This window comes from Burkholderia cepacia ATCC 25416 (assembly GCF_001411495.1).
Classification (GTDB): Bacteria; Pseudomonadota; Gammaproteobacteria; order Burkholderiales; family Burkholderiaceae; genus Burkholderia; species Burkholderia cepacia.
The window spans coordinates 1,746,715-1,804,385 of record NZ_CP012981.1 but is presented as its reverse complement, the minus strand read 5'-3'; the positions used below and the strand labels follow the sequence as shown (position 1 = coordinate 1,804,385).

Below are 57,671 nucleotides of genomic sequence, written 5' to 3'. Positions count from 1 at the left end.
GCCGCATCGAGCGGATCACCGGCAAGACGCCCGCGTTCCATCAGGTCGACGTGTGCGACGAAGCCGCGCTCGCCAAGGTGTTCGACGCGCATCCGATCACCGGCACGATCCATTTCGCGGCGCTCAAGGCCGTCGGCGAATCGGTCGAGAAGCCGCTCGAGTACTACCAGAACAACCTCGGCGGCCTGCTCGCCGTGCTCAAGGTAATGCGCGAGCGCAACGTGAAGCAGTTCGTGTTCAGCTCGTCCGCGACCGTGTACGGCGTGCCCGAGCGCTCGCCGATCGACGAGTCGTTCCCGCTGTCCGCGACGAATCCTTACGGCCAGTCGAAGCTGATCGCCGAGCAGATCCTGCGCGATCTCGAGGTGTCGGACCCGACGTGGCGCATCGCGACGCTGCGCTACTTCAATCCGGTCGGCGCGCATGCGAGCGGGCTGATCGGCGAGGATCCGGCCGGCATCCCGAACAACCTGATGCCGTATGTCGCGCAGGTTGCCGTCGGCAAGCTGGAAAAACTGCGCGTGTTCGGCTCCGACTACCCGACGCCGGACGGCACGGGCGTGCGCGACTACATCCACGTCGTCGATCTCGCGAAGGGGCACATCGCCGCGCTCGACGCGCTCGCGAAACGCGACGCGAGCTTCGTCGTGAACCTCGGCACGGGCCAGGGCTACAGCGTGCTGGAAGTCGTGCGCGCGTTCGAGAAGGCATCGGGCCGCCCGGTGCCGTACGAACTCGTCGCGCGCCGCCCGGGCGACATCGCCGAGTGCTACGCGAACCCGCAGGCCGCGGCCGACATCATCGGCTGGCGCGCGACGCTCGGCATCGAGGAAATGTGTGTCGACCACTGGCGATGGCAGGAGGGGAACCCGCGCGGTTTTGTATAATCCGCTGTCCATTTTTCGAGCGATCCCATGCTCAGCTTCGCGTCCGGCTTCATCGTCTCCCTGCTCGTCACGCTGTTCATCGTGCGCTACGCGCACCTTCACGAGAAATTCTCGGTCGACAGCGACCTGGCCGGCGTGCAGAAATTCCACGTGCGGCCCGTGCCGCGCGTGGGGGGCATCGGGATCCTCGCCGGGGTCGTCGTGGCCGCGCTGATTCTGTCCCGGCACTATCCGACGATCGCGGGCAGTATTCTCGGCATCGCGGCCTGCGGGCTGCCGGCGTTTCTGTCCGGCCTCGTCGAGGACCTGACCAAACGCGTGTCGCCACGCGCACGGCTGCTCTGCACGATGGGCGCGGCCGCACTCGCGTTCTGGCTGATGGGTATCGCGGTCACGCGCATCAGCGTGCCGCCGCTCGATTTCCTGCTCCACTACGCGGCCATTTCGGCGTTCATCACCGTGCTCGCGGTCGCGGCGCTCGCGAACGCGGTCAACATCATCGACGGCTTCAACGGGCTCGCGTCGATGGTCAGCTTCATGATGTTCGCATCGCTCGCTTACGTGGCGTTCCAGGTCCGCGACCCGGTCGTCATGTCGGCGTCGATCATCATGATGGGTGCCGTGCTCGGCTTCTTCCTGTGGAATTTCCCGGCCGGGCTGATCTTCCTCGGCGACGGCGGCGCCTATTTCATCGGCTTCATGCTCGCGGAACTCGCGATCATGCTCGTGATGCGCAACCGCGAAGTGTCGGCCTGGTACCCGGTGCTGCTGTTCATGTACCCGATCTTCGAGACCTGCTTCTCGATCTACCGGAAGAAATTCATTCGCGGGATGTCGCCGGGGATTCCGGACGGCGTGCACCTGCACATGCTCGTATACAAGCGGCTGATGCGCTGGGCCGTCGGCACGAAACACGCGCACGACCTCACGCGCCGCAATTCGCTGACGTCGCCGTACCTGTGGCTGCTGTGCCTCGTCGCGGTGATACCCGCGACGCTGTTCTGGCGGCACACGGTGCACCTGTTCGTGTTCGTCTTGCTGTTCGCGCTGACCTACGTGTGGCTGTATCTCAGCATCGTGCGGTTCCGCGTGCCGCGGTGGATGGTGGTGAGGAAGGAGCGGCGCAGCCACTGAACGGCCTGCCGGCTTCATCAAAAAAACGCCCCGCGGGGCGTTTTTTTCGTCATTACCATGCGGTTCGAACCGCCGCCCGGCCAAGTTACCCGTTCGATACGACGCGCACCGACGGCACGCTCTGCAGCGTCGGGGTAACGGCCGTTTGGTATTCCGGCACCCAGCGCCGCAGGTCTCGCCGCACTTCGTCATCGGGCAGGACACGATGCTGCATCAGCCACGGCAGCAGCTCGTCGAGGAAATTGTCCGGTACTTCCCGCGCACGCGCGATCCGCAGTTTCGGATGCGGGGTGCGCGTCGTCGCCTCGTCGTCCGCGAGCAGCTCCTCGTAGAGCTTCTCGCCGGGCCGCAGCCCGGTGAACTCGATCTGGATCTGATCTTCCGAGAAACCGTACAGGCGGATCAGGTCGCATGCGAGATCGACGATCTTCACCGGCTCGCCCATGTCGAGAATGAAGATCTCTCCGCCGTGCCCCATGCTCGACGCCTGCAGCACGAGTTGCGACGCCTCCGGGATCGTCATGAAGAAGCGCGTGATCTCCGGATGCGTGACCGTCACCGGGCCGCCCTTCGCGATCTGCTGCTGGAACTTCGGAATCACGCTGCCCGCGCTGCCCAGCACGTTGCCGAAACGCACGGTTTCGAACTGGGTGCGCCCGCTCGTCTGCTGCAGCGCCTGGCAGGCCATTTCCGCGAGGCGCTTGCTCGCGCCCATCACGTTGGTCGGATTGACCGCCTTGTCGGTCGAGATCAGCACGAAGTGACGCACGTCGTGGCGGATCGCCGCACGGGCCACGCGGTACGTGCCGAGCACGTTGTTGCGCAGCGCCTGCCATGCGTTGTGCTCCTCCATCAGCGGCACGTGCTTGTAGGCCGCCGCATGGAACACGATGTGCGGTACGTGGCGGGACATCACCTGATCGAGCAGCAGGGAGTCCTTCGCGTCACCGATGATCGGCACGACCGGCTGATCGGGGAAGCGCTCGCGCAGTTCCTCGGTCAGGCGGTACATCGCGTACTCGGACAGGTCGAACGCGACGAGTTGCGCTGGCGCGAAACGCAGGATCTGCCGGCACAGCTCGGAACCGATCGAGCCGCCAGCGCCCGTCACCATCACGACACGACCGCGAAGCAGCGCCTCGACGTGCGGCGTGTCGATCGTCACGGCGTCGCGGCCGAGCAGATCCTCGAGGTCGATCTCGCGGATCTGGGACAGGAAGCCCTGCCCCGGCATCAGTGCGGTCAGCGACGGCAGCACCATCACTTTCAAGCCGGCGCGCACGCAGAGGGTCGCCGTCCGGCGCTGCACCTCGACCGACGCGGACGGAATCGCCACGATCGCGTATTCGATCTTCAGTGCCTCGGTCCAGTGCGCGACGTCGTCGAGCGAGCCGAGCACCTTGTAGCCGTAGATTTCGCGGCCCTGCTTCGTCTTGTCGTCATCCAGCAGGCCGACGAGACGCCATTCGCCCGAGCGCGACAATTCGCGCGCCAGGTTCGCGCCTGCCGTGCCCGCGCCGATCACGAGCACCGGCTTGCCCTGCCCGACGAGGCCGCCGTACAGGTAAAACTCCTTCATCGCGCGATACAGCGCACGAGCGCCGCCCATCATCAGGAACAGCATCAGCGGGGAGACCAGCAGCACGGAACGCGGGATGATCGGCGACGGCTGGAACATCACGGCGCCGATCATCACAATCACGCCGCCGCCCGCAAGCGCCTTCGAAATCCGCACCAGGTCCGGCAGGCTCGCGAACACCCACAGTCCGCGATACAGGCCGAACAGGTGGAACGTCAGCGCATAGACGGGAAGCACCCAGGCGAGCGCAGTCAGCGAGCCCCTCAGGAAATCGGGCGGAACGCTACCGTTGAAGCGAACGAGATAGGCGAACAACCACGCGACGACAACCGCCAGCAGATCGAACAGGAAAGCACTGAGTGACAGCCATGATGCTTTGGATCGCAACATCGGCGAGAGACCTCACGAATTGTTATCAATGACCGTCCGCAGCCGGCGCCAGCGCATGTCGATCGCCACGCCGATACACATCAGCACGCCATACCACGCCAGGAACACCGACCATTGCAGCAGGACAGGACGACCGAGCGCCCAGAAAGCGACGACGATGCCCAGGAGCATGATGAGGTACCAATAAACGGCAGTACGCTCGTGACTCATGCCGGAACGCACCATCCTCTGATAATAGTGCTCCCGGTGCGCTTGCCAGAACTTTTCTCCGCGTAACAAACGTCTCAGAAGCGTTACAGATGCATCGGCAATAAACGGAGCGAACACCGCCGCCGGAAACCAGACCGGCCAAATGCCACCGTGCCAGCCCCAATAGCCGAGCGCGCCGGCCATGAATCCGAGAGGGATCGAACCTGCGTCGCCAAGAAACAGCCGCGCCGGATGGAAGTTCAGCAGCAAAAAGCCGAACGCGGCCCCCGCGATCGCCCCGCCCGCGACGACGAGATCCGGGGACGGTTGCGCGCCGGACAGTGCCGCAACGGCGTAGGCTCCGAAGCCGAACAGCGCCATGCCGCCGGCGAGGCCGTCCGCTCCGTCCATGAAATTGTAGAGATTGGTCAGCCAGACCATCACGAAACCAATCCCCACGAGCAGCCACCATGGGGCGGCGGCCGGGTAGATGACGATCAGCGCCACGACCGCGGTCAAATGCGCCGCAAACCGCACACGAGCGGGTAGCCCGCGCCGATCGTCGAGCTGCGACAAGGCCGCCAGCCCCGCCGCCGCCACGGCGATGAACCACATCTGTGGCGCGAGCCACAGCAATGCGACAACGCAGACCGGCACGATGCCCCAGCCACCGACGCGCGGCGTCGGGCGCGTATGCAGCGAGCGTTCATTTGGAATGTCGGTGGCAAGTCGCCACGCCAGTCCGGTGGCGAGCAGCACGCGCAGGATCGTCGTCGTGGCGACGGCCGCGCCCGTTGCCACTGCTACCGCGGCAAACCACGTGTTAATCGTGAAGTGCATGTTGCCTATTTCTGTAAGTGGCGCGAACGATACCATGCGGCCGTTGCCTCGAGGCCCTGCCGCGTCGTATAGGGCGGATGCCAATTCAGTACCCGCCTCAAGCGCCCCGTGTCGAGCTGCAGGCTGCCCGTCAGGCGATCGACGACAGCGCTTCGACCGGTCAGCCGACCGAGCGCGCGCAACGCACCTGCCGGCACCGGGAACAGCCTTGCCGGCTTGCCGAGCGCGTCACCGACCATCCGCAGCAATCCGGCAACCGAGGGCGCATCGTCGTCAGCGACGTGGAAGCACTCGCCCGCCGCACGCGGATCGATTGCGCAGTGCAGCAGGGCATCGGCAAGGTTGTCGACATAGACAACGCTGCGACGAGCAGGAATCGCGGCCAAGGGCAATGGCGCGCCGCGGAATACGGCATCCATCATCCGGAGGAAATTGGCGCGTACCCCCGGCCCGTAGACGAGCGGCGGACGGACGACGACGACTTCGAGACCAGCCTCACCGAGCCGGGCCAGTTGCTGCTCGGCACGCAGCTTCGAGCGCCCATATGCATCCTGCGGGTCCGGGACGGTATCCTCCGCGAGCGGTACGCCCGCATCGCCCTCGCCCACTACCTTGATGCTGCTCGCGAAGACGAACCGGCGCACACCATGCATGCGCGCGGCATCGGCAACCCGCAACGTGCCCATTACGTTGGTCGCATCGAAGGCGGCGTCCGGATCGGAGGATTTGTCGTGCATCACGTGTACCCGCGCGGCCAGATGGATCACGCAATCGGCCTGCAAATCATCGGGCCACGCACCAGCGACTCCCTCGAAGTCAGGTGCGTCGTGCACCCACTCTCGCACGCCCTCGATACACCCACCCGGCCGGCGCACCAGCGCCGTGACGGTATGCCCCGCCGCCAGCGCAAGTCGGCACACAGCGTGGCCGACGAAACCGTTCGCACCGGTTACGACAATGCGGCTCACCACAACCTCCAGCCGAACCGGCTATAGAACTTCAGCGCGGACACTGCGAACATCCGAATGTGCGCGAAGCCCTTGCGCGAGGCGCCTCCGCCGTGATGAATCACGCGGATGGACGGGACATAGGCGACACGCGCGACATTGTGGGTGCGCAAGCTCAAGTCGTAGTCCTCGAAATACAGGAAATAACGAGGGTCAAAGCCCCCTAGCGTCTTCAGCACGTTCGTTCGAAACAGCATGAAACAACCGCTGATGATTGGGGGATCCCAGACGACGGACATGCCGTCGATGGTATCGCGCATTTCATAGCGGGCAAGTCGCTTCCGGAACGGCCGTCTGGCCCAGGTCGGCAAGAAGCCGCGAACCAGCAGGTCGACGATCGACGGAAACCGGCGACAGAGATACTGAAACCCGCCTGCTCCGTCCCCGACCCAGGGAGCGATCAAGCCCGTATCGGCGTGCGATTTGAAAAACGTACGGGCCAACACCAATGCCTGCGGATCCAGATCGATATCCGGATTCAGGATCAAGTGCAACGACCCGCTGGAATGCTCGATCGCAAGATTGTGGCCACGCCCGTAACCGACGTTGCCATGCCCCGTCAATATTCGGCATGCCACGCCTTGCGCGCTGAGCCGGTCGACCGCCCCCGAAATGTCGCAGAGTCCGCCGTTGTCGACCAGGAACAGCTCGACGGGGTATTCAGGTGAAACCACCCGCAGGTTCTCGCACGCTGCGCCGAGGCTGTCGAGCGTCTGCCGCAGCTGCGCGATATCGGGGCGGTATACGACCAGGGAAATGGAGAGACCATCGACGTCATCGGACTGACGTTGTGGGGCGCTTATGACATTCATCCGGAATTCGGCTAAGCGCTTGACTGCAGCAAGCGCGATGGGTTGGCTGGCCCGTCTGGGAGACAGCGGGCTTACTCATTTGTCAGGCGTGCAGGGAATGCCTGCCGCGTGCTCGCGATACGGGTGCAATTCTAACTGCTCGCACCCTTGCCGGACGCGCCCGTCCCGGGACGCCGTGCAATGCCGCTGCCCTCGATCCGTGCCGGCCCAACGCGTTCGGCCCTGATCGGCGACCAGGGCGAGCCACGGCCGGACGGGTTCCAGCACGAGATACGCGCCCCTTCCAGGACGCGCCTCTCTCGCGGCGCCGAATGCCGTATCTCATAAACACCAGGAGGCCTGAGCATGTCAATCCCCCGCCGGACGCCTAGTTGTTAAAAGATGTGAAAACATTAACATCTATTGCGCGTCATCGGCATTCCGGCGATCATGCTTGGTTTCCATGGGCGAGCCGTCGTCAGTCGGTACCGGTCCGGTCTCAACCCAGCGTCACCAAGCGCCGCCGATCAAGGCAGAGAGCGCTTCAGTCCAGGGCTGGACGGATGGCCTGCATTAGAATACGTTGCGGGCGATGGCACCTTGTTTGCCCGATCGCTCAGGATTGAAGTCGGGAGCACATTGAAACGTCGCGGCCAACTGGATTGCCGCCTTTTTCAGACTCACGACACCCCGCAACAATGGCTGCGCCACGTGGGCGAGGGGTTGGGGGCTCCATCACCGATCCGAATGCAACGACACGCAACTTGATGAATCCGAACTCGAAGCACCCGGCATCGCCGATGGCGATCGCCCGTAGCATTTACCGTAATCGCGGACTGATTCTGCAAATGACTCAACGCGAGGTCGTCGGGCGCTATCGCGGGTCAGCAATGGGTCTTGCGTGGTCGTTCTTCAATCCCGTGCTGATGCTCGTCGTCTACACCTTCTTCTTCTCCGTCATCTTCAAGTCGCGGTGGGGTACCACGAGCGACGACAAGGCAAGCTTCGCGATCGTCCTGTTCGTCGGCCTGATCCTCCACAGCCTGCTGGCAGAGTGCATCAACCGGGCGCCGACGTTGATCCTTGCAAACGTCAACTACGTCAAGAAGGTTATTTTCCCGCTCGAGATACTGCCGGTGGTCGCGCTCGCGTCAGCGCTGTTCCACAGCGCGATCAGCCTGCTGGTCCTGATCATCGCCGAGTGCATCCTTATCCACTCGCTGCCCTGGACCGCCATCCTGTTCCCCGTCGTCATGCTGCCGCTGATCGTCGGCTCACTGGGGCTCGCATGGTTTCTGTCGGCTTTGGGCGTCTACATTCGAGACATTTCGCAGATTACCGGTGTCATCACGTCAGTGCTGATGTTCCTGTCGCCGGTTTTCTACCCCGTGTCGAATCTGCCGCCACAGTATCGATCCTGGATCGAACTCAACCCCCTTACGTTCATCATCGAAGAGGGACGCAACACGCTGATCTTCGGGCACCCCCCCGACTGGACGAACTGGCTAACCTGCATGATCGCATCGCTGCTTCTCGCGTGGTTCGGATTCTGGTGGTTCCAGCGGACCCGAAAGGGATTCGCAGACGTCCTGTAATCCATGCCAGCGCGCTCGCCTGCCGCCTTGCATCAGTGGCAGTGGCCGTGCACGCGGATAGATCGCCGACCGATCGGATCATGACGCGATAGAGCAATCACCGGAGATATTCTGCACATGTCGACGCAGCCCCAAATAGTTCCCACCATCCTGTGTGGCGGCGCAGGCTCTCGCCTGTGGCCCGTTTCGCGCGAATCCCATCCGAAGCCGTTCATCCGCCTCGAAGATGGCGAGAGCCTGCTGCAAAAGGCATTCAAGCGCGGCGCCCAGCTTCCGGGCGTCACCGAAGTCGTGACCGTCACGAACCGCGAGTTGTACTTCAAGACAAGCGACGAATTCAGCACCGTCAATACCGGGCATCTGTCGACGTCGTTCATCCTCGAGCCGTTCGGCCGCAATACGGCCGTCGCGATCGCCGCCGCCGCGCTGCGTGTTGCCGCAACGCTCGGCGAAAATGCAATCCTGCTGGTGCTTCCCGCGGACCACCTCGTGACAGACGATGCCGCCTTCGCGACCGCCGTCCAGGAAGCTGCCGCCTTGGCGCTCAAGGGTGCGCTGGTCACCTTCGGCATCACGCCGACGTTTGCGGAAACCGCATACGGATACATCGAGGCAGACGGCACGCGGGTCAAGCGATTCGTGGAAAAGCCGACGGCGGACGTGGCCAGGCAATACGTCGAGTCGGGATCGTTCCTGTGGAACTCCGGCATGTTCTGCTTTACCGCCGCATTCCTGCTGGCGGAAATGGCAAAACATTGCCCCGACGTGCTCGAAGCCACGCGTGCATGCATCGCGCAGTCTCGTCAGTCGGAAGGCGGCGGCGTTTCATTGGTCGAACTGAACGGTGACCTGCTGAATCGCACGCCCGATATTTCGATCGACTACGCGCTGATGGAGCGCTCCGACAAGGTCGAGGTCGTGCGCTGCGATATCGGCTGGAGCGATATCGGTTCGTGGAATGCGCTCGGCGACCTGTTGAAACCGGACGACCACGGCAATCGTGTGGACGGCGAAGCGCTGCTCCACGATGTCAGCAATTGCTACATCCGTAGCGACAACCGGCTGGTCGGCGCCGTAGGCGTCAAGGACCTCCTGGTCGTCGACACCCCCGACGCACTCCTCATTGCCGATCGCAATCGCGCGCAAGACGTTCGGCACGTCTACGCGGCCCTCAAGTCGCAAGGCCACGAAACCTTCCGGGTACATCGAACGGTAGGCCGTCCGTGGGGCATGTATACGGTTCTCGAAGAAAGCACCCGCTTCAAGATCAAGCGAATCGAGGTCAAACCGGGCGCAAGCCTCAGCCTGCAGTTGCATCATCATCGCAGCGAACACTGGATCGTGGTGAGCGGCATGGCCCTCGTCGTCAACAACGATGAGGAGTTTTACCTGCGCACCAATGAATCGACCTATATCCCGGCCGGACACAAGCACCGTCTGACCAATCCGGGCGTCGTCGACCTCGTGATGATCGAAGTCCAGAGCGGCGACTACCTCGGCGAAGACGACATCGTCCGCTTCGACGACAACTACGGTCGAAGCTAGCCTTCCGCCATCGCGCAAAGGCGGTTGCAGTCGTCGTCCTTTCCGGCGCGCGACGACAGCAACCGTCTGATCAACCGCTCCCTCACATCATGACCAATGCAAGCTTCCGAGGCCGCATGAAAAGCAGGATCAAGGCCCGCCTGCTAGCGTCGTCGACGTATTTTTTTCTGGCCGCGCTCAAGTACTACATCGGCAACAACTTCATTGCGCGCATGCCGATTGAAAGAGTCCGCAACTTCTACTATCGACGCGTGCTGGGTATCGTCATCGGCCAACGAACGCACGTCAGCATGCGGCAGTTCTTCACCGGGTACCACACACGCTGCAACGTGCGCATCGGCGACAACTGCGTGCTCAATCGTGAGATCTACCTGGACGGTCGCACGGGCATCGAGATCGGAAACAACGTCAACATCTCGTTCCAGTGCTGCCTCCTCAGCCTGCATCACGATCACAACCACCCGGGTTTCATGTCGATCGGCGGCGTCGTGACCATCCACGACCACGCATGGCTGGGCGCGCGCGCCATTATCCTGCCAGGCGTGACGATCGGCAAAGGCGCAGTCGTCGCGGCCGGCGCGGTCGTCACGAAAGACGTCCCGGATTTCACCGTGGTCGGTGGTGTGCCCGCAAAAATCATCGGTCAACGCAATCCCGACATTGCCTATCTGACCGACTTTTCTCCTTTCTTCGACACCGACGTGTTTGACGAATCCCGTGGCTAATATGCAGAAAAAGAGCATCCTCGTTTTTACGCTGTCCCCGCCGCTTCCTGCCAGCGCGGGGGGCCCGATCTACGTGATGAATACGCTCGCGCCGCTGGTCGACGAGTATGATTTCCATCTGTTCACCATCGGTGGAGACGAGGAAAAAAAGAAGATCGAGGAAAATCGTTCGCTATATGAACGACATTTCAAATCGGTCCACGTGGAGCCGCGGGCTGCCATGCCTGCCGACATGGGTACGCCCGGACGAGCATGGCATTCACTGGTCCATTGCTTCCATGGCCTTCCGTTCATGGATGCGAGCTACTTCAGCCCTGCGGCAATTCGCAGTGCGCGCCGGATCGTCAAGGAAAAGAAGATCGACATGCTTGAGGTGCACAGCAGTCATCTGGCGTTTTTCCGCAAGTTCTTCCCGGCGTTGCCGGCCGTCCTGGTCAGTCACAACATCGAATCCGATCTCTTCCCGTTCTGGATTCCCGCGCAGCTGACAGGCTGGAAAAAAGCAGCGGTCGCGCGCATCGCCGAGATCAGCCGCCGCAACGCCCGACGCGTCGAAATCGACAACGTCTGGCGCTTCGACGCCATGACGTTCATTTCACGCGAAGACATGGAGCGCGTGAAGGCGCCCGTGGAGAAGCACTATTTGCCGCTGTGCTTCCCGATCAAGGACACCGACTACCGAGCGAAGCCGACCAACGAGGTCAACCTGCTCTGGATGGGTGGCTTCTGGTGGTATCCGAATGCGGAAGGCGTTGCGTGGTTTGTCCGCGACATTCTCCCACTGGTACGCGACAAGCTCGAGACGCACAACATCAAGCTCCATTTCACCGGAGGCAACCCGCCGGACGATCTCAAGGCGCTGCACGACGGACGACACATCTTCGTTCACGGCTTCGTGCCGTCGCTCGACCCGATTCTGGCGGATGCACATCTACTGTTTGTTCCCCTGCTTTCAGGCGGCGGCGTGCGCGTCAAGATTCTGGAAGCGATGAGCAACGGCATTCCCGTTCTCAGCACGGCAAAGGGCTGCGAGGGGCTGGGCGCCGTCAACCGTCGGGATATCGTCATTTGCGATACGGCGGCTGAATTTGCCGACACAATCATCGAGCTCGCCCAGAATCGCGAGATGCTGGCGACGCTGTCCACGAACGCCCGTCAGCTCCTGAAGGACAAGTATGATCTCGATGCGTGCGTTCGCACCAAACGGGACCTCTACAATAGGCTGATGCATTCGCGGTAACCGAACGAATGCTGACCTCGCCGTGCCACCGTGGTGGCCGCGAGGCAAGTCAGCATCCGACCCCTGAGCCTACTGTGCGATCGTCTTTTTTCCGCCTGCGCTGAACACGTGAAAGCTAACTCGCTCCCTCTCATGCAAACTCGCGAGCCTGAACCTACAAGCCAAACGGAACAGCTGCTCGTCAACGTCGAGCACCTTTCCAAGTGCTTCCGTATCTACGACAAACCGGCGGACCGGCTGCGGCACTCGCTCGCGACTCGCATCAAGCTCCCTGGGAGCAATTCCCGGCAATACGGTCGCGATTTCTGGGCGCTGCACGACGTCTCTTTCCCCGTCCGGCGGGGCGAGACCATCGGAATCATTGGCAGAAACGGTTCCGGAAAGTCGACATTGCTGCAAATCATTGCCGGCACGCTGTCGCCGAGCGACGGCTCGGTCACGGTCAACGGCCGGATCTCCGCACTGCTGGAACTCGGCGCCGGGTTCAATCCGGAATTCAGCGGCCGCGAGAACGTGATGCTGTCTGCACGGATCATGGGCATCACGTCGGAAGAAATCCGCGCGCGTTTTCACGAAATCGAAGCGTTCGCCGACATCGGCGAATTCATCGACCAGCCCGTCAAGACCTACTCGTCGGGCATGTACGTCCGGCTCGCATTCGCGGTAGCCATTCACGTCTCCCCCGATATCCTGGTGGTCGACGAGGCACTTGCGGTCGGCGATACCGCGTTTCAGACCAAATGCCTGACGCGGATCCGGAAGATGCAGAAGGAAGGCGTCACGATCCTGCTGGTAACACACTCCACCAACACCCTCGTCGAGTACTGCGACCGGGCCATCTACCTGAAGCGGGGCCGGCTGGTAAAGGACGGTCCGTGCCGCGACGTGGTCAAGCTCTATGCGAACGACCTCGTCGACGAAGAAGGCGGGAGCGCGATCGACATCGAGGTGCCGACACAGCACACCGACACCGATTCCCCCGCCAGCTCGGCGGTAAGCGATGCCATGACGGCCTTGTCGGACCGGACGTCGATTCTCGACGTGAAGATCGAGGATGCGAACGGCAAGGAACGCACGACCTTCTCGTTCAATGAAGCGTTCCGCGTCGTCGTATCGATCAGCGTGTCCGAGCCGAACCCGAAGCCTTGCTTCGGACTTCAGATCAAAAGCATCGACGATATCGTGCTGTGGAGCGCGACCACCCAGCACATGAATATTGCGCTGCCGCCCCTGTCCGCCGGAACGTACCAGTTCACCTGGAAGATGCGCGCGAGCTTCTCCGGCAACCGCTATGTGCTGGCGGTCGGCGTCGGCGATATCGCCTCCGGCGAATACAAGCGGCACGCGCGCCTGCCCTATGGTGGCCACATCGACGTGCTTCCGGAAAACAACAGTGGATCGGGGTGGCTCGCGCCGTGTCCGGTATTCGAGTTCGAATGATGACGGAGAACGACACCATGCAAGCGCGCAGCATCAAGGTCGTCGCGGTCGGCTATTACGGCGCACCCAACGTCGGCGACGAATTGTTGCTGGGCCTGCTCGCTCGCCAGGTTCGGGAGCGCGGCGGCGAGCTCGTCGCACTGAGCATCAATCCCGAATATACGACGCATGCCCACGGCATCGCCGCCGTCGACTATTTCAATCTCGGTGCCGTCGGCCGCGCACTGTCCGACGCCGATCTGCTGGTATTCGGCGGTGGCGGCATCTTTCAGGATCATCATCCGTTCAACGTCGAGGCACTTTACGACCCGACCCAAAACGATATCGCGGGCTATGCGCGGATTTTTTACATGGCTCGGCAGTTCGGGGTTCGCACGGTCATCTGGGCACACGGCGTCGGACCGCTGGTCAACCCGGACAGCCGCGACATCACGCGCGACGTGTTCACGCATGTGGATCACGTTTCGCTGCGCGATACGGACTCCGAGGCGCTTCTGCACGATATCGGCGTAAGTCGGGACATTCCCGTCGGCGCTGATCCGGGCTGGGCATTCGTCAGCCGCCCGCCCGCCGAAGTCGACGTTTCCGGCACACTCGCCCCGTTGGGGACAAAGAAGAAGCTGGCGGTCATTGCCCGATCGTGGGAGTTCAACCGGAACTGGGAAGAAAAACTCGTCTCCGCGTTGAATGAAGCGCTGGACGACAGCTGGTCGATCGTGTGGCTCGGCTTCCAATGGAGCGTCGGCGACCACGAGCGTCTCACCGATCGATCCTTTCTCGAGCACCTCAAGCTCGCGGTGTCGCCCCATATCGAAAGTGTCATCATTGACGGGATCACGCCCGACGAGGCATTCGCGGTTATCGGCGAGTGCGACGCCGCGTTCTCGATGCGCCTGCACGGAAGCATCCTCGCACTCGGAAAATCGATCCCGGTCGCGGCGCTGGAATATGACGTCAAGATGGCGCGTGCGCACGATATGGCGGGCCTTCCGGCGTCGCTGCGCCTTCAACTGAACGACGACGCAGCAGACTTCACTGCCGCGGTGCGCAGGCTGACACACCCGGATGGCGCGCCCTGGATCATCGCGCAGGAAAAGCTCGATGCGCTAAACGCTTCGGCCTGCGTACATTCAACCGTCCTGGACCACGCTTTTGCGGCCGTTCGCGCCGCGTCGGGCGGAGCCCCGCGCCGCTGGAGCAGCCAGCAGCTGGATTGGATGAGCACATGGCTCGAGCAGCTCGTCTGGCAAAAGAATGGCGCCGCTCGCATGAGCGAGAAGGCGCTCGACCTGCTGCGCTACCGCGATTCACAACTCGCCGAGAAAGACGCACGGGTCGGCCAGCTTGAGACGGAACTCGGGAAAACAGTGGATTTGCTGCATTTCCGCGACGCACAGCTTGCGCAACAGGAAGAACAGGTCGCCGAGCTTCAGAACCGATTGGAACTGGCGAACCATAAACTGCTCGCGGCGGAAGCGTTCGTCAAGCACGCGTCACAAGTGCATGCCGCGCAAACGACGACGCTCAAGGACTCCGCTCGAAAAGCGGCGGAGGAACAAGCTGATAAAATTTCAAGCCTCAAGGCAACGATCCGGCAATTCGAGCAGGGTCACGCCGAGTCCGAAGCACCCCCGCAACCCAATGTGGCCGTAGCCGCAATTCACTCCACTTCGGGATCCTCTATGCTTTTTCGCCGGTACATGTCCGCCCCTCTCACCTACATGAGCCGTGCCGCCTATATTCTGCGCAATGGCGGCGTACGCGCGCTCGTGTCTGCTGCACGACGCCATTACCGGTATCAGCAAGCACAGCAGCAGATCCAGCAGGCCGCCATCGAAGTGGCAAGCGGCACTCCGACTGCGGAAGATCAACGCCTCTCGTTCCGCGCAGCAGCCAAGCTGCAACGCGAAGAAATCATCGTCATCGCCGCTCACGCGTACGACTGGGCTGGTTCCGGGCATCGCTACGCACAACTGACCACGACGGCGCTCGCCGCGGGCCATCGCGTTGTCTATCTGGTCGCGCCTCCGGATACGGGATCGACGCCCGCGCCGCTCACGCCCCGCATTCCCGGATTGATTCACGAATATATCGATCCGACGAAGATCGAGGACATTTTCGGTCAGGTATCGGAAAGCGCGAAATTGATCATCGGCGTGCCCGACTCCCGGGTCACACCCTTTTTCGAGTTCGCGCGCAATCGCGGGCTCGAAACAATCCTCGACGTCGCACAGGACTGGAGCCACGATGGCCAGGCCATGCGCATCCTCGAGTCGATCGCCGTCGATGCCGATCGATGCACCGTCGGCATGCCGGCACTTGCAGACACCATCCCGCAGCGTGCCCGGGAAAAAATCGAGCTGCTGCCCGGTGCCGCGGTTCATACGGTCTTCGACGTCTACAAGCAGTACAACCGTCCGGGCGACATGCCGTCCAAGCGCCGCAGCGTCGCACTGTTCTACTCGGTCGACGGACTCGACTCGGTGGATTACCAGTGGCTCAAGGAAACCGCGGAGCGCAACGTCAACGTCACGTTCTGCGTGATCGCCGACGGGCAACTGACGCCGGGCCTGCCGGATAACGTCGTCATGCTTGGCATGCGGCACACGAGCGAAGTGCCGGCCTACATCGCCCATGCGGATTTCATGTTCTTCCCGCTTGGCGCGCGGAGCCTGCGCAGCGCCGACTCCACCGCAGGTATTTATGCAGCGCTGCTTCAGCGCAAGCCAGTCGTGTGTTCGATGGAACTTGGCGTGACAGCCACCCCGCTGTTACACGTTCGCACGGACCTTGCGTCGTTCGCGGCGCAATGCGGCGCACTCGCTGCGGCAGAACCCGTCATACAAAACGACGACATCTTCGTTGCGGGCAACAGTTGGCTCGGCCGCGTCGAGCAGCTGTGCCCGCCGCAGCCCCGGCACGACGTCAGCGTCGTTATCCTGATTCACAACAACGCGGGCATCATCGCACGCTGCCTGCAGACCCTGCTCCAGCATGCTGCGCCGTACATAGCGGAAGTGATTGTCGTCGACAACGCAAGTTCCGATGGTGGTGCAGAGCTCGTCGAGCGCGAATTTCCCAACGTCAGGCTGGTCCGCAACCCGGAGAATGGCTGCTCGTCGGGACGTAATCTCGGCGTTCAGCACAGCACGGGCAAGTACATCGTCTTCTTCGACAGCGATCAGTGGTTTGTGGGCGCGTCGGGTTTCGAGGAAGCGCTGCACGTCCTGGAAAACGACGCGAGCGTCGGCGTCATCGGATGGAATGCAGGCTGGTTCGACGCCACGCGCACCGATCTCGGCGGCATGATCGCCGACTATTGTCCGAATCGGGCGATGAACGCGGCGGCAATCCGCGACGGCTATCGTGCCGACATCGGCTTCCTCGGTACCAGCGGCTTCTTCATGCGTCGGCGCACGTTCGATGCGACGCAAGGATTCGATACCTTCTATGACCCGACCTGCTTTGAAGATACGGACCTGTGCTTCCAGGTCAAGGCACTCGGAATGAAGGTCACTTACCGGGATTTGTCCGGAATCCGCCATCAGCCCCATCAAACGACCGGCGCCGACAGCGGCAGCGAGGCCTATCGCAAGCTATTCCTTCGCAACGCGAACTACTTCAAGGAGAAGTGGCGCGATTACTCGCATTTCTATCTGGACTACATCGATTGATTCGTAGCGACAGCATGTCTAGAACCATACTGTGCGTCGTAGGTACGCGACCGGAGGCCATCAAGATGGCGCCGGTCATCCTGCGTTTGCGAGCGGATCCGGGATTCAAGGTGCACGTGCTCGCGACCGCGCAACACCGCGATCTGCTCGACCAGATCCTGACCTGTTTCGATATCAAACCGGATGTCGATCTCGACATCATGCGTCCGAATCAGGGGCTTGCCAGCCTGACGTCGCGTCTGCTTGACGGTATCGATGCCGTGCTCGTGGACAAGCGTCCCGATCTCGTACTGGGACAAGGCGACACCACGACGGTCATGGCCACGGCGCTTGCATGCTTCTATCGGCATATACCGTTCGGTCATATTGAAGCAGGCCTGCGTACCCGCGATCTCGGCAATCCGTTTCCTGAAGAGATGAACCGCGTTTTCGCGGGGCGCCTCGCAAGGCTGCATTTCGCGCCGACAGAGAGTTCGCGCGACAACCTCTTGCATGAAAACATCCCCAGCGACCAGATCTGGGTGACCGGGAACACCGTCATCGACGCGCTTCACACTGTCTTGCGGACACATCCGTCCTGCGGCGTCGATATCGACGACACGAAACGGCTGATTCTGGTCACCGCGCATCGCCGGGAGAATTTCGGCGCCCCGCTCGAACGGATCTGCCATGCCATTCGCCAGATTGTCGACGCCAACGACGACATCGAGGTGCTGTTTCCCGTACATCCCAATCCGCACGTCCAGCGTACGACGCGCGAACTGCTGTCGCACCACGCCCGGATCCGACTCTGCCCGCCGCTCGACTATGTGCCGTTCGTCGCCGCCATGCAGCGCTCGTACCTCATCCTCAGCGACTCGGGCGGCGTGCAGGAAGAAGCACCAGCTCTGGGCAAACCGGTTCTGGTGTTGCGCGACGAGACCGAGCGCCCGGAAGCTGTCGAAGCCGGTGTTGTCAGGCTCGTCGGCACTCAAACCGATACGATCGTCAATGCGGTCCAACTGATGCTCGACAACGCCGACGAATACGGCAAGGTTGCACGCGGCGTTTCGCCCTACGGTGACGGAAAGGCAGCCCAGCGGATTTTCGACGTCATCCGGGAACAATGCGTGTGATCGAACAACTCGTCTATCTGTCGCCGGTGCCATGGAGCAGCTTTGCACAGCGACCTCACAAGTTCGTCGAGTGGTTTCATCAAGAAACCCATGGCCGTGTGCTCTGGATCGATCCGTATCCAACCCGCCTGCCCATGCTTCAAGACTTGCGCCGTCCATCCGGCGAAGGCAAGTCCGACGCGCATACGGCCGCGCCGCCTTGGCTCGACGTCGTCCGCATCCGCAGCCTTCCGCTTGAGCCACTGCCCCTCGGCACCGCAATCAATCGATTCGGATGGCGTGACATCACGCGTCGCGTCGTGCAATTCTGCGCCGAGCGCAACACGCTTCTCGCGGTCGGGAAGCCGTCCGGGCTCGCGCTCGACTTGTTACGAGCGGCTCGTCCCGCCCGGTCGCTCTACGACAGGATGGACGACTTCCCGTCGTTCTATCGAGGCGTTTCGCGCTCGGCGATGAAACGCACCGAACTCGCTGTCGCGCGCGAGGTCGACACGGTTTTCGTATCGTCTTCGGGCTTGCGCTCGAGTTGGAGCAGTATTCGGCCTGACGCCAGGCTGGTCCACAACGGGCTCGATCCAGCCGTCCTTCCGGCGTTCCGCGAAAAGACGTCGGATCATGCCGGGCCGCATGTACTGGGTTACTTGGGCACCATGGGGCCTTGGTTCGACTGGCAATGGCTCGCTGCGCTTGCGCAATGCCGCCCCGCGGACACGATTCGATTGATCGGGCCGTTATTCCATCCCCCGCAAATCGCGCTGCCCGAGAACGTGCAGATTCTTCCGCCGCTGAAACACGCCGCCGCTCTTGCCGCGATGTCGGACTTCGACGTCGGCCTGATTCCGTTCCTGCGCAACCCGCTCACGGACGGTGTCGATCCGATCAAGTATTACGAGTACAGAGCGCTCGGATTACCGGTCATCTCGACCCCCTTCGGAGAAATGGCAACACGGTGCGACGAACCCGGTACATTCCTCTCGAGCGGATCCGAGAACCTGTCTTCAATCGTTGTCGAGGCACTCGAATACCGGACGACGCACGACGAGGTATCGCGGATCCGGAGCGCAAACAGCTGGGCCGCCCGTTTCGCGGCAACTGGCATTCTCGGCTAGTGTTCTATCGTTCTATCCCCGCTCGATCGCGGTTCGCTTCGGCACGCAAGGCTGACAAGACGATAAAACTCGGTGACGGGATCCGCCGCTTGCTCGACTGCCCGTTACCCTGACGCGCCCGGTCAATACCTGGCGATGCAGGGGTCCGACCACCGGCGATCCCTTTCAGTCGGCCATGCAGAGGCCCAGCGCGTATTCCCAATCGGGCAGGTGCAAGCCGAACGTCTCGGCGAGTTTGCCGTGGGACAAGCGCGAATTCGCCGGGCGACGTGCGCGCACCGGAAACTCGCTCGCGGAAATCGGCACCACAGCGGGTGCGTCATCCCCCATCGCGATGCCGAGAATCGCCTTGGCGAAACCGTGCCAGGACGTCTCGCCGGCCGCACTCAGATGATAGGTTCCGGAGCGCGCCTGCCACCAGGCCTCATCATGGGCCGCCAGCCCTTTGGAGAGGATGTGCGCAGTCGCGGCTGCAATTGTTTTCGACCAGGTCGGCGCGCCGACCTGGTCGGCAACCACACGCAATTCGGGTCGCTCCGCGCCCAGCTTGAGCATCGTGCGCAAGAAATTCCTGCCACGTCGCCCGTATACCCAGCTGGTTCGCAAGGTCAGGTACGCGCACCCTGCGTTCTCGATCGCACGCTCGCCCTCAAGCTTGGTCATCCCATACACGTTCAGCGGATTCACTGCATCGGTCTCGGTATACGCGCCCGCCTTGGCTCCGTCGAACACGTAATCGGTCGAGTAGTGAATCAGCACCGCACCGCTGCGCGCAGCCTCTTCCGCCAGGACCCGCGGCACATCGGCATTTATGCGTCTTGCCGCATCGACGTCGTCCTCTGCATTGTCGACGGCCGTATAGGCAGCCGGATTCACGATGAAGGCCGGCTGCAACGCCCGCACGACAGCACGGATCCGGTCGAGATCAGACAGATCGAGCATCGAGCGGTCGCACTCCACCACGCGGCCGAGCCCCTGCAGCGAGCGCAGCAGTTCAAAACCTACCTGACCCGTGACACCGGTTACGAGGATCGTCGACTCGGAATTCATCACGACCTCACTCAAAAAGATCTGCGTCCATCAACCGCATGCCCGCGGCATCCTTGACGGCCAGCAGCGGCTCGCCATCCAGCGGCCACGCGATCCCGATGTCCGGATCGTTCCAGACAATGCTGCGCTCGTGCTCGGGAAACCAATAATCGGTCGTCTTGTAGAGAAACTGAGCAGACTCGGACACCACAAGGAAGCCATGCGCGAACCCCGGCGGAACCCAAAGCTGCCGATGGTTGTCGGCGGACAGCGTCACGCCGACCCACTTGCCGAAATTGGGCGAACTGCGGCGCACATCGACTGCGACGTCGAACACCTCGCCCTCAACCACGCGCACCAGCTTGCCCTGCGTGTGTTCGATCTGGTAGTGCAGCCCGCGCAGCACGCCTTTTGCGGACCGCGAGTGATTGTCCTGCACGAACTCGATACCCGGAGCGACGTGCTCCGCAAACTCGCGCGCGTTGAAGCTCTCGTAGAAATACCCGCGCGCGTCTCCGAAGACCTTCGGCTCGATAAGCTTGACTTCGGGCAGTGCCGTTGACGTTACGTGGATTGCCATGCGACCTGATGGGTGAGTAGGTTCCGGAGATACAGCCCGTAGGCGTTCTTCGCGAGCGGCTGTGCCAGTTTCAGCACCTGCTCCGCGTCGATCCAGTTGCGGCGGTACGCGATCTCTTCGGGGCACGCAACCATGAGCCCCTGACGCTTCTGCAGCGTCGCGATGAACGTCGCCGCCTCGATCAAGGAATCGTGCGTACCCGTATCGAGCCACGCATAACCGCGCCCCATGAGCTCGACGTCGAGCTGGCCCGCCGCCAGGTAGCGCGAATTGACATCGGTGATCTCGAGCTCGCCGCGCGCCGACGGCTTGATGTCGGCTGCGATGTCGCAAACCTGCCTGTCGTAGAAATACAGCCCCGTGACCGCATAGCTCGAACGCGGCTTTGCCGGCTTCTCTTCAATCGATATCGCGCGGAATTCGCGGTCGAACTCGACCACGCCATACCGCTCGGGGTCCTGAACGTGATACGCAAATACGGTCGCGCCCGTATCCTTCGCGCTGGCCCGCTCGAGCTGCTTCGCGAGATCGTGCCCGTAGAAAATGTTGTCGCCGAGGATGAGCGCCGACGGCTCGTTGCCAACGAAGTCCCGGCCGATGACGAACGCTTGCGCGAGCCCGTCCGGCGACGGCTGCGTCGCATACCGGATATTCATCCCCCACTGGCTGCCGTCGCCGAGCATCGACTCGAAGCGCGGAGTGTCCTGCGGCGTCGAGATGATCAGCACGTCCCGGATGCCGGCAATCATCAGCGTCGACAGCGGATAGTAGATCATCGGCTTGTCGTACACCGGCAGCAGCTGCTTCGATACTGCATGCGTGATCGGATAGAGCCGTGTGCCTGAACCGCCGGCGAGAATGATGCCCTTGCGTGCCATCGCCTCTCCTGTCAAACGCGCGCTGCGTAATTGGTCTCGACCCACTTGCGGTATTCGCCCGAAGCCACCTCGTCCGACCACGCCTGGTTGTCGAGATACCAGGAGACCGTCTTCGCGAGGCCGGTTGCGAACGTCTCGGCCGGCTTCCAGCCGAGTTCGCGCTCGAGCTTGCGCGCATCGATCGCGTAACGGCGATCGTGCCCCGGACGATCCTTCACGTACGTAATCTGGTCGCGATACGTGCCTTGTGCCTTGGGTCGGGCATCGTCGAGCAGATCGCACAGCGTATGCACGACGTCGAGGTTCGTCATTTCGTTCCAGCCGCCGACGTTGTAGGTCTCGCCCGGCGTGCCGCGTGCGAGCACTTCGCGAATCGCGCTGCAGTGATCGCCGACATACAGCCAGTCGCGCACGTTCTGGCCATCGCCGTAGACCGGCAACGGCTTGCCCGCGAGTGCATTCGCAATCATCAGCGGAATCAGCTTTTCGGGGAACTGGTACGGGCCGTAGTTGTTCGAGCAGTTGGTCGTGAGCGTCGGCAGGCCATACGTGTGGTGATACGCACGCACCAGGTGATCGGAGCCCGCCTTCGTCGCCGAGTACGGGCTGTTGGGCGCGTACGGTGTCGTTTCAGAGAACTGCGGATCCGTCGCGGACAGCGAACCGAACACTTCGTCGGTCGACACGTGCAGGAACCGGAAGCCGGCCTGCTCCGCGTCGGGTAACGCGCTCCAGTACTGGCGCGCGGCCTCGAGCAGCGTGAAGGTGCCGACGACGTTGGTCTGAACGAACTCGGCCGGACCGTGAATCGAGCGATCGACGTGACTTTCCGCCGCGAAATGCAGGATCGCGCGCGGCCGGTGCTCGGCCAACAGCGCGTCGAGTGCCGCGCGGTCGCAGATGTCCACGCGGGCGAATACGTGCTTCGGGCTTCCGTTCAGCGATTGCAGCGTGCGAAGGTTGCCTGCATAGGTCAATTTATCGACATTGAGCACGGCCTCGTCGGATTGACTAAGCCAGTCGATTACGAAATTGGCGCCGATAAAACCCGCGCCGCCCGTCACCAGAATCATGAGGCTCCCTCTAGTCATGCATGGCGTGCCTCAAGCGCGAGCCGCCACGAACTCCGGACGCGACGATGACGTGCACGTCCCCCCAAGGCGGGCATTCTAACTGCTGACCGTAACCCTCAAAACCATGAAATGCTAATTTTGTTGAAGGGCCACCAATTATAAGAAGCGGGTTGGGTCAAAATCCACGTCGCTAACAACTTGAAACAGCGCCCCGGACCCTCCCCCGAAAAAATATTCATTCAAATCAATACGTTAAAATTCCCCGAATACGCTCGCAGTTGAGTTGCAGCGATCGCATCCTTTTTCGACCCGCGTCAGGATTTGTAACAACCTACCTCTCATGACCCGCACCCCCATCGCAATCGGCGACATCCAGGGCTGTCATTCCGCTCTCCAGTCGCTGCTCGACAAGCTGTCCCCGCCTGCCGACACCCCGCTATGGATCGCCGGCGACGTCGTCAACCGCGGCCCCGGCTCCCTCGCCGCGCTGCGTGCGCTCGTCGACCTCGGCCCGCGCGCGACCGTCGTGCTCGGCAATCACGACCTCCACCTGCTTGCGGTCTCCGCCGGCCTGCGCACCGAGCGCCCGGGCGACACGATTGGCGAAATCCTCGACGACCCCGGCGCCGACGCGCTGCTCGACTGGGTCCGCCATCGCCCGTTCGTGCATGCGGAAAACGGAATGCTGCTCGTGCACGCGGGCGTGCTGCCGCAGTGGGACACCACGCTGGTGCTCGAACTTGCCGACGAACTCCAGCGCGCGCTGCGCGCGCCCGACTGGCGCGATACGCTGCAGCAGCTGTACGGCAACGAGCCGAATCGATGGAGTCCCAACCTGAAGAAACGCGACCGGATGCGCGTCGCGTTCAACGCATTCACGCGCGTGCGCTTCTGCACGCCCGACGGCGCGATGGAATTCAAGGCGAACGGCGGCCCCGACAGCGCGCCGCCCGGCTACCTGCCGTGGTTCGACGTACCGGGGCGCCGCACGGAAGACGTGACGGTCGTGTTCGGGCACTGGGCCGCGCTCGGCCTGATGCTGCGAGAGAACCTCGTCGCGCTCGATTCGGGGTGTGTGTGGGGTAACCAGCTGTCGGCCGTGCGGCTGACGGCCGATCCGGCGCAGCGAACGGTCACGCAGGTGCAGTGCGAAGCGTGCCGCTCACCGGGCGGAGAGTGACGAGAGACTGATTCGCGGGGCCGGAGGTGGGTCGGCCCCAACGCGTCAGCCCTCTCGCCCCGGCACGGGTGCGTCGGCCGCCTCGTTGCCTGCCGCGCCGGCACCGACCTCGGTCGCCGGATACGCATGCTTCGCCAGTTCCGCGAGCGACTCGGCCGACGGCTTGCCGACCTTCTCCTGCAGCGTCGCGAGCGCGGCCGCGATCGCATCGCGCGCCGCGGCGGACGTCGCCCGCCGGTCGCAGCCCGGCGCGATCGGCTCGCACACGTAAAGATGCGCGACGATCGGGCCACCGCGCAACACCATGTCGAGCGACTTGCCGAGCGCCAGCTCGCCCGTGTAGGCCGGCGCGACCGACTGCCGCCGCTGCGCGTCCTCGTACATCAGGCAGATCGGCTGCACCGCGCAGCCCGCCGATACCGCGGCCTGGAACAGGTTCGCATGGAACGGCAGCAGCTCCTGCCCGTCGGTCGTCGTGCCTTCCGGAAACACGCACATCAGCCCGCCGTTGCGCAGGCGCTCGGCCATTTCGTGCATGACCCGCATCGCCTCGGTGCGCTTCTCGCGCTGCAGGAACACGGTGTCGAGCTTCTCGGCGAGCCAGCCGACGACCGGCCATTGCCGCACCTCGGCCTTCGACACGAAAGGCGTCGGCCGCCACGCGTTGATCGTGTAGATGTCGAGCCAGGACACGTGATTGCCGACCACGAGCGCGCTCGCGTCAAGCCGCGCGCCGTCGTTGTGGACGACGAGGCGCATCCCGCAGATCCGCAGCAGCTTGAGCGACCAGCGGCGCGTCATCTCGGCACGCCGCGCGGGCGTGACGTGCGAAAAACGCAGCGCGACGATCGCCATGCCGCGCAACAGGTGAAAGACGAGACGCAGCTTGCGAAGGGCAATCATGGCGAAGGTCCGGCGTGGTTCAGGGGCGCTCGAACGCGATCTGTCCGGCGACGAGCGTCGTGCGCACGCAGGCGGGCAGTTCGTAGCCGAGGAACGGCGAGTTGTGGCCCTGGCTCTTCAGCGCACGCGGCTCGACGCGCCAGTGCGCGCGCGGGTCGAACACGCACAGGTCGGCCGCGCCGCCTTCGGCGAGGCGGCCGGCCGGCAGCTGCAGCACGTCGGCCGGCGCGGACGTGATGCGGCGCAGCGCCTGCGCGAGCGGCGTACGCGTTTCGTCCGCCCACTTCAGCGTCAGCGACAGCAGCAGCTCGAGCCCCGTCGCGCCCGGCGTCGCTTCGCCGAACGGCAGCAGCTTCTCGTCGTCGTCGACCGGCGTGTGGTCGGAGCAGATCGCGTCGATCGTCCCGTCGGCGAGCGCCACGCGAATCGCTTCGCGATCGCGCTCGCTGCGCAGCGGCGGATCGAGCCGGAACTGCGAATCGAAGTAGCCGATGTCGACATCGATCAGGTGCACGTGATTCACGCCGACGTCGCACGTCACGGGCAGCCCCTCGGCTTTCGCCGCGCGCACGAGTGCGAGGCCGGCCGCCGACGACAGCCGCGCGAGGTGCACGCGTGCGCCCGTCACGCGCATCAGTTCGAAGATCGTGTGCAGCGCGATCGTCTCGGCCGCAACCGGCACGCCGGACAGCCCGAGCCGCGACGCAAGCGCGCCGCTCGCGGCAACGCCGCCACGGCCGATGAATGCGTCCTGCGGACGCAGCCACGTCGTGTAGCCGTAGGTGCTCGCGTACTGCAGCGCACGCAGCAGCACCTGCGTGTCGCGCACCGGCACGTTGGCATGCGTGAAGCCGACGCAGCCGGACTCGGTCAGCGCGACCATCTCGGTGATCACTTCACCCTTGAGGCCGACCGTCAGCGCGCCGAGCGGATGCACGTTCGCCTGTTGGAGGTTGCGTGCGCGGAACTTGAGCATCTCGACGAGGCCCGGCTCGTCGAGCACGGGGTCGGTATCCGGCGGGCAGACGAGGGTCGTGACGCCGCCCGCGACGGCCGCGGCCATCTCGGACGCGAGCGTCGCCTTGTGCTCGTAGCCCGGCTCGCGCAGCCGCGCGCACAGGTCGACGAGGCCGGGCGCGACGCTCAGGCCCGATGCGTCGATGGTCTTCTCGGCGTTGAAACCGGCCGGCGCGGCGGTGCCAGCGTCGGCAATCGCGGCGACCTTGCCGTCCGCGACGAAAACGTCGGCCTGCCGTTCGGTGCCGGCGACCGGGTCGATCAGCGTGCCGCCTTTGATATGAATCTTCATGCGCTGTCTGTGAATGCGTTGAATGCGTTGAGTGCCTGGATCAGGATGCGCGAAAGCGGGCTCAGTCGCTGTTGCCGGCGACGATGCCCATCACCGCCATCCGCACGGCGATGCCGAACGTGACCTGGTTGAGGATCACCGACTGCGGGCCGTCGGCGACCTGCGAGTCGATCTCGACGCCGCGGTTCATCGGGCCGGGGTGCATCACGATCGCGTCGGGCGCGGCGAGCGCGAGGCGCTCGGGCGTCAGGCCCCAGGTCTTGAAGTACTCCTGCGCCGACGGCAGCAGCGCGCCGCTCATCCGCTCGTTCTGCAGGCGCAGCATGATGATCACGTCGACGCCCTTCAGCCCTTCGTCGAGGTTGTGGAACACCTTCACGCCCATCTGCTCGAGGCCGCCCGGCAGCAGCGTGCGCGGGCCGATCGCGCGCACTTCCGGCACGCCGAGCGTGGTGAGCGCGTGGATGTCGGAGCGGGCGACGCGCGAATGCAGGATGTCGCCGACGATCGCCACGCGCAGCTTCGTGAAGTCGCGCTTGTAGTGACGGATCGTGTACATGTCGAGCAGGCCCTGCGTCGGGTGCGCATGACGGCCGTCGCCCGCGTTGATCACGTGCACGTGCGGTGCGCAGTGCTCGGCGATCAGGTACGGCGCGCCGCTCGACGCGTGACGCACGACGAACAGGTCGGCATGCATCGCCGACAGGTTGTTGATCGTGTCGAGCAGCGATTCGCCCTTGCTCGTCGACGACGCATTGATGTTCAGGTTCAGCACGTCGGCCGACAGGCGCGTCGCGGCGATCTCGAAGGTCGTGCGGGTACGCGTCGAGTTCTCGAAGAACAGGTTGAACACGGACTTGCCGCGCAGCAGCGGCACCTTCTTCACTTCACGGTCCGTCACGCTGACGAACTGCTCGGCCGTATCGAGGATGTGAGTGACGATCGAGCGCGGCAGGCCCTCGATCGACAGCAGGTGCTTCAGCTCGCCGTTTTTCGTGAGCTGCGGATTGCCCTTCAGGAAGCCGTAGCGGAACCGGTCGGGGCTCGCGGCCGCAGCGGGATTGCCGGTGCGGCCAGTGGTGTCGGTGGTCATGGTGTGCGTGATTCCAACTATGCAAACGGGCCGCGGTGCAAACCAGCGGCCCGGGATACGGTTCGCGTGCCGCTCAGGCGCCGTGCGCCTCGACGCGCAGCGTGAACTGCGCGTCGTCGCGCGCGAGCACGAGCGTCGCGCCGGCCGGCACGTCCAGCGTGCCGCCCGCGAAGCGCGCGGCGACCGGCAGCTCGCGGCCGCCGCGATCGGCGAGCACCGCGAGCTCGACCGCGGCCGGACGGCCGTAGTCGAACAGCTCGTTGAGCGCCGCGCGCACGGTGCGCCCGGTATACAACACGTCGTCGACGAGCACGATGCGCGCGCCGTCGATTTCGAACGGCAGCGACGTCGGGCTGGCCTGGCTGTGCAGCCCCTTTTTCGCGTAATCGTCGCGGTGCAGCGCGACGTTCACGACGCCGAACGCCGGCGCGCCGAGATCGAGCGCGAGGCGCTCGGCGAGCCATGCGCCGCCGCTGTGAATGCCGGCGAGCCGCGGGCCGCCCGGTTCGGCGAAAGCCGTGCCGTACGCGGCGCGGATCTGGTCGAGCAGGACGCGGTAAAGCGCCTCGGCGTCAATGGTGCTCATGGTCGGACAATTGATCGAGATACTGTTGAAGGATAACGCGCGCGGCTTCGGCATCGAGCATCTCGGCCCGGGCACGGCCGCGCACGTTGCGCTCGCGCAGCCCGGCCTCGGCTTCGACCGACGAATAACGCTCGTCGACCCAGGTGACGGGCAGCCCGAAGCGGCCGTTCAGCTGGTTGCCGAAGCGCTTCGCCTGCTGCGTCATGTCGTGCGGCGTGCCGTCCGGATGCATCGGCAGGCCGACGACGAGCGCGTCCGGCCGCCATTCGGCCAGCAGGTCGCCGACCGCCTTGAAGCGGTGTTCGCGGTTCAGGTTCTGGATCACGACGAGCGCACGGGCCGAGCGCGTCAGCGCATTGCCGATCGCGACGCCGATACGTTTTTCGCCGTAGTCGAACGCGAGCAGCGTCGCATCGCGCGCGCTCGCGCCACTCATGCGTGCCCTGCTTCGCCGGACAGCATCGACGAACTGACGCCGAGCAGGCCGAGCGCGGCTTCGAAGCGCTCTTCGGCCGGCGTGTCGAACACGATGCGCGGATCGGCTGCAACCGTCAGCCAGCCGTTGCGGGAAATTTCTTCCTCGAGCTGCCCGGCCCCCCAGCCCGCATGCCCGAGCGTCAGCAGGAAGCGTTTCGGGCCGTTGCCGGTCGCGACCGCCTCGAGCACGTCCTTCGACGTGGTCATCTCCAGCCCGCCCTCGACGGACATCGACGAGTTGTAGCTCGCGCCCTCCACCGGTTCATGCAGCACGAAACCGCGCTCGGTCTGGACCGGGCCGCCGAAATACACCGGGATGTGCAGCAGCGGCTCGATGTCGAGCTTCAGGTCGATGCGGTTGAACAACGATTCGAGGTCGATGTCGGTAGGACGATTGATGACGAGGCCGAGCGCACCGCGCTCGCTGTGATCGCAAAGATAGACCACCGTTCCTGAAAACGTCGGATCCGCCATGTTCGGCATGGCGATCAGGAACTGGTTGGTGAGATTGATGCGATCGGAAGGCTTTGACATGGTTTGAATTTTAGCAAAGACGCCGCGGCCTGACCGGGCCGCGATCAACAAGCAACGCCGCGCCGCGCTGGCAACGGCGCGCGCGGATCACACGGCACTCTAACACGCGCGCGGGCGCTGTCGGCAGCGTGTTGCAGGCCCGCGCGGCAAGGGCCGCCGCCGCGTGTTCATCCCCTTGCTCGTCCCCCTGTTCGTCAGGCCCGGCCGAGCGCCGCGCCGAGCGCGCCGGACGCCGCGGTGAGGTCCGGCGGCGCCACGCCGGCGGCGATCTTCAGCAGCGCCGCGCGCAGCATGTCGGACGCGTGGCCGTGCGCATCGAGGCCGCCGTCGGCGAGCGGCACGCCGTGCGCCGCACGCCGCCACGCCAGGCCCAGCGTGTCGGCCAGGAGCGCCGCATGGCCGAGCCCGAGCGCGCATGCGGCCGTACCGACCCGGTAGGCAGCGCCGGACGCGTGCCACGCGGCCCCCGCGTCGGCCGCGGCCGGATCGGCAGCGAGGTCGGCCATCGACGCATCGGCCGTCTGCAGGAAATCCTCATAGGCATGCGCATTGACCGTCACGACGCCAAGCGCGCGGGTCGGCGCGGCGGCAACCGCATCGTGCTCGGCCCGGGCGGCATCGGCCTCCCACAGCGCCTCCGATGCGGGCGTGCCGGCGACGTGCCAGTCGACCGTCAGCCCGTAGTCGTGCAGCACGTCGACGAGTGCGACATCCTCGGCTGCGGCGCCGAACAGCGCGAAATCGCGCCACAGCAGCGCCACCGTCTCGCGCACAAGTTCCGGCGGCGCACTGCGCCGGCCCTGCGCGTGCTCGCCGAGCAGCAGGTTCGTCCGCGCGAGAAAGCGCTTCAGTTCCGGCGCGCCGCTGGCGCGCAGCGCGCGCACGCACGCGGCCGCGAGCCGCCAGAAATCGTAGGGATCGTCGCCCGCCAGCACGGCCAGCATCGCGTCGAGTTCGGCGAGTGCCGCATCGGGCGCGCCGTGTCCCGCGCGCAGCACGCCAAGCAGCGCCTGTTCGTAGCGGGCACGAATCCGGGTCGCAAACGCATCGGGCAACGCGCGCAGCGTGGCCGGCGGCACCGCGCGGCCGACGAGCGCGAGCGCGTCGAGCGGCGCGCTCGCGCGCAGGTCGGCGGCGCTTTGCGCGCGCAAAGCACGGAAATGTTCGAAGAGAACGGGCGAGCAGGCGAGCTCGCGCAGGTTGTGGCGGCCGACGGCCGCGCGGAAATCGCGCAGCGCGGCCCGCCAGCCGGCCGAAGTCGGCTCGACGGCGACGAGCGGCACGGCGGCCGACAACTGCCCCGCGAATCGCGCGGCCGGCAGCCAGCCGGCTTCCGCCAGCACGGCCGCCGCGGCGGACAGCGGCGCGGCCGCGTCGTCGCGACGCTCGAATGCGTCGGTAGCCGCCGCAAGCCACGCGTCGGCCGCGCGCACGGCCCCGCCGCGCGGGTTGGGCAATGCGTCAGGGTGGGGAACGTTCGCCGGTTCGGGCCTCATGCACACGCGCGCCTGTCATCGTCAAGTCGCTCGCGCAGGCCTCGGCGCGCGAGCGCCGGGCCGATGCGAGGCCTGAGCGGTGTGCCGTGGGCCGAGGGTCCGGTCAGATCTGGACCATCTCGAAGTCTTCCTTGCGGGCGCCGCATTCAGGACACGTCCAATTGATCGGGACGTCTTCCCAGCGCGTGCCCGGGGCGATGCCCTCTTCGGGCAGCCCGGCTTCTTCGTCATAAATCCAGCCACAAATCAGGCACATCCAGCTCTTGTATTCCATCTTAAGCCGCGTCGGGAAAGTCGGTAAATTCGGGAGCCATGATGGTACCGTGTCGGGGCCGGACTGCCTAGCAATCGCGCTGGAGTAAGGCGACTACGTTGCGCTGCGCTAAAAAATCCGTCGTGCGGGCCGGATTCCGCCGCATAATGGCTGAAAAGTGCGGCCTGCCGGGCAACACAGGGCCGAAAACGCCCATTTCGCCTCGCCGTCCGCATGTCCGTCGCTTTCCCGTTTTTCTCTTGCCCCATTTTTACATGTCCAGCAACGCCCCTCCGATCGTCCTCACCTTCGGCCTGTCCGATCCCACCGGCGGCTCCGGCCTCCAAGCCGATCTGATGACCCTGGCGAGCATGGGCTGTCACGGCGTGTCCGTCCTGACGGGCTACACGGTGCGCGACTCGGCCGCCTGCGACGAAGTCACCGGCCTTGATCCCGACGTGGTCGCCGCCCAGGCGCGCATGCTGCTCGAAGACATGCCGGTTGCCGCGTTCAAGATCGGCGCGGCGACGCGTGCGGAAGTCGTGAGCGCGATCGCCGAGGTCGTCGCCGACTACGACGGCGTGCCGCTCGTACTCGCGCCGGACTTCACGCTCGACGACGAACACGTGCTCGCCGCCGACGACCTGCGCGAATCGATCGCCGACCTGCTCGCGCCGCAAACCACGCTGCTGGTTGCCGACTACGCGACGCTGATCGCGCTCGCGCAGCCGGACGGCGACGCCGAGGCGCCGAATCTCGACGCAGCCGTGTCGCACCTGCTGTCGCAGGGCTGCGAGTACATCCTGTCGTCCGAGACCGGCTCGCATCGGCTCGTCAACACGCTGTACGGCGAAGAAGGCCAGTTGCGCGAGGACATGTGGGATCGTTCGCCGCATCGGCTGATGGGCATCACCGACACGCTGGGCGCGGCCATCGCGGCACTGCTCGCGAACGGCCAGGAGCCGCCCGAAGCGGTTCGTGAGGCACAGGAATACCTGTACCAGGCCGTGCGTGACGCGTTCCGGCCCGGCATGGGCGCGTATTTGCCCGACCGGTTCTTCTGGGCGCGCAGCAATGAAGACGCGGATACCCCGCCGGCGGTGAAGGTCGACCCGGTGCCGAGGACGTCGCACCGGCATTGAGCCGGACACGGCGGGCACGTCCCGCCGTCGCGGCGAACTCGCAGCGCGATCCTTGCCGCACCCGGCCGTCCCGCGCCCGCCGCCGATTCAACGGCACCAATAAAAAAAGACCCGCATCGCTGCGGGTCTTTTCTTTTGGCTGGAACGCGCATCGCTGCGCGCTCCGGACACCATCGACCGAAGTCGATTACATGTCCATGCCCATGCCGCCCATGCCGCCCGGCATGCCGCCCGGCATCGGTGCGTCTTCCTTCGGCAGTTCGGCAACAGCTGCGTCCGTCGTCAGCAGCAGGCCTGCAACCGAAGCTGCGTTCTGCAGTGCGGTACGCGTGACCTTGGTCGGGTCGACGACGCCGGCTTCGACCATGTCGACGTACTCGCCCGTCGCTGCGTTGTAGCCGTAGTTGCCCGTACCTGCAGCAACTGCCGCCACCACGACGCTGGCTTCTTCGCCGCCGTTCGTGACGATCTGGCGCAGCGGCTCTTCCATTGCGCGCAGCACGATCTTGATGCCGGCGTTCTGGTCGGCGTTCGCGCCGGTCAGGCCTGCGATCGCGGTGCGAGCGCGGATCAGCGCAACGCCGCCACCTGCCACGATGCCTTCTTCCACAGCTGCGCGCGTTGCGTGCAGTGCGTCTTCGACACGTGCCTTCTTTTCCTTCATTTCGACTTCGGTCGCTGCGCCGACCTTGATCACTGCAACACCGCCGGCCAGCTTGGCCACGCGCTCTTGCAGCTTTTCACGGTCGTAGTCCGACGTCGCTTCTTCGATTTGCGCGCGCACTTGCTTCACGCGTGCTTCGATGTTCACGGCTTCGCCTGCGCCGTCGATGATCGTCGTGTTTTCCTTGCCCACTTCGATGCGCTTCGCCTGGCCCAGTTCTGCCAGCGTTGCCTTCTCGAGCGTCAGGCCGGTTTCTTCGGCGATCACTTGGCCGCCCGTCAGGATCGCGATGTCTTCCAGCATCGCCTTGCGACGATCGCCGAAGCCAGGCGCCTTGACCGCAACGGTCTTCAGGATGCCGCGGATGTTGTTCACGACCAGCGTTGCGAGCGCTTCGCCTTCGATGTCTTCCGCGATGATCAGCAGCGGACGGCCAGCCTTCGCGACTTGCTCGAGCACCGGCAGCAGATCACGGATGTTCGACACCTTCTTGTCGTGCAGCAGCACGAACGGGTTGTCGAGGACGGCGACTTGCTTTTCCGGGTTGTTGATGAAGTACGGCGACAGGTAACCGCGGTCGAACTGCATGCCTTCGACGACGTCGAGTTCGTCGGCCAGCGACTTGCCGTCTTCGACGGTGATGACGCCTTCCTTGCCGACCTTGTCCATCGCTTCAGCGATGCGATCGCCGATCGACGTGTCGCTGTTCGCCGAGATCGAGCCGACCTGTGCGATTTCCTTGTTCGTCGTGCACGGCTTGCTGATCTTCTTCAGCTCGTCGACAGCCGCTGCGACTGCCTTGTCGATGCCGCGCTTCAGGTCCATCGGGTTCATGCCCGATGCGACGTACTTCATGCCTTCGCGAACGATCGATTGCGCGAGGACGGTTGCCGTCGTCGTGCCGTCGCCTGCGTTGTCGCTGGTCTTGGAAGCAACTTCCTTGACCATTTGCGCGCCCATGTTCTGGAGCTTGTCCTTCAGCTCGATTTCCTTCGCGACCGACACACCGTCCTTGGTGACCGTCGGGCCGCCGAAGCTGCGCTCGAGCACCACGTTGCGGCCCTTCGGACCCAGCGTGACCTTGACTGCGTTGGCGAGAATGTTCACGCCTTCGACCATCTTCGAACGGGCGGAATCGCCGAATACGACGTCTTTAGCTGCCATCTTCTAACTCCTTGAATTCTTGGGAATATGTACCGTCGGTGGACGCTTACTTGGCGTTGACCACGGCCATGATGTCTTCTTCGCGCATGACCAGCAGTTCGTTGCCGTCGACCTTCACGGTCTGGCCTGCGTACTTGCCGAACAGGACGCGATCGCCGACCTTCACGTCGAGCGCGATCGGGGCGCCCTTGTCGTCACGCTTGCCCGGGCCGACCGCCAGGACTTCGCCCTGATCCGGCTTTTCAGCAGCGGCGTCGGGGATCACGATGCCCGAGGCGGTCTTGGTTTCCTGATCCAGGCGCTTGACGATCACGCGATCGTGCAAAGGACGAAGGTTCATATTCACTCCTCTCTTGACTGAGATTGAAGAACGCTTAGGGAATCTGCCCGGCTTATCGCCCGGCAGAGAATTGTTAGCACTCTCGTGCAGCGAGTGCTAATTATATGGACGGGTTTTGACAAATTCAAGAAGGGGGAATGACGGTTTTTTTCGGGCCGGCGAAGCCCGCTCGACCTCGAACGTTGCTCACCCGAACGTGAACCCAGGGCAACCTCGACGAACCAGGAACACCCCCGATATGTCCTGCAAAAACAATAGCTTGGACATAAACCCGGGCGACAGCCCGAGAAACCGGGAAGACGCCGCGCGCCACTTGCTCGATCCGTCCCCACCGGAAAACCGCACGGCCACGATCCCTCAGGGATATCCCGCGTATCCGGGCAAACCCAGGCAAATTATATGGGGTACGGATACCCCACTGCGCTTGCGGGGAGGAAGCACTGCCCCGCATTCGTCCCCTCTGGACAAGAGAAGTTCATCATCTTGCTGCGCCATGGCTGGCGCACGGAATCGCACAGGACCCGGACGACCCGCCCGTCGACACGTCATGCATCGGATCCACGAAATCGCCGGCGCGAAGCGGGCTGCCCGCGCGATAACCGCCGAGAGCAGCCCGGATCACCTTCACACAATTAGACGGACGAATCTCCCGGAATTGTCTAAACCAGCGCGGAAGCAGGGCTCTCGACAATCGCACGCTGCGGGACCGGGCCGCGGGCCGCAAAATTCTCCGCCATCGAAAAGTCGTCGACCATATCGAGCCGGTAGCCATGCGTATACACGGCACTCAATTGAAGCCCGTTTTCCGGACGAAGCGCCAATTTTTGTCGAAGTCGATAGATATGCGTGTCGAGGCTCCGCGATGTTCCATCGAGCGCTCGCCCCCACGCCAGCGTCGACAGGGAATCCCGGGAAAGCACGCTCCCGATGTTGGTGAACAGGAAATTTGCCAGCGCAAATTCCTTTGCCGTCAAGTCGATGATCTTTCCGTGCACGGCGATTGTGCGCGCCAGCGGGTTCAACACATACGCTCCGACCTCGACCCTGCTGTCGGGTTTCTTGTTGCGGCCATTTCGACGCAACAGCGCGTTGACGCGAGCGGCCAACTCGATCTCGCGGAACGGCTTGCCGATGTACTCGTCGGCTCCTGCGTCCAGCGCGGCGGCAACGTCTGCTTCAAGCGTTCTCGCGGCAAGGAACAAAACGACCGGTTCGTCTCCGACGTTGGCCCGAATCCAGTGCAGCAAATTCAGGCCGTTGGCATCTGGAATTCGCCAATCGAGCACAATGAGTTCGACCCTCTCCTTTTTCAGAAACTGAACAGCCCGCGTGCTATCGCACACCCGGAAAATTTCCTGACCCGACCCGCGCAGCGCCCTTTCAAGGGCCGACGCCTGATCGTGATCCCCTTCCACTAACAAGATACTCATAACACCCCCAGCCTTCGTCGACCCGAATGATTTTCATCGCACTCCAAATCGATCGCCTGAATACACAGGTCTGAACTTATGTCTTGTTTTTGATAATGCCGACCGATTGAAACCAACCTCGCCTCACCCCAACATCAACCTCAAAATCCAGCGATACACGACCTTGCAACCTTGCCCGTCATCAACTTCTCCAAGTACCCGCTGTTCCGTGCCCAACACCAAAGAGCGGCGTCGACGATGCGGATTGGCAGACCGTCGCGAGCCTGCCAGGCAAGCCGGCGCCTGGATTGCCATTTCATGCCGGCCTCGATAGCGAACGACGCGTCGAGCAAACTCATGGCCCGTCCTGGCTTGAAATGGCGCATCCACATACCATGCCACTCAAATGTTACTGACATATCAGTAGGATATCGAGACACCTGCCAGAGATCAAAGGGGGGTAAACCCGTTCCTTGACCTTGCCCTTTTTAAGTCTCGAGTTGAAAACAAGGGGGGACCTGACTAATATGTTAGTGATATTCTTCAGGCAAACACTTAGGCAAATGAACGGACTGACTGGCAGTACCCTGGCCGAACAAGCCCACGATAAACTCGAGGAACTCATCGTCACGCTGGAGCTTGCACCCGGCAGCGTCTGGTCCGAGGCCTCTCTCGCAGAAAAGCTGAATACCGGGAGAACGCCGGTTCGCGAGGCCGCGCAACGACTGGCTGCGTCGCATCTCCTTCAGATCGTTCCACGACACGGCATCATGATCACCGTCCCGAACATTCATGATCAGTTGCTCGTACTCGAAACGCGCCGTGAACTCCAACGCCTCATCGCGCAACGCGCTGCACGGCGGTCATTGCCAGAGGAGCGCGAACAGATCCGCGAAATCGCCAAAAAACTCGACGCGGCAGGCGAATCTCGAGACGTCGTCGCCTACTTGAGATGCGTCTATGCGATCAATCAACTCATCGCGCAGTTTTCACGGAATCGGTTCGCCGCCGAGGCCATCGCGCCGTTACATGCCCTGTCGCGACGCTTTTACTTCATGTATCACAAGCAGCTGGATGATTTGCCGTCGGCGAGCCTGCAGCACACGAGAGTCGCGCGAGCAGTCGCTGCCGGTGACGAGCAGGAAGCCGGACGCTCATCCGATTTGATGATGGACTATATCGACGCATTCACGCGAGATTGCTTTACTCGCGACTTTGAACCGCATCACTCACGCGTATCGGCCTGATCGTACTTTTCGGTTTCGATTCGCGATATCGACTCAAGGTTGCGCCCTGTCCTTTCATGCGTCACATGGCACGTTCGATCCCGCGCCTTCGATGAGTCGAGCCTGCGCCTGTGCCCGGCAAATAATGCGCACGCTCGCTCGTAAGCGAGCCGGTTTTGACGCAACGGCATCATCCCCTGAAGGCATCGCATGGACACCCCGCCCATGTCGACCCGTCACGGAGTGCCACACTCGTCACGCCCTGCCAGGCCGCGGTCAAGTGGATTCCCCCTGAACAACAACGCCCTCGCTTCACCCCGGAATTCCGCATCGTTCGATCAATCGATCCACCTGCTCCTCTCGAACGGGTTCGGAGATGTAGTATCCCTGGCAATCAATCTGCATCATTTCTCTCAGCCACTCGAACTGAGCCCTGGTTTCGACACCCTCCACGACGACGTTCTTCTTCAAGCGGCTCCCAAGCTCGACGAGCGCTTCGACCATCGCTCTCGATTCGGCACTTTCATGAACGTCGCGCATGAAGGATCGATCCAGCTTGAGTGTATCGACAGCCAGGCCATGCAATTTGGTCAACGACCAGCACCCCGAACCAAAATCATCGATCGCAACGCTCGCCCCAAGATCTCGAATCGATGACACGGCCGCGGCAAGTGCCTCTATCGGGCCAGGATCGATGGACTCCGTCAGTTCAATCTGAAAATTCGCGGCACGGACGGCGTAGGAATCCAGAACGAGCGCCAGTCTTCTTGCCATTCCCGGCCGCGTGACTTCATGAGCGGGCAAATTGACGGACAGAGACAAATCGTCATAGCCGAGCGCAGCCCAACCGGCGAGCACGCGCGCGGACTCCTCGACCACATAATCAGTGAATCGGCCTGTCAGATGCGAATCTTCGACGAGGTCAATGAACGCCGCCGGCATCAACACGCCGCGCTCCGGATGCTGCCAACGTATCAATGACTCGAATCCGGACAACAATCCGGTCTGAAGGCGGAGCTTTGGCTGATAAACGAAAAAGAACTCCTTCCGCGCCAATCCACGCTCCGCGTCTTCGACAAGATCATCGGTATTGCAACGCACGGCCGCACCATCCACAGCGATCTCCAATGCACGCACTCGAAATTCCGGTGCCCGCCGATACGCCTTGCTCCCGCTCCGGGCTTTCAGTCGGCCGTGCGCGAACATGCAATTATTTCCACTGATACAGCATGCCGGCGCCGATCACCTTCTGACCGCCGCTGAAGCCGCCGTTGATCGACGCCTTCAGGTTGTCCGTGATGCGCGCCTGCATGTTGACCGCCATCGCCTTCTGGCCGAGGAAGGTCGACGTGCCCACACCCATCCCGAAGTTGGCGTCGCGATCGAGCTGCGGGATCGACGCCATCGCGCCGACGGCTGCGATACCCTGCTTCGCCATCTGGTCGGTCTGCTGCAATTGCGAACCCAGCGAGTTGATCTGCGCCTGCTGGCCCGACAGTGCCGTCGACAACGTCGTCTGCACCTGCGTCAGCTGGTTCACGTTCACCGCGTCGGTGCCTTGCGTACCCGGCGCGACGTTCGTGATCTGGCGCTGCTGCGTGTCGCTGCCGACCGACACCACGTTCGAGCGACCGCCGTCGTTCGAATTCGCGCCGATTGCCACCGAGTTCGAGCCGGCAGTGACGGTTGGTTTGTCGGAGCCGGTGCCGTTCATGTCGGCGGCGACGCCGGCGGTGTTCGTCGTGTTCGTCGTCATCAACGTGGAAAGCTGACTCAACTGGTTGTTGATGTTCGTCACGCCAGTCGACAGCGAGGCCACGCTGTTGTTCGTCGTGCTCAGGCCGGTGGACAGGGAACTGAGACCGGCCGCCGTCGATGTCGACAGCGCGTTGATCGCGGTTGAGGTCGAGGTGGACAGCGCAGACACGTTGCTATTGGTCGAGCTCAGGCCCGTCGACAGCGAGTTGATACCCGTCGAAAGTGATGCGACGTTCGTTGCGGTCGACGTCGACAGGTTGTTGACCGCCTGGTTCGTCGCGTTCAACTGGCTGCCGTTGATCGCGTCCGTGCTGGTGGCCGAGACCTGGCCGGCAGCGACGTTCGTGATCTGGCGTTCCGCGCCCGGCGCACCGACGCTCAGAACGCCCACCGGACTGGTGCCGGCGACCGAGTACGTGACGCCGCCGACCGTGACGCTCGACACCGCGACCGCATTGTCGGTGACCGCGTTCGCACCGAGCGCGATCGAGTTGGCGACGTTCGCGGTGGCGTTCGATCCGAACGCGAGCGCGTTGGTGGCGCTGGCCGTGGCGCCCGAGCCGTAGGCCTGCGCGCCGATGGCGCTGGCCGTGGCCTGGTTGCCGAGTGCGATCGTGTTGTCCGCTGTGGCCTGGCTCGAGTTGCCGAGTGCGAGCGCGCTGTTGCCGGTTGCCGTGCTCGCGTTGCCGAGCGCCACTGCGCCGGTACCGGTCGCCGTGTCGTTCGCACCCATCGCGACTGCGCCGGTACCGGTCGCGACGCTCGGGTCGCCGATCGCGACCGCGCCGTCGCCGCTCGCGGTATTGCCGGAGCCGATCGACACGGCCTTGCCACCTGTTGCCGATGCGCTTTGACCGATCGCGACCGAGCCGTCCGATTGTGCGTTCGAGCCGTAGCCGACCGCGACGCTGCTTGCGCCCGCGGCAGTTGCGGCTACGCCGGCGGCCAGCGAGTAGAGACCGGTCGCCCCGCTGTTGGCGTAGTTCGAGGATTGCGTACCGCCGTCGTTGACGCTGTAGTAGTGCGTTTTCGCGGCTTCGATCGCGGTCGAGGTCGACGTGGACAGCGACGTCATCGAACTGTTGGTCGAACTGAGACCCGTGGACAAGGAGCCGATACCCGTCGACGTCGAGGTGGACAGCGACAGGATCGTGCTGTTCGTGCTGCTCAGGCCGGTGGACAGCGAGCCGATGCTGGTCGAAGTCGACGTGGACAGCGAGGAGATCGAGCTGGTGGCCGATGACAAGCCGGTCGATGTCGAGGTCGACAGGGATGACACCGAGCTGTTGGTCGAGCTCAGGCCGGTCGACAACGAGCTGATGCCCGTCGAAGTCGAGGTGGACAGCGAGGAGATCGAGCTGTTCGCCGACGACAAGCCGGTCGACGTCGAAGTCGACAGCGACGTAATCGAGCTGTTCGCCGACGACAGACCCGTCGACGTCGAGGTCGACAGCGACGACACCGTGCTATCCGTCGAGCTCAGGCCCGTCGACAGCGAGTTGATGCCCGTCGAGGTCGACGTGGACAGCGAGGAGATCGAGCTGTTGGCCGATGACAAACCCGTCGACGTCGAGGTCGACAGCGACGTGATCGAGCTGTTCGCGGACGACAGACCCGTCGAAGTCGAGGTGGACAACGAGGAGATCGAGCTGTTCGCCGACGACAAGCCGGTCGACGTCGAAGTCGACAGCGACGACACCGAGCTATCCGTCGAGCTCAGGCCCGTCGACAACGAGTTGATGCCCGTCGAGGTCGAGGTGGACAGCGAAGAGATCGAGCTGTTGGCCGACGACAGACCGGTCGACGTCGAAGTCGACAGCGACGACACCGAGCTGTTGGTCGAGCTCAGGCCGGTCGACAACGAGCTGATGCCCGTCGAAGTCGAGGTGGACAGCGAGGAGATCGAGCTGTTCGCCGACGACAGACCCGTCGACGTCGAGGTCGACAGCGACGACACCGTGCTATCCGTCGAGCTCAGGCCCGTCGACAGCGAGTTGATGCCCGTCGAGGTCGACGTGGACAGCGAAGAAATCGAGCTATTCGCCGACGACAAGCCCGTCGACGTCGAGGTCGACAGCGACGACACCGTGCTGTCGGTCGAGCTCAGGCCGGTCGACAACGAGTTGATGCCCGTCGAAGTCGAGGTGGACAGCGAAGAAATCGAGCTGTTGGCCGACGACAAGCCCGTCGACGTGGAAGTCGACAGCGACGACACCGAGCTATTGGTCGAGCTCAGGCCGGTCGACAACGAGCTGATACCCGTCGAGGTCGACGTGGACAACGAAGAGATCGAGCTGTTGGCCGATGACAAGCCAGTCGACGTCGAGGTCGACAGCGACGACACCGTGCTATCCGTCGAGCTCAGGCCTGTCGACAGCGAGCTGATACCCGTCGAGGTCGACGTGGACAGCGAGGAGATCGAGCTGGTGGCCGATGACAAGCCGGTCGACGTCGAGGTCGACAGCGACGACACCGTGCTGTCGGTCGAGCTCAGGCCCGTCGACAACGAGTTGATGCCCGTCGAGGTCGACGTGGACAACGAGGAGATCGAGCTGTTGGCCGACGACAAGCCCGTCGACGTGGAAGTCGACAGCGACGACACCGAGCTATTGGTCGAGCTCAGGCCGGTCGACAACGAGCTGATACCCGTCGAGGTCGACGTGGACAACGAAGAGATCGAGCTGTTGGCCGATGACAAGCCAGTCGACGTCGAGGTCGACAGCGACGACACCGTGCTATCCGTCGAGCTCAGGCCTGTCGACAGCGAGCTGATACCCGTCGAGGTCGACGTGGACAGCGAGGAGATCGAGCTGGTGGCCGATGACAAGCCGGTCGACGTCGAGGTCGACAGCGACGACACCGTGCTGTCGGTCGAGCTCAGGCCCGTCGACAACGAGTTGATGCCCGTCGAGGTCGACGTGGACAACGAGGAGATCGAGCTGTTGGCCGATGACAAACCCGTCGACGTCGAGGTCGACAGCGACGTGATCGAGCTGTTCGCGGACGACAAGCCGGTCGACGTGGAAGTCGACAGCGACGACACCGAGCTATCCGTCGAGCTCAGACCGGTCGACAGCGAGTTGATGCCCGTCGAGGTCGACGTGGACAGTGAGGAGATCGAGCTGTTGGCCGACGACAGACCAGTCGACGTCGAAGTCGACAGCGAGCTGATGCCCGTCGAGGTCGACGTGGACAGCGAAGAAATCGAGCTATTCGCCGACGACAAACCCGTTGAAGTCGAGGTGGACAGCGAGCCGATCGAACTGTTGGCAGACGACAAGCCAGTCGACGTCGAGGTCGACAGCGACGTGATCGAGCTGTTCGCGGACGACAGACCCGTCGAGGTCGACGTGGACAGCGAGGAAATCGCGCTATTCGCCGACGACAAGCCCGTCGACGTCGAAGTCGACAGCGACGACACCGAGCTATCCGTCGAGCTCAGACCGGTCGACAGCGAGCTGATCCCCGTCGAGGTCGACGTGGACAACGAAGAAATCGAGCTGTTCGCCGACGACAAGCCAGTCGACGTCGAGGTCGACAGCGACGTAATCGAGCTGTTAGCGGACGACAGACCCGTCGAGGTCGAAGTGGACAACGAGGAGATTGAGCTATTCGCCGACGACAAGCCCGTCGACGTCGAAGTCGACAGCGACGACACCGAGCTATCCGTCGAGCTCAGGCCGGTCGACAGCGAGTTGATGCCCGTCGAGGTCGAGGTGGACAACGAGGAGATCGAGCTATTCGCCGATGACAAGCCAGTCGACGTGGAAGTCGACAGCGACGACACCGAGCTGTTGGTCGAGCTCAGACCGGTCGACAGCGAGCTGATCCCCGTCGAGGTCGACGTGGACAACGAAGAAATCGAGCTGTTCGCCGACGACAAGCCAGTCGACGTCGAGGTCGACAGCGACGTAATCGAGCTGTTAGCGGACGACAGACCCGTCGAGGTCGAAGTGGACAACGAGGAGATTGAGCTATTCGCCGACGACAAGCCGGTCGACGTGGAAGTCGACAGCGACGACACCGAGCTATTGGCCGAGCTCAGGCCGGTCGACAGCGAGCTGATGCCCGTCGAGGTCGAGGTGGACAGCGAGCCGATCGAACTGTTCGCCGACGACAAGCCCGTCGACGTCGAAGTCGACAGCGACGACACCGAGCTATCCGTCGAGCTCAGGCCGGTCGACAGCGAGCTGATGCCCGTCGAGGTCGAGGTGGACAGCGAGCCGATCGAACTGTTCGCCGACGACAGCCCCGTCGACGTCGAAGTCGACAGCGACGACACCGAGCTATTGGCCGAGCTCAGGCCGGTCGACAGCGAGCTGATACCCGTCGAGGTCGAGGTGGACAGCGAGCCGATCGAACTGTTCGCCGACGACAGCCCCGTCGACGTCGAAGTCGACAGCGACGACACCGAGCTATTGGTCGAGCTCAGGCCGGTCGACAACGAGCTGATACCCGTCGAGGTCGAGGTGGACAGCGAAGAAATCGAGCTATTCGCCGACGACAAACCGGTCGAGGTCGACGTGGACAGCGAGCCGATCGAGCTGCTGGCCGACGACAAGCCCGTCGACGTCGACGTCGACAACGACGTCAATTGGGAAAAGTTCACCGCATCGGTCGGATTCGTACCCGGCGCCAAATTCGTGATCTTGTTGTTGTTCAGCGACGTCGTGTTTTTCAGGTTAATAGTGCCGCTCGTACCAGCGTTCAGCGTTATGCCGCTTGGGCCGTACAGTGTAATCGCACCGGTGGGGTTATTTGCGGTCCCCCCGACCAACATGTAGGCATTGGTGCCAGTTACACCGCCGTTGGCACTCGGATTCTCCGAGATGACTACCCCCGAGGTTCCGCTTGCGCAGGCCCCCTCACCGTTGACAGCGTTAACACTCGTTACACTAATGTTCGAACCGCTAATAGACGCCGTGGACGAAGGAGTGCCATTACAATTCTCAATCGCCCCCGCCCACGCCTCGTTGGGCAACATGCCCACGGTCAAGATTCCTGCCACAGCCAGAAATCCCAACACGCCATGCGCAAGCCGCATCGTCGGCACACGGCATACGCTCTGGCCAGACGAGTTCATACGTCCCTGCTCGAAAATGCTCTTGGAAGCCTTACCGCGCGCGTTCGTCAGCTCGGATGCTGCCACCCACACACCCAGCGCCTCATTCCATATGCTTCGATAAATTTTATTCATAGTGATTAGGTATCCGATATTACTTTATTAGAATTTGACACCCTCGCCGATCATCGGATTGGCATGCTTGGCGTCAACGGCTCTCATGGTTCGTGGGGTGAAGCGTCACCATCCATATTTCAAGTGTCGCCACACGATCTCGAACTTTTTGGCCTGGCGCTCTTTTTTTTTCACGTTTATATTCAGTAAAACTTATTAATTGACATCGACTGGCTTCCCGCCGTTTCGTCATTGCCGTGATCGATCGCGATCATGGTTGGACGCTCGTCATCCTCGGCGAGCGAATCGCCAAAGAAGCGGACGACGTTGAGGCCGGTGATGTTGTGCGTACAGTAGTGACACGGATCAATCCGTTCGCGCCTTGGCCTGGAGCGCCAGGAACAATGCGTCGATAGTTCGTACGGTTCGATTTCTTGACGCAAGCCTCCCGAGAACCCGCTACGCTTGACCTACGACGATCCACAAAAGCCAGCCTCGTGGAGACGACACCGGCGGATCGGGACGTCATGCACGGCCCGCTATAACTTGTCGAGACTGACCTGCTCCGCGACACATAGCTGTCTGTCGCATTCTTTGTGCAACATCCTGGTGTGTTTGACCATCAAGCCCTCCCTGTTGAGCGCTACGCCCGGCTTATCGAAATGCCTCGACCGCAACGGATCGAAGTCAACCGAGAGGTGGCAAGCGATTTGCTCACGCGTCGACGTTTCGATCGAGGCCGTACGCACGGCCACCGCGATCATCTCGCCCCTCAAAGCATGCGGCCCGATTGCAAACCGACTGACCGCTCATGCCGAATTTCGCGACAACAACTATCGGATGCAGCTTGTCGACCTTCGGCATCAACAGATGCCGCTACCCGCGCCCGTATCCCCTGATACAGGCGATCGACAGCGTTACAGAGTCTGATATCCGATTTGGCGAGCCACGGAAACGACTCGGCACACCAGACCGCCGACCTTCACTTCAATGCAAAGATCAAATGCCTCAATCCTCACGCTCAAAATTGGATATCTCAAACTGCTTGCGATCTTTATCGCGAATCCATTCAGGCGCACGACCTACCCCTGACCACGTTGCTCCGCTAACGGGATCGAAATAGCGGGGGCGCCGTTTGGTCGCACGACGCAGGACATCGACCGCGAAAATATCCTCAGGAGAAAAACCAAACTCGCGGACGCAATATCTGATCTCCAGCAAAATTTCCTCCGCAGCCGCTCGCCGCTCCTCGGCAATCCGCGACTCCAGCTTCGCCCGTCTCTCCAAATACCGCCGATACGACTCCAGGTTACGCATTTAGATAATCACGTCTCGCCATTCTTGGAAATAGACTCTGATCGAGACGGCAATCTGGTAACCGCTCGCCACTCGCCTGTCCATCGCTATCAGCCGCAAAATATTTCCGGATGCTTCAACGCCATCAATGGCGAATGACCCACATCTATTTCGTCATACAAACCATTCAGACGGCAAATTCGCCTGAAAGGCAATCGCACCCGCTTCATCAATCCACATGAAGCATGCTATATGGAGGGCAAATTGAAATTGACAACATTTGTCACGAATCAATCACGCCCTAGAATTTATTCCGTTCATAAAAGTTGACAAAAAAACAGCCAAAAAATGCCACTCTATTTCGCAAATCAGTCATGCCATCCAGGCGCACGAGGCCCAGGCATATTGTTTCAATTTACTTTCAGTTAAATCCGGCCACCAAACCACCCCATGCACGAGGGTATTCCCGGATTTAAACGACACGATAAAAATGGTGCCAATGAAGATTCTTGCCGTTGACGACGAGCCAGCACAGGCGGCGTTCATCCGCGATTCCCTGATCGCCGAAGGGTTCGATGTCCGAGGCGCCACACGGGGTGCGGAAGCCATACGCCTCCTCGAAACCGACAACTTCAATCTGGTTGTGCTCGACTGGAACCTGCCGGATATTTCCGGACTGGAAGTCCTCGCCTGGATTCGTGCGCGAGTGGGCAGAGATCTCCCCGTGCTGTTCCTGACGAATCGAGTGCGCGAGGAGCAGCTTGTCATTGCGCTCGATGCAGGTGCCGACGACTATATGGTCAAGCCCGTTCGTCGCCATGAACTGATCGCAAGAGTACGCGCGCTCCTGCGGCGTGCCTATCCAGTGAACGCAACGCCAACATCGATCAACATTGGGCGTTATCGTCTGGACCTCGTGACCGAAACCGCGTTCCTGAGCGATGAGCCGATCAAACTGACATCGAGAGAATTCAACGTCGCCGTCGCCCTGTTTCAAAACTGTGGCCGCGCGATGCCAAGAGAAGCATTGATCAAGTCGATATGGGGCCGCCATAGCGACCATATTTCTCGAACGCTCGATACGCATATCTATCGTGTGCGATCGAAGTTGCGAATCGGCCCCGAAAACGGCGTTCGACTTCGCGCTGTCTACAATCACGGTTATCGGCTGGAGTTGCTCGATCCCAACCTCACGCACGATGCAGAATAGCGGCTGCCGGTACCCGCGCCAAAGACAACCTACGTGACCGAGGGGCTGTCAAGCCGCGTTCCTGCCGGGTGAACACCGAGGGCTTGCAGTCAGGAAATGGTGTCACCCTGACCGCTGCGCAAACCATGTGCTGGTTGCACGATACGGCAGCCGGCATCGTTGATCGAAACGCCGTTGCCGACGGTTACCCTCTCAGCGGGTACCGCCAATTTCCAGGCGAACGCCGTGACGCTCAGAATTCGATACAGGGAATGTTGCATTTTTCAACCTCACATCGGAACGTCGTTTCTGGCATCGGTACGATCGTGACCGGCACGGGGGACTGCACGAACCGCCGTTACCGAGCCTGCTCGCGCGGCGGCCTGGTCACCGGCTTCGTCGAACCTTGAATCAGTCGAGCCGCAAGGGGCATGAGCTCACCATGTTTGGGGCGATCGGCTAGCCAGGCCACGCAGACGGCCAGCGCAATCGCGCTCCCCCACAATGTCAACAGGACACGCATCCTCACCTCACCTTCACCGGTTTGGCCGCGACCTGCGTGATTTTCGCCCGCGGTTTCGGTGCCGTTTCGAGGACAACCACCAGCGTCACGACAAGCCCGCAGATCAGAAGTCCGCACGTTCCGAGCATTGCCTTATTCATTTCTGCGCCTCCCCCTGCATCGTTTGAACGAATGCGCCAATCGAGCCGCACGGGCGACCGTGCATGGACGCTCGAATCACACCCGAAAGGCTCGACGCGATTCGATCGCCCGATGGCCGGCCACGGAACGGTCGCGACGCTCTTGATGCCGTGGATCGCGATGAAGTTGCCGTTGGCATGACGAGGCGCATCGGTCGTTGGCTATCTCGAGTCGCGACGGCAAACCGAGCCTTTCGACGATCCCCGAACGCATCTGCGGCGATCTCACTTGTTGCCTGTAAAGAGGTTCTTCGTTGATCTTCGGGGAATAGGTCAGCTTCAATTTCTTGCCACCCAAACTATCAGGAATGCAGAGTAATATTCCAAGAACCCGACTTCACCCAAGATACCGAAGCATCATCAGATTGGAGCGGACTCTCGACGATTCACGCGTTCGCGTCGCCCGGCACGGTCGCCTGCCCCCCCGAAAACCGCCCGCTGAAATGGCACGAGAGACGGTTCCGCTTGCTCCACTTGGTCGACTAGTCGCGCCGATGCGCCCTCTCGGCCGACAAAGCCGTAGCGTTGAACTCCAGTTCGGACAAGACGCGCTCGATTACCTCGGTCCAGTTTCCGCGCGTGGTTTGGGTAAAGATTCGCATGCCGGGATACCACGGACTATCTTCACGATTGCGCAACCAGCGCCAGCACCCCGAGTATCGGTTCAGTAACCAAACGCGCTTACCCATGGCTGCCGCAAGATGAGCGACCGCAGTGTCGACTGAAATGACAAGATCCAGTGTGTCGATGAGGGCCGCGGTATCGGCAAAATCCCTCACCTCGTGCATCCAGTCGACTACATGCGGGTACTTCTCGTGGGGCAACGCTTTCGAAATGTCTTCTGCCTTCTGCAGACTGATCCAGTGCGCACCAGGCCACGCGAGCAATGGCGCCATCGTCTCCAGGTTGATACTGCGCCGTCGATCTTCGGGCATGGCCAAATGCCCTCCCGCCCAGACCACCCCGATGCGAGGCAAAGTCCCTGGTAACAAGGTTGCCACTTTCGATGACCATTTTCGCGATCGTCGCCGATCAGCGTGCAAATATGGCAAGTTGGCGGGAATGTTGTCTACTCGCGTTCCGAAGGCCATGGGCATCGACAGGAGCGGGCAATACCAGTCCCATCGAAGCGCGTTGAATGGCTTGTCTTCGAGCAGCGTCAGATTCGGCCACCGGGAGCAGAATGAATCGGTCAGCAACCGGCGCAGCGGTTTCGGGCATATGAATCCAACTGCCGTGAAATGTCCGAGGGCCATTTCGAGATATCTGCAAAATTGCAGCGTATCGCCAAAGCCCTGCTCGGCAAAAACGAGCAGGCGGTTTTCCCCTGGCGGTAGCGCTTGCCCCAGCCACCGACGGATCGAAATAGCAGGAGGCTTGATCCCTGAAGGCGAATCGCCCTCTCGAATGGTTGCCCATCGGTGTTCGAAATGTGGCCACGCTTCCCCATAGTCGCCGGCGCAAAGCAATGCATATCCGAGATTGGCGTGAGCTACGAGATGGTTTGGATTCAACTTGATTGCTTGACGATACGCATTGATCGCCAGATCGATTTTTCCTAACTGGTAGAAACTCACGCCCAGATTGCTATGAGCATCCGGACGCGCTGGATAACGTTCGATCATGCGTCGGCAAATATCACGGGCGTCTTCCGGCTTGTCATCCAGATCCAAGGCCATAAACAAGTTATACAGCAGCTTCGAAGTGTCCAGATCCGGCTGATGATCTTCGGCAAACGCCAGACCGCTTCGCGCGCTTGCTGCCGCCTGAGGAAACGCGTTCAATCGGACTTGCGTCACGCTCAGGCTGTTGTAGAAAGTGGCATCAGGAGACACATCAATAGCCCGTGTGAACCAGTCCTCGGCCTCCTCAACCTCATTCAACGACAGAGCGATCAGCCCTCTCAGATGCAGGACATCACCGCTCGACGGGTACTCCTTCAGAACGTCTTCGACCAGCCGAAGAGCAAGTTCAGGCTGGCCAGCGTTATAAGCCTCGATGGCCTTGTCATAGCACAACTGGATATCTTCAAGATTCGATTCCACGGCAACCCCGATCAGCAGTCCAAAGCAGTGAACGTTCCGCAGCGCAGCTCGGACCCGGAAGATGGACGCTGGATATCCATTACCGCCTCAATGCCGATTTGCCAACGTTGCATGGGGCGCGCGTCGGAAACCGGGAATTTCCTGGGGCCCTTCCAACGTCGACGTGTCGGTTTGAAAATTCAACCAGACCTCGAGCCGTCGTTGAACAAACGTTATCCAGAGATCGGTCGTGACCGGATGCCGTCCGAAAACATCCTGCCCCGCAAAAAACCTCGATCAGAAAAAAGCCAAGCGTGAGCTTGGCGTCAAATCCGAGGGGAAGTGCTCCGGTAACAGAGCATTGACGATGGTACGCGTCCGCACACGGCAAGATTTGAACGATTGTCACATCCAGAAAGAGGGAGGCATTTGCGGCCTTCGGCGATCACCGTCACCGGCCTGCGATAACCGGCCATTCAAAATCATGCGAACCATCGACTCAACGACGGAAGCGTGCCTCGTCCGGAAGCCTTGCTTCGACAACACGGGCCGTCCGAATCTGAACGAGCCTCGACATTAATCGCCGGAACCCAGCCGGATGCCTCCCGTGCCCCACCCCGCGGATCCATCGCTTCGCATCCAAGCATTCATTTTCATTACGCCGATATTTACGGTTTACCTCTGCACTAAACACGCCAAACGCCCTGTCCGTAAGCCCCTGGATTACATTCGGTAATTTAATGCGAATCATTCTCGTTTACATTGACTTTCCCATTTGACACTCCTACGATGCGCCGCGTTGCGCTTCGCTTCGTGCCCTGGCCAATCGGAGCCGAGCGTCCGGACAGCGATCGACAAGCAGGACTCCACACTAATTAGAACCAGGGATTTGATATGAAGTTTGCGTCGTTCCAGGGAGACAGCATCCGTGCCCGGATGCGCCCCGCCGCCTGCGCGGCCATCCTCGCATGCGCGTCGTTCGCGAGCGGCGCCGCTTTCGCCGACGTACCCGTCGACGCACAACCCGAAGCACCCGAGGCCGACCTCTCGATCCAGGCGAAGCCGACCAACATGTGGACCGGCATCTGGACGCGCCAGAGCCTGCTCGGCGACATGGGCGGCATCCGCCCGTGGCTCGGCAAGTACGGCGCGACACTGCAGATCACCGAAACCAGCGAATACCTCGCGAACCTGCGCGGCGGCCTGAACCGCGGCGGCGCGTACGACGGATTGACGACGGCCACGTTGACGGTCGACACGCAGAAGGCGATCGGCCTGGCCGGCGGCACGTTCAACGTCAGCGCGCTGCAGATCCACGGCACCAACCTGAGCGCGCGGAACCTCGGCACGCTCAACACCGCGAGCGGCATCGAGGCGCAGGGCACGACGCGCCTGTGGGAGCTGTGGTACCAGCAGTCGTTCCTCGACAAGCGCGTCGACGTGAAGATCGGCCAGCAGAGCCTGGACCAGGAATTCATGGTCAGCACGTATGCGAACACGTTCGTCAACACGATGTTCGGCTGGCCCGCACTGCCGTCGTACGACCTGCCCAACGGCGGCCCCGCGTATCCGCTCGCGGGCCTCGGCGTGCGCGTGCGCGCGCAGATCACGCCGAAGCTCACCGCGCTCGCGGGCGTGTTCGACGGCGACCCGCTCGGCAACAACCCGAACAACCTCAGCGGCACCAACTTCAACCTGCACAACGGCACGCTCTATATCGGCGAGCTGCAGTACGCGCTGAACCAGCCGTCCGACGGCGAAATGGACACCGGCCGCTCGAACGGGCTGCCGGGCACCTACAAGATCGGCGTCTGGTATCACAACGGCCGCTTCGCGGACCAGAACGTGGGCACCGACGGGCTGTCGCTCTCCGATCCCGCGTCGAACGGAAACGCGCAGCTGCGCCACGGCGACTACAGCTTCTACGCGGTGGCCGACCAGATGATCTGGCGCCCCGACCCGACCGGCCCGCGCAGCCTCGGCGTGTTCGCGCGCGTGATGGGCGCGCCGGGCGACCGCAACCTGGTGAGCTTCTCGGCCAATGCGGGAATCGTGCTGAAGGCGCCGTTCGAAGGCCGCGACAACGACAGCGTCGGCCTCGGCGTCACGTACATCCAGGTCGGCAACCACGTGACCGACCTCGACCAGGCCGCGCGGACGTTCGCGACCGGCCCGTACGGCGTGCGCACCCGCGAGACGACGCTCGAAGCGACCTACCAGTACCAGGTGAACCCGTGGTGGATCGTCCAGGCCGACGCGCAGTACACGTTCAACGCGGGCGCCGGCCAAAACCCGAGCGACGCGACGCAGCCGCTGCGCAACACGTTCGTGCTCGGCGCGCGTACGACGATCACGTTCTGAGCGACGCGCCCACGCTACCCGTTTTTCGCGCGCCGCCCGGACGGCGCGCCCTCCAGGAGATTCACATGATTCAATCCGCCCCGCTTCGCCGCCTCGCGACGGGCGCACTGGCCGCCGCCGCACTGACGGCCGCCGCCGGCGCACTCGCCGAGCCGCAAGGTTTCCTCGAGACGCTGCATCGCCACACCACGCTCGTCAACACGGTGCCCGACAACGGCGACCAGAACCCGTACGCAATCGCGGTCGCGCCGGTGTCGGCCGGCACGATCCAGGCGGGCGACGTGCTCGTCGACAACTTCAACAACGCGGCGAACCTGCAAGGTACCGGCAGCACGATCGTCGACTACCGCCCGTCGACGAAGCAGCTGAGCCTGTTCGCATCGATCCCGCGCGACCTGAAGGCGTGCCCGGGCGGCATCGGCCTGTCGACGGCGATGACGATGCTCAAATCCGGCTGGGTGATCGTCGGCAGCACGCCGAGCAACGACGGCACGACGAACACCAAGGGGGCCGGCTGCCTGATCGTGCTCGATCCGCAGGGCAAGATCGCATCGACGTGGTCGACCCCGAACATCAACGACCCGTGGGGCAACATGGCCGTGGTCGACCGCGGCGACAGCGCGACGCTGTTCGTCAGCATGGCCGGCTTCGGCGTCGGCCGCGCGGACGGCAACCCGCCCGTCTACAAGCAGGCGACCGTGCTGCGCCTCGATCTCGACGTACCGGCGGGCAAGCCGCCCGTCATCAAGCAGGAAACGGTCGTCGCGAGCGGCCTCGGCGCGCAGGCCGACAAGGGCGTGTTCCTGGTCGGCCCGACCGGCCTCGCGTTGTCCGGCGACCAGAAGAAGCTGTACGTGTCGGACGCGATCGGCAACCGGATCGTCGAAATCGACGACCCGCTCACGCGCGACACCAGCGCGGGCGTCGGCCGCCAGGTCACCGCCGACGGTTTCCTGCGCCGCCCGCTCGCGCTCGCGACCGCACCGAACGGCCACCTGCTCGCGACCAACGCGCAGAACGGCCAGGTCGTCGAGATCGACCCGGTCGCCGGCAAGCAGCTCTACGCGCGCTGGATCAACACCGACAAGGCGCAGTCGCCCCCCGGCAACGGCAACCTGTTCGGCATCGCGATGACGCCCGAGGGCGACGGCTTCTACTACGTCGCGGACGACGTCAACACGCTGTTGCTCGCGAAGTAACGGAACGAACCATGGCAGACGATCACAACCAGCCGCCCCGCCCCGCACGGCGCGGCTTCCTGAAGGCGGGCGGCGCGGCGGTGGCCGCCGGCCTCGCGGCGGCGTCGATGCCGGCCGCGAAGGCGGCGGATGCCCCCGCCGCCGCACCGGCCCCCGCGCACGACGGCGTCGAGCCGTTCTACGGCCAGCACCAGAGCGGCATCGCGACGCCGCAGCAGCGCCACGCGTATTTCGCGGCGCTCGACCTGACGACGGCGCAGCGCGCGGACGTCATCGCGCTGCTGAAGACCTGGACCGACGCCGCCGCGCGGATGACGCGCGGCGACACCGCGCAACCGCTCGCCGCGACGGGCGGCGACGAAGTCGCGCCGGCCGACGGGGGCGACGCGCTCGGCCTCGGCCCCGCGCGCCTGACCATCACGTTCGGCTTCGGGCCCGGCCTGTTCGCGCTCGCGGGCAAGGACCGCTACGGCCTCGCGAAGCAACGCCCCGCCGCGCTCGTCGACCTGCCGCGTTTCAACGGCGACCAGTTGCTGCCCGAGAAGACCGGCGGCGACCTGTTCATCCAGGCATGCGCGGACGACGCGCAGGTCGCGTTCCACGCCGTGCGCCAGCTCGTGCGGCTCGGCGCGAAAGCGACGCAGATGCGCTGGGGCCAGGCCGGCTTCACGTCGGGCAAGCCCGGCGAGACGCCGCGCAACCTGATGGGCTTCAAGGACGGCACGATGAATCCGCCGATGTCCGATCCGGCCGCGATGAACGAATTCGTGTGGGCCGGCAGCGAAGGTCCGGCATGGATGATCGGCGGCACCTACACGGTCGTGCGCCGGATCCGCATCACGCTCGAACACTGGGACAACACGGAACTCGGCTTCCAGGAACAGGTGGTCGGCCGCCACAAATACAGCGGCGCGCCGCTCGGCCAGAAGGACGAGTTCGAGGCGCTCGACCTCGACGCGGCCGACAAGGACGGCAACCCGGTGATCCCGGACAACTCGCACGCGCGCCTCGCATCGCCGCAGGTCAACAACGGCGCGCAGATCCTGCGCCGCGCGTACTCGTACAACGACAGCACGAGCTTCTACATCGAACGCTGGCCGCCATGGCGCCAGCAGACCGAGTACGACGCGGGGCTGATGTTCGTCGCGCACCAGCGCGACCCGCGCAAGGGCTTCATTCCGATCAACGAGAAGCTCTCGAAGCTGGACATCATGAACCAGTTCACCACGCACGTCGGCAGCGCGATCTTCGCGTGCCCGCCGGGCGCGCAACCCGGTTCGTACATCGGCGCCGCGCTGTTCGACGCATGACGTCGCGCCACGCAAGCCAACGCACACCTTTCCGGCCCGGCCGGATGCAACCTGCTGAAAACGACATGATCACTTCACCCGTTAGCCGCCCGCTGCGGCACCTGATTTCCGCGACGGCCGCCGCGCTGATGCTGACCGGCGCACTGCACGCCACCGGCACGCATGCCGCGACGCTCACGCTGTACAACGCGCAACACGAGCAAGTCGTGAACCAGCTCGTCAAGGACTTCGAAGCGCAGAGCGGCATCACCGTGAAGGTGCGCTCGGGCGAGGGCCCCGCGCTCGCCGCGCAGATCGTCGCGGAAGGCGACCGCACGCCGGCCGACGTGTACTTCACCGAAAACTCGCCGGAGCTCGTGCTGCTCGACCGCAAGGGCCTGTTCGCGAAGACCGACGGCGCCACGCTGCAATCGGTGCCCGCGCGCTTCAACCCGGCCGACGGCAACTGGGTCGGCGTGCTCGCGCGCGAGAACGTGCTCGTCTACAACACCGCGAAAATCCAGCCGCAGCAGCTGCCCGCGTCGCTGCTCGATCTCGCGAAGCCCGAATGGAAGGGCAAGGTCGGCGTCGCGCCGAGCGACGCGGACTTCCTGCCGCTCGTGAGCGCGGTGCTCGCGCTGCACGGCGAGGCCGCGACGCTGCAATGGCTGAAGGGCCTGAAGGCCAACGCGCAGATCTTCGACGACGACGAAGGCGTGACGGCGGCCGTCAACCGCGGCGGCGTGCTGACCGGCATCGTCAACAACTACTACTGGGACCGCCTGCACGCCGAACTCGGCGACAAGTCGACGCGCAGCGCGATCCACCACTTCGGCCACGGCGACGTCGGCGGTGCCGTCAACGTGTCCGGCGCCGCGGTGCTGAAAGCGTCGAAGCACCAGCCGGAAGCGCAGAAGTTCGTCGCGTATCTCGTCAGCGAGCGTGCGCAGAAGCTGATGGCGGGCGGCCATGTCAGCTTCGAGTATCCGCTGCATCCGGGCGTCGCCCCCGATCCGATCCTGAAACCGTTCAACGAACTGAGCCCGCCGGCGCTGACGTTCGAACAGCTCGGCGACGACAGCCAGGCCGGCAAGCTGCTGCGTCAGGCCGGCCTCCTCTGAGCATGAGCGACGCCGTGTCCCGCACGGCGCGCACCGCGCGCGACGGCGAGCGCACCGCGACCCGGCGGCGCCCGTCGCGCGCGCTCGTCGCCGCGGCCGCGTGCGGGCCGCTCGCGATCCTGTTGCCGCTCGGCTTCACGCTGTACCGCGCGGCCACCTTCGGCGTCGACGATGCGATCGAGCTGCTGTGGCGCCCGCTCGTCGGCGAGTTGCTCGTCAACACGCTGTCGATCACGCTCGCCGCGACCCTCGCATGCACGCTGCTCGGCACGGCGCTCGCGTGGTTCATCGAGCGCACCGACCTGCCGGCCCGGCCGCTGTGGACCGCGCTGGCGGCCGCGCCGCTCGCGGTGCCGCCGTTCATCACGAGCTATGCGTGGGTGTCGCTGAGCCTCGACCTGCAGGATTTCCTCGGCGCGCTGATCGTGCTGACCTCCGCGTATTTCCCGCTCGTCTACCTGCCGGTGGCCGCCGCGCTGCGCGAGCTCGACCCCGCGCTGGAGGAAAGCGCGCGCACGCTCGGCTGCTCGCCGTGGCATACCTTCTTCCGCGTCGTGCTGCCGCAGTTGCGCCCCGCGCTGTGCGGCGGGATGCTGCTCGTCGCGCTCGGCGTGCTGTCCGAGTTCGGCGCATTCCAGTTGCTGCGCTTTCGCACGTTCACGACCGAGATCTATGCGGAATACCGCACCGCGTTCGACGGCGGCGGCGCATCGCTGCTCGGCTGCGTGCTGATCGCGCTGTGCCTGCTGTGCCTCGCGATCGAGGCGCGCGCACGCGGCCATGCGCGCTACGGTCATACGCACCGCGCCGCACGCCGCGTCGCGATGCGTTATCCGCTCGGCAACCTGCGCGGCCCCGTCACCGTCGCGTTCGCCGCGCTCGCCGCCGCGACGCTCGGCGTGCCGCTCGCGATGATCGGCTACTGGCTCACGCAACAGGGCGCGGCCGCCGTCACGCCGGCCGACGTGTCGCCCGAGCTGCTGTGGCAGGCCACGCTCGCGTCGTCCGGCTACGGCCTGACGGCGGCGGCCGTCACGACGCTGCTCGCGCTGCCGCTCGCGTTCCTGCTGGTCCGTTATCCGGGCCGCGTCGCCACCGTCCTCGAGCGCACGGCGATGACCGTGCAGGGCGTGCCGGGCATCGTCGTCGCGCTGGCGATCGTGTCGATCACGGTGCGGCTGCTGCAGCCGCTCTACCAGAGCGCACCGGCGCTCGTCGCCGCGTACGCGATCCTGTTCCTGCCGCTCGCGGTCGTCAGCGTGCGCGCCGCGCTGTCGCACGTGCAGGTCCGGCTCGAGGAAACCGCGCGCTCGCTCGGCCTCGGCTGGCGCGCGACGCTCACGCGCATCGTGCTGCCGCTCGCGGCACCGGGCCTCGGCGCGGCCGCGACGATGGTGTTCATCTCGGTCGTGACGGAACTCAACGCGACGCTGCTGCTGTCGCCCATCGGCACGCGCACGCTCGCGACGCAGGTGTGGAGCGATACGGCGACGCTCGCGTTCGCCGCCGCGGCGCCCTATGCGGCGCTGCTCGTCGCGCTGTCGCTCGGCGCATCGGGACTGCTGTTCCTGCTGCTCGGCCGCGCGTCGGTGCGCGATTGAGCGCCGCCCTTTTTCCCCGGAACCGCCCATGAGCGAACTACGCATCCACGGCCTGTCCAAATCGTTCGGATCGCATACCGTCCTGCACGACATCGACCTCACGGTGCGGCGCGGTTCGCGCCTCGCGCTGCTCGGCCCGTCCGGCAGCGGCAAGACGACCCTGCTGCGCGTGCTGTGCGGCTTCGAGCGCGCCGAGCGCGGCACCGTCGAAATCGACGGGCGCCGCGTGGCCGCACCCGACCTGCACCTGCCGCCCGAGGCGCGCCGGATCGGCTACGTGCCGCAGGAAGGCGCGCTGTTTCCGCATCTGTCGGTGGCCGACAACATCGCGTTCGGGCTGCCGCGCGCGGCGCGGCGGCGCCATCATCGCGTCGACGAACTGCTCGAGATGGTCGGGCTGCCCGCATCGTATGCGAGCCGCGCGCCGCAGCAACTGTCGGGCGGCCAGCAGCAGCGCGTCGCGCTCGCCCGCGCGCTCGCGCCGGAGCCGTCGCTCGTGATCCTCGACGAACCGTTCTCCGCGCTCGACACGTCGCTGCGCCACGAAACGCGCAGCGCGGTCGCGGATGCGCTCGCCGCGGCGGGCGCGACATCGGTGCTCGTCACGCACGACCAGCCCGAGGCGATGACGCTCGGCGACGAAGTGGCGGTGATGTGGCACGGCCGCCTCGTACAAACGGCTGCGCCCCAGACGCTGTACCGGCAGCCGGTCACGCGCGACGTCGCGTCGTTCGTCGGGCAGGCCGTGCTGCTCGCCGGCCGCGTGCGCAGCATGCGCATCGCCTGCGCGCTCGGCGAACTGCCGCTCGTCGCGCCGCTGCCCGACGGGCCGGCCGACGCGATGCTGCGCCCCGAGCAGATCGGCATCGTGCCGGTCACGCAGGCCGATGCCGCGCGCGGCCATACGGCGCGCGTCGAAGCCGCGCGGTTCGCGGGCCAGGATGCCGACGTGGTCGTGCGCCTCGATGCCGATCCTGACGTGCTCGTGCGCGCACGCGTGCCGGGACACCGGTGTCCGGCCGTGGGCGAACGTGTCGCCCTGGTGGTGGATGGCGCGGTGATGGCGTACGCGCGCTGAGCGGTTGGCGGTTGGCGGTTGGCGGTTGGCGGTTGGCGTTTGGCGTTTGGCGTTTGGCGTTTGGCGTTTGGCGTTTGGCGTTTGGCGTTTGGCGTTTGGCGTTTGGCGTTTGGCGTTTGGCGTTTGGCGTTTGGCGTTTGGCGTTTGGCGTTTGGCGTTCGGCGTTCGGCGTTCGGCGCTTTTACACACGTTCACGCGCATTCAGGCATCGGCGCAACCCGCATCCGGCAACGGCCGGAAAGTCCGGCCGTCCGTCTCGACGGCCGCGCCCAGCAGCCACG

General features: G+C 63.6%; 46 protein-coding genes and 2 pseudogenes (2 of these 48 only partly in view). 21 read left to right on the top strand and 27 right to left on the bottom strand.

Annotated elements, in window-relative coordinates; translation table 11 throughout:
* Both galE and APZ15_RS08140 read left to right on the top strand, forming a co-directional pair.
* Nucleotides 1-887, top strand: partial view of a UDP-glucose 4-epimerase GalE gene (gene galE / locus APZ15_RS08145; RefSeq protein WP_027788178.1) — the 3' portion only. The gene continues 136 nt to the left of window position 1, outside the view; 887 of the gene's 1,023 nt are visible here — the last part of the coding sequence; the start codon falls outside the window, past its left edge; it ends in the stop codon at nucleotides 885-887.
* 27 nt (nucleotides 888-914) lie between these two features.
* Nucleotides 915-2,021 carry an MraY family glycosyltransferase gene (locus tag APZ15_RS08140; protein WP_027788179.1) on the top strand — a complete coding sequence of 369 codons (1,107 nt, stop codon included), beginning with the start codon at nucleotides 915-917 and terminating at the stop codon, nucleotides 2,019-2,021.
* Between the two features lie 85 nt (nucleotides 2,022-2,106).
* On the opposite strand, the gene APZ15_RS08135 is transcribed toward APZ15_RS08140, so the two are convergent.
* From APZ15_RS08135 to APZ15_RS08120, 4 genes are read right to left on the bottom strand one after another with little or no spacing between them, the layout of a single operon-like run.
* Nucleotides 2,107-3,990, bottom strand: coding sequence for a polysaccharide biosynthesis protein (locus APZ15_RS08135; protein WP_027788180.1), 1,884 nt, complete (start codon nucleotides 3,988-3,990; stop codon nucleotides 2,107-2,109).
* 12 nt (nucleotides 3,991-4,002) lie between these two features.
* The gene (locus tag APZ15_RS08130; protein ID WP_027788181.1) at nucleotides 4,003-5,019 is read right to left on the bottom strand and encodes an MraY family glycosyltransferase; all 1,017 of its coding nucleotides are present in this window, start codon (nucleotides 5,017-5,019) and stop codon (nucleotides 4,003-4,005) included.
* Between the two features lie 5 nt (nucleotides 5,020-5,024).
* On the bottom strand, nucleotides 5,025-5,987 hold the full coding sequence (locus APZ15_RS08125) for a UDP-glucose 4-epimerase family protein (protein WP_027788182.1): 963 nt from the start codon (nucleotides 5,985-5,987) through the stop codon (nucleotides 5,025-5,027).
* On the bottom strand, nucleotides 5,984-6,838 hold the full coding sequence (locus APZ15_RS08120; protein WP_027788183.1) for a glycosyltransferase family 2 protein: 855 nt from the start codon (nucleotides 6,836-6,838) through the stop codon (nucleotides 5,984-5,986). The genes APZ15_RS08125 and APZ15_RS08120 overlap by 4 nt, the downstream gene beginning before the upstream one ends.
* A 746-nt stretch (nucleotides 6,839-7,584) precedes the next feature.
* On the opposite strand from APZ15_RS08120, the gene APZ15_RS08115 reads away from it, so the two are divergent.
* The 8 genes from APZ15_RS08115 to APZ15_RS08080 all read left to right on the top strand — a co-directional run bounded on the left by APZ15_RS08115 (nucleotide 7,585) and on the right by APZ15_RS08080 (nucleotide 19,260).
* On the top strand, nucleotides 7,585-8,412 hold the full coding sequence (locus APZ15_RS08115) for an ABC transporter permease (protein ID WP_027788184.1): 828 nt from the start codon (nucleotides 7,585-7,587) through the stop codon (nucleotides 8,410-8,412).
* Between the two features lie 117 nt (nucleotides 8,413-8,529).
* Nucleotides 8,530-9,957, top strand: a complete 1,428-nt coding sequence (locus tag APZ15_RS08110) for a mannose-1-phosphate guanylyltransferase/mannose-6-phosphate isomerase (RefSeq protein ID WP_027788185.1) — start codon at nucleotides 8,530-8,532, stop codon at nucleotides 9,955-9,957.
* Between the two features lie 116 nt (nucleotides 9,958-10,073).
* Nucleotides 10,074-10,682 (top strand): acyltransferase, encoded by a 609-nt coding sequence (locus APZ15_RS08105; RefSeq protein ID WP_027788186.1) that lies wholly within the window; start codon nucleotides 10,074-10,076, stop codon nucleotides 10,680-10,682.
* A 1-nt stretch (nucleotide 10,683) separates the two neighbouring features.
* On the top strand, nucleotides 10,684-11,922 hold the full coding sequence (locus APZ15_RS08100; RefSeq protein ID WP_027788187.1) for a glycosyltransferase family 4 protein: 1,239 nt from the start codon (nucleotides 10,684-10,686) through the stop codon (nucleotides 11,920-11,922).
* A 132-nt stretch (nucleotides 11,923-12,054) separates the two neighbouring features.
* Nucleotides 12,055-13,362, top strand: coding sequence for an ABC transporter ATP-binding protein (locus APZ15_RS08095; protein ID WP_049098416.1), 1,308 nt, complete (start codon nucleotides 12,055-12,057; stop codon nucleotides 13,360-13,362).
* Nucleotides 13,359-17,036: a polysaccharide pyruvyl transferase family protein gene (locus tag APZ15_RS08090; RefSeq protein WP_027788189.1), complete on the top strand. Its 3,678-nt coding sequence runs from the start codon at nucleotides 13,359-13,361 to the stop codon at nucleotides 17,034-17,036. Before APZ15_RS08095 ends, APZ15_RS08090 begins: the two co-directional genes overlap by 4 nt.
* 14 nt (nucleotides 17,037-17,050) lie before the next feature.
* Nucleotides 17,051-18,151, top strand: a complete 1,101-nt coding sequence (gene wecB / locus APZ15_RS08085) for a non-hydrolyzing UDP-N-acetylglucosamine 2-epimerase (protein WP_027788190.1) — start codon at nucleotides 17,051-17,053, stop codon at nucleotides 18,149-18,151.
* On the top strand, nucleotides 18,142-19,260 hold the full coding sequence (locus APZ15_RS08080; RefSeq protein WP_027788191.1) for a glycosyltransferase family protein: 1,119 nt from the start codon (nucleotides 18,142-18,144) through the stop codon (nucleotides 19,258-19,260). Before wecB ends, APZ15_RS08080 begins: the two co-directional genes overlap by 10 nt.
* A 165-nt stretch (nucleotides 19,261-19,425) precedes the next feature.
* Here APZ15_RS08080 and rfbD read toward each other — a convergent pair whose 3' ends face one another.
* The 4 genes from rfbD to rfbB are packed head-to-tail and all read right to left on the bottom strand — an operon-like array spanning nucleotide 19,426 to nucleotide 22,820.
* Complete coding sequence (gene rfbD, locus APZ15_RS08075) at nucleotides 19,426-20,310, bottom strand: dTDP-4-dehydrorhamnose reductase (RefSeq protein WP_027788192.1); 885 nt, start codon at nucleotides 20,308-20,310, stop codon at nucleotides 19,426-19,428.
* Nucleotides 20,311-20,317: 7 nt separating this feature from the next.
* Nucleotides 20,318-20,869 (bottom strand): dTDP-4-dehydrorhamnose 3,5-epimerase, encoded by a 552-nt coding sequence (gene rfbC / locus APZ15_RS08070; RefSeq protein WP_027788193.1) that lies wholly within the window; start codon nucleotides 20,867-20,869, stop codon nucleotides 20,318-20,320.
* Nucleotides 20,854-21,747 (bottom strand): glucose-1-phosphate thymidylyltransferase RfbA, encoded by an 894-nt coding sequence (gene rfbA / locus APZ15_RS08065; RefSeq protein ID WP_027788194.1) that lies wholly within the window; start codon nucleotides 21,745-21,747, stop codon nucleotides 20,854-20,856. Before rfbA ends, rfbC begins: the two co-directional genes overlap by 16 nt.
* An 11-nt stretch (nucleotides 21,748-21,758) precedes the next feature.
* On the bottom strand, nucleotides 21,759-22,820 hold the full coding sequence (rfbB, locus tag APZ15_RS08060) for a dTDP-glucose 4,6-dehydratase (protein ID WP_027788195.1): 1,062 nt from the start codon (nucleotides 22,818-22,820) through the stop codon (nucleotides 21,759-21,761).
* Nucleotides 22,821-23,160: 340 nt separating this feature from the next.
* Between rfbB and APZ15_RS08055 the strand changes: the two genes are divergently transcribed.
* Nucleotides 23,161-24,000, top strand: a complete 840-nt coding sequence (locus tag APZ15_RS08055; protein ID WP_027788196.1) for a symmetrical bis(5'-nucleosyl)-tetraphosphatase — start codon at nucleotides 23,161-23,163, stop codon at nucleotides 23,998-24,000.
* Nucleotides 24,001-24,045: 45 nt separating this feature from the next.
* Here the strand turns inward: APZ15_RS08055 and APZ15_RS08050 are convergent, their stop codons facing one another.
* From APZ15_RS08050 to APZ15_RS08015, 8 genes are all read right to left on the bottom strand, one after another.
* Complete coding sequence (locus APZ15_RS08050; RefSeq protein WP_027788197.1) at nucleotides 24,046-24,903, bottom strand: lysophospholipid acyltransferase family protein; 858 nt, start codon at nucleotides 24,901-24,903, stop codon at nucleotides 24,046-24,048.
* 19 nt (nucleotides 24,904-24,922) lie between these two features.
* The gene (locus APZ15_RS08045; protein ID WP_027788198.1) at nucleotides 24,923-26,212 is read right to left on the bottom strand and encodes a dihydroorotase; all 1,290 of its coding nucleotides are present in this window, start codon (nucleotides 26,210-26,212) and stop codon (nucleotides 24,923-24,925) included.
* Nucleotides 26,213-26,273: 61 nt separating this feature from the next.
* Nucleotides 26,274-27,305 (bottom strand): aspartate carbamoyltransferase catalytic subunit, encoded by a 1,032-nt coding sequence (locus APZ15_RS08040; RefSeq protein WP_027788199.1) that lies wholly within the window; start codon nucleotides 27,303-27,305, stop codon nucleotides 26,274-26,276.
* A 73-nt stretch (nucleotides 27,306-27,378) separates the two neighbouring features.
* The gene (gene pyrR / locus APZ15_RS08035) at nucleotides 27,379-27,891 is read right to left on the bottom strand and encodes a bifunctional pyr operon transcriptional regulator/uracil phosphoribosyltransferase PyrR (RefSeq protein WP_027788200.1); all 513 of its coding nucleotides are present in this window, start codon (nucleotides 27,889-27,891) and stop codon (nucleotides 27,379-27,381) included.
* A complete protein-coding gene (ruvX, locus tag APZ15_RS08030) occupies nucleotides 27,878-28,327 on the bottom strand; it encodes a Holliday junction resolvase RuvX (RefSeq protein ID WP_027788201.1) in 450 nt (149 codons plus the stop codon). Before ruvX ends, pyrR begins: the two co-directional genes overlap by 14 nt.
* Nucleotides 28,324-28,902 (bottom strand): YqgE/AlgH family protein, encoded by a 579-nt coding sequence (locus tag APZ15_RS08025; protein ID WP_027788202.1) that lies wholly within the window; start codon nucleotides 28,900-28,902, stop codon nucleotides 28,324-28,326. Before APZ15_RS08025 ends, ruvX begins: the two co-directional genes overlap by 4 nt.
* A 194-nt stretch (nucleotides 28,903-29,096) precedes the next feature.
* Nucleotides 29,097-30,398 carry a FimL-related protein gene (locus tag APZ15_RS08020; RefSeq protein WP_027788203.1) on the bottom strand — a complete coding sequence of 434 codons (1,302 nt, stop codon included), beginning with the start codon at nucleotides 30,396-30,398 and terminating at the stop codon, nucleotides 29,097-29,099.
* A 103-nt stretch (nucleotides 30,399-30,501) separates the two neighbouring features.
* The gene (locus APZ15_RS08015) at nucleotides 30,502-30,672 is read right to left on the bottom strand and encodes a rubredoxin (protein WP_004186709.1); all 171 of its coding nucleotides are present in this window, start codon (nucleotides 30,670-30,672) and stop codon (nucleotides 30,502-30,504) included.
* Nucleotides 30,673-30,926: 254 nt separating this feature from the next.
* On the opposite strand from APZ15_RS08015, the gene APZ15_RS08010 reads away from it, so the two are divergent.
* Nucleotides 30,927-31,793 carry a hydroxymethylpyrimidine/phosphomethylpyrimidine kinase gene (locus APZ15_RS08010; RefSeq protein WP_027788204.1) on the top strand — a complete coding sequence of 289 codons (867 nt, stop codon included), beginning with the start codon at nucleotides 30,927-30,929 and terminating at the stop codon, nucleotides 31,791-31,793.
* Nucleotides 31,794-31,980: 187 nt separating this feature from the next.
* On the opposite strand, the gene groL is transcribed toward APZ15_RS08010, so the two are convergent.
* The 4 genes from groL to APZ15_RS07990 all read right to left on the bottom strand — a co-directional run bounded on the left by groL (nucleotide 31,981) and on the right by APZ15_RS07990 (nucleotide 35,729).
* Entirely contained in the window at nucleotides 31,981-33,621 is a 1,641-nt protein-coding gene (gene groL, locus APZ15_RS08005) for a chaperonin GroEL (protein WP_021163332.1), read from the bottom strand.
* A 46-nt stretch (nucleotides 33,622-33,667) separates the two neighbouring features.
* Entirely contained in the window at nucleotides 33,668-33,961 is a 294-nt protein-coding gene (groES, locus tag APZ15_RS08000) for a co-chaperone GroES (protein ID WP_011351136.1), read from the bottom strand.
* Nucleotides 33,962-34,620: 659 nt separating this feature from the next.
* A complete protein-coding gene (locus APZ15_RS07995; protein ID WP_027788205.1) occupies nucleotides 34,621-35,391 on the bottom strand; it encodes a response regulator transcription factor in 771 nt (256 codons plus the stop codon).
* A 140-nt stretch (nucleotides 35,392-35,531) separates the two neighbouring features.
* Nucleotides 35,532-35,729 carry a hypothetical protein gene (locus APZ15_RS07990; protein ID WP_027788206.1) on the bottom strand — a complete coding sequence of 66 codons (198 nt, stop codon included), beginning with the start codon at nucleotides 35,727-35,729 and terminating at the stop codon, nucleotides 35,532-35,534.
* Nucleotides 35,730-35,933: 204 nt separating this feature from the next.
* On the opposite strand from APZ15_RS07990, the gene APZ15_RS07985 reads away from it, so the two are divergent.
* A complete protein-coding gene (locus APZ15_RS07985) occupies nucleotides 35,934-36,617 on the top strand; it encodes a GntR family transcriptional regulator (RefSeq protein ID WP_049098221.1) in 684 nt (227 codons plus the stop codon).
* Nucleotides 36,618-36,908: 291 nt separating this feature from the next.
* Here APZ15_RS07985 and APZ15_RS07980 read toward each other — a convergent pair whose 3' ends face one another.
* From APZ15_RS07980 to APZ15_RS38960, 4 genes and pseudogenes are all read right to left on the bottom strand, one after another.
* Nucleotides 36,909-37,802 carry an EAL domain-containing protein gene (locus APZ15_RS07980; protein ID WP_080982111.1) on the bottom strand — a complete coding sequence of 298 codons (894 nt, stop codon included), beginning with the start codon at nucleotides 37,800-37,802 and terminating at the stop codon, nucleotides 36,909-36,911.
* Nucleotides 37,803-37,806: 4 nt separating this feature from the next.
* Nucleotides 37,807-43,011, bottom strand: a pseudogene (locus APZ15_RS40795) (YadA-like family protein); the annotation flags it as partial.
* 456 nt (nucleotides 43,012-43,467) lie between these two features.
* Nucleotides 43,468-43,551, bottom strand: a pseudogene (locus tag APZ15_RS42660) (ESPR domain-containing protein); the annotation flags it as partial.
* 987 nt (nucleotides 43,552-44,538) lie between these two features.
* Nucleotides 44,539-44,847, bottom strand: a complete 309-nt coding sequence (locus APZ15_RS38960; RefSeq protein WP_167562607.1) for an H-NS histone family protein — start codon at nucleotides 44,845-44,847, stop codon at nucleotides 44,539-44,541.
* 259 nt (nucleotides 44,848-45,106) lie between these two features.
* Here APZ15_RS38960 and APZ15_RS38955 point away from each other — a divergent pair, with 259 nt between their 5' ends.
* Entirely contained in the window at nucleotides 45,107-46,036 is a 930-nt protein-coding gene (locus APZ15_RS38955) for a response regulator transcription factor (protein WP_226129593.1), read from the top strand.
* Nucleotides 46,037-46,125: 89 nt separating this feature from the next.
* Here the strand turns inward: APZ15_RS38955 and APZ15_RS40790 are convergent, their stop codons facing one another.
* Together APZ15_RS40790 and APZ15_RS07955 are read right to left on the bottom strand one after the other, a co-directional pair.
* Nucleotides 46,126-46,296 carry a hypothetical protein gene (locus APZ15_RS40790; RefSeq protein WP_155253128.1) on the bottom strand — a complete coding sequence of 57 codons (171 nt, stop codon included), beginning with the start codon at nucleotides 46,294-46,296 and terminating at the stop codon, nucleotides 46,126-46,128.
* A gap of 903 nt (nucleotides 46,297-47,199) precedes the next feature.
* Nucleotides 47,200-48,762, bottom strand: a complete 1,563-nt coding sequence (locus APZ15_RS07955) for a tetratricopeptide repeat protein (RefSeq protein ID WP_034195810.1) — start codon at nucleotides 48,760-48,762, stop codon at nucleotides 47,200-47,202.
* 27 nt (nucleotides 48,763-48,789) lie between these two features.
* Between APZ15_RS07955 and APZ15_RS40785 the strand changes: the two genes are divergently transcribed.
* The 7 genes from APZ15_RS40785 (at nucleotide 48,790) to APZ15_RS07925 (ending at nucleotide 57,390) form a co-directional block, all read left to right on the top strand.
* Nucleotides 48,790-49,059, top strand: a complete 270-nt coding sequence (locus APZ15_RS40785; protein ID WP_138143310.1) for a hypothetical protein — start codon at nucleotides 48,790-48,792, stop codon at nucleotides 49,057-49,059.
* Between the two features lie 576 nt (nucleotides 49,060-49,635).
* Nucleotides 49,636-51,102, top strand: a complete 1,467-nt coding sequence (locus tag APZ15_RS07950; protein ID WP_027788214.1) for a carbohydrate porin — start codon at nucleotides 49,636-49,638, stop codon at nucleotides 51,100-51,102.
* A 65-nt stretch (nucleotides 51,103-51,167) separates the two neighbouring features.
* Nucleotides 51,168-52,301: a hypothetical protein gene (locus APZ15_RS07945; protein ID WP_027788215.1), complete on the top strand. Its 1,134-nt coding sequence runs from the start codon at nucleotides 51,168-51,170 to the stop codon at nucleotides 52,299-52,301.
* 11 nt (nucleotides 52,302-52,312) lie between these two features.
* A complete protein-coding gene (efeB, locus tag APZ15_RS07940) occupies nucleotides 52,313-53,611 on the top strand; it encodes an iron uptake transporter deferrochelatase/peroxidase subunit (protein WP_027788216.1) in 1,299 nt (432 codons plus the stop codon).
* A 65-nt stretch (nucleotides 53,612-53,676) separates the two neighbouring features.
* Nucleotides 53,677-54,711, top strand: coding sequence for an iron ABC transporter substrate-binding protein (locus APZ15_RS07935; protein WP_027788217.1), 1,035 nt, complete (start codon nucleotides 53,677-53,679; stop codon nucleotides 54,709-54,711).
* 2 nt (nucleotides 54,712-54,713) lie between these two features.
* The gene (locus tag APZ15_RS07930; protein WP_027788218.1) at nucleotides 54,714-56,312 is read left to right on the top strand and encodes an ABC transporter permease; all 1,599 of its coding nucleotides are present in this window, start codon (nucleotides 54,714-54,716) and stop codon (nucleotides 56,310-56,312) included.
* Between the two features lie 28 nt (nucleotides 56,313-56,340).
* Nucleotides 56,341-57,390, top strand: a complete 1,050-nt coding sequence (locus APZ15_RS07925) for an ABC transporter ATP-binding protein (RefSeq protein ID WP_027788219.1) — start codon at nucleotides 56,341-56,343, stop codon at nucleotides 57,388-57,390.
* Between the two features lie 201 nt (nucleotides 57,391-57,591).
* Here APZ15_RS07925 and APZ15_RS07920 read toward each other — a convergent pair whose 3' ends face one another.
* A protein-coding gene (locus APZ15_RS07920) for an SRPBCC family protein (protein ID WP_027788220.1) crosses the window boundary here: on the bottom strand, nucleotides 57,592-57,671 show its end. It continues 436 nt past the right edge of the window; 80 of the gene's 516 nt are visible here — the last part of the coding sequence; its start codon lies off the right edge, out of view; the stop codon is at nucleotides 57,592-57,594.

Bases quoted from the DNA above. Each gene is read 5' to 3' on its own strand.
- APZ15_RS08140 (WP_027788179.1), top strand. From the start codon at position 915: ATGCTCAGCTTCGCGTCCGGCTTCATCGTCTCCCTGCTCGTCACGCTG.
- APZ15_RS08130 (WP_027788181.1), bottom strand. From the start codon at position 5,019: ATGCACTTCACGATTAACACGTGGTTTGCCGCGGTAGCAGTGGCAACG.
- wecB (WP_027788190.1), top strand. From the start codon at position 17,051: ATGTCTAGAACCATACTGTGCGTCGTAGGTACGCGACCGGAGGCCATC.
- APZ15_RS08105 (WP_027788186.1), top strand. From the start codon at position 10,074: ATGAAAAGCAGGATCAAGGCCCGCCTGCTAGCGTCGTCGACGTATTTT.
- APZ15_RS08110 (WP_027788185.1), top strand. From the start codon at position 8,530: ATGTCGACGCAGCCCCAAATAGTTCCCACCATCCTGTGTGGCGGCGCA.
- APZ15_RS07985 (WP_049098221.1), top strand. From the start codon at position 35,934: ATGAACGGACTGACTGGCAGTACCCTGGCCGAACAAGCCCACGATAAA.
- APZ15_RS07930 (WP_027788218.1), top strand. From the start codon at position 54,714: ATGAGCGACGCCGTGTCCCGCACGGCGCGCACCGCGCGCGACGGCGAG.
- groES (WP_011351136.1), bottom strand. From the start codon at position 33,961: ATGAACCTTCGTCCTTTGCACGATCGCGTGATCGTCAAGCGCCTGGAT.
- APZ15_RS08135 (WP_027788180.1), bottom strand. From the start codon at position 3,990: ATGTTGCGATCCAAAGCATCATGGCTGTCACTCAGTGCTTTCCTGTTC.
- APZ15_RS08115 (WP_027788184.1), top strand. From the start codon at position 7,585: ATGAATCCGAACTCGAAGCACCCGGCATCGCCGATGGCGATCGCCCGT.
- APZ15_RS07995 (WP_027788205.1), bottom strand. From the start codon at position 35,391: ATGAGTATCTTGTTAGTGGAAGGGGATCACGATCAGGCGTCGGCCCTT.
- APZ15_RS08045 (WP_027788198.1), bottom strand. From the start codon at position 26,212: ATGAAGATTCATATCAAAGGCGGCACGCTGATCGACCCGGTCGCCGGC.
- rfbC (WP_027788193.1), bottom strand. From the start codon at position 20,869: ATGGCAATCCACGTAACGTCAACGGCACTGCCCGAAGTCAAGCTTATC.
- APZ15_RS08120 (WP_027788183.1), bottom strand. From the start codon at position 6,838: ATGAATGTCATAAGCGCCCCACAACGTCAGTCCGATGACGTCGATGGT.
- rfbD (WP_027788192.1), bottom strand. From the start codon at position 20,310: ATGAATTCCGAGTCGACGATCCTCGTAACCGGTGTCACGGGTCAGGTA.
- APZ15_RS07925 (WP_027788219.1), top strand. From the start codon at position 56,341: ATGAGCGAACTACGCATCCACGGCCTGTCCAAATCGTTCGGATCGCAT.
- APZ15_RS08055 (WP_027788196.1), top strand. From the start codon at position 23,161: ATGACCCGCACCCCCATCGCAATCGGCGACATCCAGGGCTGTCATTCC.
- ruvX (WP_027788201.1), bottom strand. From the start codon at position 28,327: ATGAGTGGCGCGAGCGCGCGCGATGCGACGCTGCTCGCGTTCGACTAC.
- efeB (WP_027788216.1), top strand. From the start codon at position 52,313: ATGGCAGACGATCACAACCAGCCGCCCCGCCCCGCACGGCGCGGCTTC.
- APZ15_RS07980 (WP_080982111.1), bottom strand. From the start codon at position 37,802: ATGTTCGCGCACGGCCGACTGAAAGCCCGGAGCGGGAGCAAGGCGTAT.
- APZ15_RS40790 (WP_155253128.1), bottom strand. From the start codon at position 46,296: ATGCAACATTCCCTGTATCGAATTCTGAGCGTCACGGCGTTCGCCTGG.
- APZ15_RS08080 (WP_027788191.1), top strand. From the start codon at position 18,142: ATGCGTGTGATCGAACAACTCGTCTATCTGTCGCCGGTGCCATGGAGC.
- APZ15_RS07935 (WP_027788217.1), top strand. From the start codon at position 53,677: ATGATCACTTCACCCGTTAGCCGCCCGCTGCGGCACCTGATTTCCGCG.
- APZ15_RS08040 (WP_027788199.1), bottom strand. From the start codon at position 27,305: ATGACCACCGACACCACTGGCCGCACCGGCAATCCCGCTGCGGCCGCG.
- APZ15_RS08025 (WP_027788202.1), bottom strand. From the start codon at position 28,902: ATGTCAAAGCCTTCCGATCGCATCAATCTCACCAACCAGTTCCTGATC.
- rfbB (WP_027788195.1), bottom strand. From the start codon at position 22,820: ATGATTCTGGTGACGGGCGGCGCGGGTTTTATCGGCGCCAATTTCGTA.
- APZ15_RS08090 (WP_027788189.1), top strand. From the start codon at position 13,359: ATGATGACGGAGAACGACACCATGCAAGCGCGCAGCATCAAGGTCGTC.
- pyrR (WP_027788200.1), bottom strand. From the start codon at position 27,891: ATGAGCACCATTGACGCCGAGGCGCTTTACCGCGTCCTGCTCGACCAG.
- APZ15_RS08050 (WP_027788197.1), bottom strand. From the start codon at position 24,903: ATGATTGCCCTTCGCAAGCTGCGTCTCGTCTTTCACCTGTTGCGCGGC.
- groL (WP_021163332.1), bottom strand. From the start codon at position 33,621: ATGGCAGCTAAAGACGTCGTATTCGGCGATTCCGCCCGTTCGAAGATG.
- APZ15_RS07950 (WP_027788214.1), top strand. From the start codon at position 49,636: ATGAAGTTTGCGTCGTTCCAGGGAGACAGCATCCGTGCCCGGATGCGC.
- APZ15_RS08100 (WP_027788187.1), top strand. From the start codon at position 10,684: ATGCAGAAAAAGAGCATCCTCGTTTTTACGCTGTCCCCGCCGCTTCCT.
- APZ15_RS08010 (WP_027788204.1), top strand. From the start codon at position 30,927: ATGTCCAGCAACGCCCCTCCGATCGTCCTCACCTTCGGCCTGTCCGAT.
- APZ15_RS07945 (WP_027788215.1), top strand. From the start codon at position 51,168: ATGATTCAATCCGCCCCGCTTCGCCGCCTCGCGACGGGCGCACTGGCC.
- rfbA (WP_027788194.1), bottom strand. From the start codon at position 21,747: ATGGCACGCAAGGGCATCATTCTCGCCGGCGGTTCAGGCACACGGCTC.
- APZ15_RS08015 (WP_004186709.1), bottom strand. From the start codon at position 30,672: ATGGAATACAAGAGCTGGATGTGCCTGATTTGTGGCTGGATTTATGAC.
- APZ15_RS08020 (WP_027788203.1), bottom strand. From the start codon at position 30,398: ATGAGGCCCGAACCGGCGAACGTTCCCCACCCTGACGCATTGCCCAAC.
- APZ15_RS07990 (WP_027788206.1), bottom strand. From the start codon at position 35,729: ATGAGTTTGCTCGACGCGTCGTTCGCTATCGAGGCCGGCATGAAATGG.
- APZ15_RS38960 (WP_167562607.1), bottom strand. From the start codon at position 44,847: ATGCGTAACCTGGAGTCGTATCGGCGGTATTTGGAGAGACGGGCGAAG.
- APZ15_RS08095 (WP_049098416.1), top strand. From the start codon at position 12,055: ATGCAAACTCGCGAGCCTGAACCTACAAGCCAAACGGAACAGCTGCTC.